Origin of the sequence: Streptomyces sp. NPDC007875 (genome assembly GCF_042868035.1) — a bacterium.
GTDB lineage: Bacteria > Actinomycetota > Actinomycetes > Streptomycetales > Streptomycetaceae > Streptomyces > Streptomyces antimycoticus.
The window spans coordinates 341,593-397,790 of record NZ_JBIADZ010000006.1; the positions used below are offsets into that span (position 1 = coordinate 341,593).

Here is a 56,198-nt window from a genome sequence, read left to right on the forward strand (position 1 = left end):
CCGCGCCGACCAGGGCCACAGTGCGCGTCTGGTCGCCTATGTGGTGCCGCGGACCCCCGGTGAGGAACTGGATCCCGGACTGCTGCGCACAAAGCTCGGCGAGTCGCTGCCGGAGTACATGATCCCCTCCGCGTTCGTGGTCCTGGACCGGCTGCCGCTCACCCCGAACGGCAAGCTGGACCGCAAGGCGCTGCCCGCGCCGAGTTTCGGCGCGGCGGCCGATTCGCGGCCCCCGCGGAACCCGGTCGAGGAGGCGCTGTGCGCGGTCTTCGCCGAGGTGCTCCGGCTGTCCTCGGTCGGCATCGACGACAGCTTCTTCGAGCTGGGCGGCGACAGCATCGTGTCGATGCAGCTCATCGCCCGCGCCCGCGCGGCGGGTCTGGTCCTCGCCGTCAACGACGTCTTCGAGCACAAGACGGTGGCCGGGCTCGCCGCGGTGGCGGAGGTGCTCGACGACGCGGTCTCCCGCGAACCGGACAACCCGGTCGGCGAGTTCGCCCCCACGCCGATCATGCACTGGCTGCGTGAGCGCGGCGGTGCGATCGACTCCTTCAGCCAGCCGATGCTCGTCCGGACCCCGGCGGGCCTGGACCTGCCGACGCTCACCACCGCGCTCCAGGCACTGCACGACCGGCACGATGTGCTGCGCGCCCGGCTGGGCGAGGACGATGAGGGCGGCTGGCGGCTGAGCGTGCCACCGGCCGGGGCGGTGTCCTGCGCGGACCGCGTCCGCCGGGTCGGCATCGCCGAGGCCGCGGCCGGGGACCTCGCCCCGCTGTTCGACCGCGCCCTCGCCGAGGCCCGTGCGGAACTGGCGCCCCGGGACGGCGAGATGGTGCGCGCGGTGTGGTTCGACGCCGGTCCCGGACGGCCGGGACGGCTGCTGCTCGTCGCCCACCACCTGGTGGTCGACGGGGTGTCCTGGCGGATCCTGCTGCGGGACCTCGCCGACATCGCGACGGCCGTCGCCGCCGGGCGGGAGCCGGAGCTCACCCCGGTGGGCACCTCGGTGCGCCGGTGGAGCGAACAGCTGGCGGCCGAGGTGCGCAGGCCGGAACGGCGGGCGGAACTGCCGCTGTGGACGGACATCCTGTCCGCCCCGGACGCCCAGCTGGGCGTCCCGGGCGCCCAGCCGGGCGGGACCACGTCGGCCCGCGGGGACGGCCCGGCCGGACCGGTCGCCCGCGTCACCATGACGCTGCCGGCCGCGCGGACCGCGCCGCTGCTCGACCAGGTGCCGTCGGTGTTCCACTGCGGTGTGGACGACGTGCTGCTGACCGCGCTGGCGCTGGCGGTCGCCGACCGGCGCCGCCGGCTGGGCTCGTCGGCCACCTCGGTGCTGGTCGCCGTGGAGGGGCACGGCCGGGACGAGAGCGTCGGAGGTGTGGATCTCTCCCGTACGGTGGGCTGGTTCACCAGCCTCCACCCGGTGCGGCTGGACCCCGGCCAGGTGCAGTGGGGCGACCTGTGGTCGGGCGGCCCGGCCACCGGGCGGGTGGTCAAGCGGATCAAGGAACAGCTGCGCGCGGTGCCCGGCACCGGGATCGGCTACGGCCTGCTGCGCCATCTGGACCGGGAGACGGCCGCGGAGCTGGCCGGGTCGGCCGTGCCGCGGATCGGCTTCAACTATCTGGGCCGGGTGGAGTTCCACGACGGGCCCGGGGGCGACTGGCGCCCGGCCTCGGAGGCGCTCGGGCTCGACCTCGGCACCGACGGTCCGGGCACCCTGTACGGACTGGAGCTGAACGCCGTCACCATCGACCGCCCCGGTGGCCCGGAGCTCATGGTGACGTGGACCTACGCCCAGGATGTGCTGTCCGAGGCGGAGGTACGGGAGGTCGGCGAGGCATGGCTGCGCGCTCTGGAGGGGATGGCGCTCCATGCGGCCGGACCCGGCGCGGGCGGCCACACCCCCTCGGACCTCGCCCTGTCGAATCTGGAGCAGGAGGAGATCGAGTTGCTGGAGGACGAGTGGTGAAGCGTCGATGACCATCACCTCTGAGGAGTTCACCCGGACCATGGCCCGGGTGCCGGCCCCCGTGACGGTGGCCACGACGGTCGACGCGTCCGGGCGCAGATGGGGATTCACGGGCAGCTCGTTCAGCTCGCTGTCCCTGACCCCGCCACTGGTGCTGATCTGCCTGGGCAAGGCCGCGAGCACCCATGAGGCGTTCACCACCGCCGGAAGTTTCATGATCAACATCCTGGCGGAGGGACAGGCGGACATCGCGAGGCGCTTCGCCGCCTCCGGTGTGGACCGGTTCGCGGCGGGGGACACCCTGCCGATGGAGCTGGGGCTGCCGGGCATACCGGAGGCGGTCGCCCGGGTCGCCTGTGCGCTGCACCGGGTGGTGGACGGCGGCGACCACTCCGTCCTCATCGGCCGGGTCATGGCGGCCCACGTCGGCGAGGAGGCCCCGCTGGTCTACTACGACCGGTCCTTCCAGCGCCCGGTGTCGGTGGCCGAGACGGCCCCCGGGGCCGCGGTCTGGTGAGCGCGGCCCCGGGGGCCGGGGCTGGGGGCGGATCGAGCGCGGGGGCTCAGTGCCCCCGCGCGATCCACTCGTCGAGGTGCGGGGCCTCGTCCCCGATGGCCGTGGAGTCGCCGTGGCCGGTGCGGACCACCGTCTCCGGGGGCAGCGTCAGCAGCCGCTCCCGGATCGACTCGATGATCGTCGGGAAGGACGAGTAGGAGCGCCCGGTCGCGCCGGGGCCGCCCTGGAAGAGGGTGTCCCCGGAGAGGACCGTGGTCAGCGCCGGGGCGTGCAGACAGACCGCACCGGGGGAGTGGCCGGGGGTGTGCAGCACCCGCAGCTGGGTCCCCGAAACGGTGAGGACGTCGCCGTCGGCCAGCGGCTTGTCCGGGGCGCGGTCCGGGTGGCGCATCCGCCACAGCACCTCGTCCTCGGGGTGCAGCAGGATCGGCGCGCCGGTGCGATCGGCGAGGGCCGGGGCCGCGTCGATGTGGTCGTCGTGGCCATGGGTGCAGATGATGCCGAGCAGCCGGCGGTCGCCGATGGCGTCCGCGATGGCGTCGGCGTCATGCGCGGCGTCGACCACGTACACCTCGTGGTCGTCGCCGATCAGCCACACGTTGTTGTCCACCTCCCAGGTGCCGCCGTCCAGCGAGAAGGTGCCGGAGGTGACGAGGTGGTCGACGCGTACGGGCGGAGGGGTCATCAGAACATCACCACCGAGCGGAGCACCTCTCCACGGTGCATCTTGGCGAATGCCTCCTCGATGTCCTCGAGCCCGATCGTCTCGCTGACGAACGCGTCCAGGTCGAGGCGGCCCTGCTGGTAGAGGTCGATCAGCAGGGGGAAGTCGCGGGACGGCAGACAGTCCCCGTACCAGGAGGACTTGAGCGCTCCGCCGCGCCCGAAGACGTCCAGGAGCGGCAGCTCCAGCTTCATCTCGGGGGTGGGGACGCCGACCAGGACGACCGTGCCGGCCAGGTCGCGGGCATAGAACGCCTGCTGGTACGTCTCGGGGCGGCCCACCGCCTCGATGACGACGTCGGCGCCGTTGCCGTCGGTCAGCTCCCGGATGGCCTCGACGACATCGGCGCTGCCCGCGTGGAGGGTGTGGGTGGCGCCCAGCGAACGGGCCCACTCCAGCTTCCGCTCGTCCAGATCCACCGCGATGATCTTCGCGGCCCCGGCCAGCCGCGCCCCGGCGACCGAGGCGGCGCCGACACCGCCGCAGCCGATCACGGCGACCGAGTCACCGCGCTGGACATTGCCCGTGTTGAGCGCGGCGCCGATGCCGGCCATCACGCCGCAGCCGAGCAGCCCGGCCGCGGCGGGCGAGGCCGAGGGGTCGACCTTGGTGCACTGCCCGGCGGCCACCAGCGTCTTCTCGGCGAACGCGCCGATGCCGAGCGCCGGGGTCAGCGCGGTGCCGTCGGTCAGCGTCATGGGCTGCTTCGCGTTGTGGGTGTTGAAGCAGTACCAGGGGCGGCCGCGGCGGCAGGCCCGGCACTCGTGGCAGACGGCCCGCCAGTTGAGGATCACGAAGTCGCCGGGGGCCACCTCCGTGACGCCCTCGCCCACGGACTCCACGATGCCCGCCGCCTCATGGCCGAGCAGGAAGGGGAACTCATCGTTGATCCCACCCTCCCGGTAGTGGAGATCGGTGTGGCAGACGCCGCACGCCTGGACCCGCACCACCGCCTCGCCGGGGCCGGCGTCCGGCACCACGATCGTCTCGATCCTGACCTTCTCGCCCTTGCCCGGGGCTACCACGCCGCGTACCTGTTGAGTCATGACAGCAGCGTAAGTGGCGACCACCGGCTACGACAGGGATGACGGGGCACGCCCGGAACGGGCCGCACCGGTGTTCCCGGGTGCGGCCCGTCCGGGCATCCTTCGGGGCTTACTTCACGTTGATCGCGGTCCAGGCGGCGGCGACCGCCTTGTACTCGGTGGAGCTGGAGCCGTAGAGGTCGGCCGCGGCACTGAGGGTGCCGGTGCGGGCGCCCGCGTACTTGGTCGTCGAGGTCCAGTACGTGGTCAGGGCCCGGTACCAGATCTTGATGGCCTTGTCCCGGCCGATCCCGGTGACGGTCGAGCCGTCGTAGGTCGGGCTGTTGTAGCTCACGCCGTTGATGACCTTCGCGCCGCTGCCCTCGGACAGCAGGTAGAAGAAGTGGTTGGCGGGACCGGAGGAGTAGTGGACGTCGATGTTGCCGAGCGTCGAGGACCAGTAGTCCTTGGACGCCCCGTCCTTGCTGGGCTTGTCCTGGTAGCGCAGCGGGGTGCCGTCCCCATTGATGTTGATCTTCTCGCCGATGAGGTAGTCACCGACGTCCGCGGAGTTGCCCGAGTAGAACTCCACCGCGGTGGCCATGATGTCGGAGGTGGCCTCGTTGAGACCGCCGGGCTCACCGGCGTAGTTGAGGTTGGCGGTGGCCGCGGTCACGCCGTGGCTCATCTCGTGGCCGGCCACGTCCATCGAGGTCAGCGCGTTGGCGTTGCCCGAGCCGTCGCCGTAGGTCATGCAGAAGCAGGAGTCCTGCCAGAAGGCGTTCACGTAGTTGTTGCCGTAGTGGACGCGGGAGTACGAGCCCACGCCGTTGTTCTTGATGCCGTTGCGGCCCAGGAACTCCTTGTAGAAGTCCCAGGTCTCGGCCGCGCCGTAGTGCGCGTCGACGCCGGCGGTCTGGCGGCCGCCGCCCCATACGTCGTCCGCGTCGGTGAACAGGGTGCCGGTTCCCGAGCTGCCCTGGTTCAGGTCATAGGTCTTGTGGTTGCCGCGGGTGGAGTCGGTGAGGCTGTAGGTGGAGCCGCTCTTGGTGGTGCCCAGCGGCACCGTGCCGCTGTACTTGCTGGTGCCGGTGCCGGTCTCGACGCCCTCCCACTGGGACAGCTTCGCGCCCGTGGTGGCGTCGGTGACGACGTGCAGCTCGCTCGGGGTGCCGTCGGCCTGCGTCCCGGTGACGACGGTCTCCCAGGCCAGGACGGGCTTGCCGGTGGCCGCCCAGACCACCTTCCGCGGCGACTTGGCCGTCTCGCCGGTGGTCGCCTTCGGCGCGGCCTTCAGCGCGGTGCCGGAAGCGGCCCCGGGGGTCACGGCGGCGTCGGTGCTCGTGACGGCTATCCGGGCGCCGGTGGCCTTGTTGACGGAGCGCGCGCCGCTGGTCTTCTCGTGGACGACCAGGTCGCCACCGAGGACCGGCAGCCCCGCGTAGGTGCGCTCGTAGCGGGTGTGAACGGTTCCGTCCGCGTCCTTGATGACGTCGCGGACGAGGAGCTTCTCCTTGGCCCCGAGTCCGAGGGACTCGGCCTGCGCGGAGGCGTCGGCCTGGGCCGCCTTGATCGCGGTGGCGCGCTCGGTGGCGGTCAGCGGAAGCGCCGTGGCGCCCGCCTCGCGGGAGCGCTCCGGCTGGGCGCTGGCCTGGCCGGACTGCACACCGATGACGACCATGGCGGCGGAGGCGACGAGCGCCGCCACGCGGACGGTCTTCTTACGGGGGGAGGAAGCGATGGGTCTCACTCGGTCTCCTTGCCTTGGGGCCGCCGGGTCGCGGCCCTGTGTAGGGGGTACGGACGGCCATGGGTGGGCCGTCCGGTCGAGCAGGAGTGGTGCGAGTGGTGCACATAGCGGTGCGTGATGTCCCTACTGCGGAGTCAGAGGACGCGCAGCGGGCCGACCAGAGATTGTCACCGAACGATCGATTCGGGTAGGCGCGTAACAAGAATTTGACTCGACGTTGTTCAAGTGGGGGCGAATTCGGTCAGCGAGGCATGAGGCAACAACAGTTGTTTGATGCCGACTTATGGCGCTACGTCATGCCCCTGTTGGATCGGCGCCTCCGGCCGCTCCGGGGGCCGGTACCAGTCAATCGCCCAGGTGGCGAGCGCGGCGGGCCGGTCGGCGGGGGCGGAGGGCGGCGTTGCTGTGTACGCGACGAGAAGACGATCTGTGTGCCGAACGGCGCGTAGCACCCTCACCACGGGCACGGGCACCGGCACCGCCCCACCGCTCGACCGAGCGGCGGGGGGACTCAGAACTCCAACACCGCGCGGTAGCGCGCGCGTCCGCGGCGGACATGGTCGAGCGCCTCGTCCAGGCGCGCGACCGGGAAGGTCTCGACGGCCGGGCGGATGCCGTGCCGCGCCGCGAAGTCCAGCATCTGCCGGTTCTCCGCCGGTGCCCCCACAAGGCCGCCGACCAGCCGCTTCTCGCCCAGCAGAAGGCTCAACGGGTGGAAGCCGAACGGCCCGTGGGGAACGCCGACCACGCACAGCGTCCCCTGCGGGCGCAGCGCCGCGAGATACGCGTCCCACGGCAGGTCGGCCGAGACGGTCGAGAGGATGAAGTCGAACGAGCCCGAGACCCGCTGAAGACCATCCTCCGCGGCGACGAACTCATGGGCGCCGAACCGCCGGCTGTCGTCCGCCTTCGCCGCCGTCGAGGAGATGGCGGTCACCTGGCAGCCCCACTTGGCGAGGAACTGGATCGCGAGGTGGCCCAGACCGCCCACCCCCACCACGGCGACCCGGTCGGTGGGCCGGACCCCGTTCCGCGTGATCGCCGAGAACACGGTGATCCCGGCGCACAGGAGCGGCGCCGCGTGCTCGGAGGCGAGGGAGTCGGGGATCGGCTGGACATACCGCCAGTCGCTCGCCCGCACCCGGGTGGCGAACGCGCCGCGGTGGCCGCGCAGAACCGTGTCGTCCTTGTCCGCGCACAGATTCTGCCGACCGCTGAGGCACCACTCGCAGGCGAAGCACGCCCCCGCCACCGCGCCGACGCCCACCCGCTGGCCGACGGCAAGCTGCCTGCCGTCGACGGCGCTGCCCACGGCCTCGATCACGCCGACCGCCTCGTGGCCCGCGACCAGCGGGAACCGGGAGATGCCGTGCGCGTCGTCGACCATGGCGACGTCGGTCTGGCAGACGCCGCAGTGCGTCACGGCGACGTCGACCTCCAGGGGCCCCAGGGGCTCCGGCTCGTACTTGAGCCGCTGAACAGGGCCACCGGCCCGCTCCACCGCGTATGCGCGCACGGTCATGCGCCCCACCCCAATTCTAACTAACTAGTTGGTTGGTTTTTGGCACGCTACGCGGCGGCGCCCGCATTGGCAACTAACCAGTTGGTAACCTGAGCCCCGTGTCTCCCCGGAAAAGCGATGCCACTCGCCGCCGCCTGCTCGACGCGGCCACCGTCGACTTCGCCGCCCATGGCATCGCGGGCGCCCGGGTCGACCGCATCGCGGCCGCCGCGGGCATCAACAAGGCGCAGCTCTATGCCTACTTCGGAGACAAGCTCGGCCTCTTCGGCGCCGTCTTCCGCCTCCACGCCGACGCCGTCGTCGACTCCGTGCCGTTCACGGCCGACGACCTACCCCAGTACGCCGTACGGCTGTACGACACCGCCGTGGAACGGCCGGAGCTCATCCGCCTGGCCACCTGGGCGAGGCTCGAAGGAGTGGCCACCGACAATCTGGCGACCGAGTCATCGGCCGCCGTCGCGACCAAACTCCAGGCGATCGCCGATGCCCAGCGCGACGGCCGGGTCACCGCCTCGATGGACCCCCAGGACGTCCTCGCGCTGGTGCTCGCCATGGCCCTGACGTGGTCCGCCTCCGGGCTCTCCGCCACAGCCGCCCCGGACGACCCGACCGCGGCCCACGACCGCCGCAAGCAGGCCCTCTCCCAGGCGGTCTCGGGCGCCTTCGGCGCGCGGGGCTGATCGTCCTCCGAAAGGGTGACCACGGGCCGGACCGCCCGAGACCACTCGCCTACGCTGGAAGCATCGCTCCGTACGAAGGAGGTCCACCGTGGCACTGACGGCCCCCGAGCGCGAGGCGCGCACGGACAGTGGCGAGAGCACCGCTTCATCGGTCGAGGAAGCCTTCGTGGCGTTGAGCGCGGCAGCCCCCGAGGGATGGCGCGTGGAACTGATCGAAGGAGCAATCCACGTGGTGCCTCCCGCTAACGGTGAGCACGAAGAGATTGTGTCGGAAGTGACTGGGCAGGTACGCGACCACAGGAAAGACCTGGGGCGCTATACCGGCATCGGACTCCGCATTCCGGAGGCGTCACCAACCGGCAAGGTCGTTCCTGATTTCGTCATCGCGCCGAAGGGGAGCTTCGGCGACGCCTTGGAGTACCACGACCCCGGCGCGGTGATGCTCGTCGGCGAGGTCACCTCGCACTCGACCGCCGACAACGACCGGGGGCCCAAGCTGCGGGGCTACGCGGCGGCGGGCATTCCGTTCTACCTGCTGATCGACCGGGAACGGAAGCAGGCAGTGCTGCACTCCCTGCCCGCCGGGAAGAGGTACACCCGCAAGGTCGAGGTCGACATCTCCCAGCCGCTGTCGCTGCCCGAACCGCTCGGGTTCGACCTGGACACCAGCGAGTTCTGACCCCCTTCCCCTTTATAAGGGCCCTATAGGCGCCTTATGAGCCCCGATGCGGCGAGGGCCGCCCCTGGTGTGGGGCGGCCCTCAGTGTTTCCGCGCCGGTGAAACCTCAGACGTTGACGCCGAAGTCCTGGGCGATGCCCACGAGACCGGCGGCGTAGCCCTGACCCACGGCACGGAACTTCCACTCCGCGCCATTGCGGTACAGCTCGCCGAAGACCATGGCGGTCTCGGTCGCGGCGTCCTCGCTCAGGTCGTAGCGGGCGATCTCGGTGCCGCCGGCCTGGTTGACGATGCGGATGAACGCGTTCCGCACCTGGCCGAAGTTCTGGCTGCGGGACTCGGCGTCGTAGATCGAGACCGGGAAGACGATCTTCTCCACGTCGGCCGGCAGACCGGCCAGGTTGACGTTGATCTGCTCGTCGTCGCCCTCGCCCTGGCCGGTGACGTTGTCACCGGTGTGGACGATGGTCTGGTCCGGCGTGGACTTGTTGTTGAAGAACACGAAGTGCTGGTCGGAGTAGACCTTGCCGTTCGCGTTCACGGCGATGGCACTCGCGTCGAGGTCGAAGTCGGTGCCCGTGGTGGTGCGGACGTCCCAGCCGAGGCCGACCGTGACGGCGGTCAGGCCCGGTGCCTCCTTGGTGAGCGAGACGTTGCCGCCCTTGGACAGGCTTACAGCCATGGGGAGTCCCTTTCGTGGTCTCGATGATTCGAGGCGACGGGCGAAGCCGTCGTCACCCTCCACAACGCCACGAACGGCCCGACAGGTTCCAGCTCCCTTTACTTTCTTTGCCAAACCCTGATGCGGCGGTGTGACGAGATAACCGGATGACGCCGCCGGGGTCGGCAGGCGACCATGGACGCATGCCCGCGCCCTATGTCATCCGAGGTTCGGTCTCCTTGCCGGAGGCCGAGCTAATGTGGCGTTTCTCGCGGTCCTCCGGGCCCGGAGGACAGCACGTCAACACCAGCGACAGCCGGGTCGAGCTGCGCTTCGACCTCGCCCGTACCGAGGCGCTGCCGCCCGTATGGAAGGAGCGCGCGCTGGAGCGGCTGGCGGGCCGGCTGGTGGACGGGGTGGTGACCGTACGGGCGTCCGAGCACCGTTCGCAGTGGCGCAACCGCGAGACGGCCGCCGTAAGGCTCGCGTCGCTGCTCGCGGAGGCGACCGCGCCACCGCCCAAACCGCGTCGCCCCACCCGGATCCCCCGGGGCCTCAACGAGCGGCGGCTGCGGGAGAAGAAGCAGCGCAGTGACGTCAAGCGGGGGCGTACGGGGCGGGGCTGGACGTAGCACCGGGCCTGGGGCCGACGGGAGCCGAGCCGACCGGCGGGCCGATCGGACGCCCGGCCCCTTGCTCTTCGGCCTCCACCCCCTGGCGCCCTCACCCCAGCGTCCGGTAGCGCCCCCTGAAGTACGTCAGCGGCCCGCCCTCCGCGGCCGGTGCCGCCGCGTCCAGCACCCGGGCCACCACCAGCGTGTGGTCCCCGGCCGTCACCCGCTGCTCGGTGCGGCATTCCAGCGTCGCCAGCGCGCCCACCGCGAGCGGGGCGTCCGTGTGCTCGCCCCGCACCACGGGCATGTCCTCGAACAGCAATCTGTCGCTGATGCGCCCCTTCATGGCGAATCGCCCCGCAATGTGCCGCTGACCTTCCGACAGGACCGATACCGCCCAATGCGGCTGTCGCTCCAGCAGCTCGTCCATCCGTGAACCGTTGCGAACGCTCACCATCACCAGCGGCGGGTCAAGTGACACTGACATGAACGCGGTGGCCGTCATGCCGACGTCCTCGCCGCGCGGCCCGTCTTCCGGATCATGCGCGGTCACCAGCACCACGCCCGCGGTGAGCCGTGACAGCGCGGCACGGAACTCGTCCTCACTCACCCCACCAGCATGGGGGGCGGTGGGCTCGGCTGGACTGGAAGGAGTCGTCGGGAACACCCTTCGACGCTAACCGCCCCCGTCCCCTCCCCGCATCGGGCCCGGGGACCACGGCGGGCTTAGGTCGTCGGCCGTAGGCCGGGCGCCGACCGGAAGTCGCTCGGATTGTTCAGGCGGCCGCCTTGCATGGCCAGGTATTGCCGTTCCGGAATTTGCGTTCACAAAAACTAGGAGCGCTCCCACCCCCTCTGTTGAAGAAGTGAATACGTTCTGTGACATGAGTCACAGCAGGCAGTAATTGTTGACCCTGTGTACCGAGTGAACAGCTCGCTGTGATTCAGTGGCCGTGGCAATCGGACGACAAGACGCCAGGAGTTTGCTGTCGAGGTCTCGGGGGAGTGCGATCGATGGAGACCGAGTCGGAGCCGTATATCCGCCTTGCGACACTGCGGCAGCTGCACCAGGTAGTCGCCGATCTGAACACCGCCCGCAGCCTCGCCGACACGCTTCAGGCCGTCGCCGACGGCGTCATCGCCGGACTCGGGTTCGAGCTGTCGGCCGTCAACCTCGTCCGCCCCGACGGAGACCTCGTCGTCGCCGCCGTCGGCGGCAGCGCCGGGGCCGAGGCACTGATGGCCGGGCGAGTCGGCTCCCGCTGCTCCTGGGAGCGCCGGCTGTCCATGGGCGACCGCTGGGGCGATCTGCGCTTCATCCCGTACAGCGAGGGCTGGGTCCTCGACGACGACGACGTCCCGCAGTGGCACACCCCTGGCCCCGCGCCCCGCTTTCCCGACGAATGGCACCCCATGGACCGCCTGTTCGCCCCGCTCTACGCGGCGGGCGCCTCCGGCGGCGAGCTCATCGGCGTCATCTCCGTCGACAAACCGCGCAACGGCCGCCGCCCCGGCGCCTGGGGTCGCGAGGCCCTCCAGATGTACGCCTTCCACGCCGCCGTCGCGATCGGCAACGCCCGGCTACGCGGCAACATGCAGCGCGCCCTGCTGCGCCTGGAGCGCGAGCAGCAGGCGCTGCGCGCCAGCGAGGAGTCCTTCCGGCAGGCGTTCGAGTACGCGCCCAGCGGTATGGCCATCGCCGAGATGGGCGGCGATCAGCACGGCCGGCTGCTGCGGACCAACGACGCCCTGTGCCGGCTGCTGGGCCGCCCGGCCTCCGCGATGCGCCGCTTCTCCTTCTCCGACCTCGTCCACCCCGAGGACATCGGCACCCTGCTGCGCACCTCCGCCGAGGGCGGCCGGGCCGAACTGCGCCTGGCCCGCCGCGACGGTTCGTACGTCTGGGTCTCGCTGCGCAATTCGGTGGTGGCCGACGCCGCCGACGGCCCGCGCTTCCTGCTCACCCATGTCGAGGACATCGAGGAGCGCAAGCGCCATGAGCTGCAGCTCGCCCACCGCGCCAGCCATGACTCCCTGACCGGCCTGCCCAACAGCGCCGAGCTGCGCGCCCGGCTCGCCGCCCGGCTGTGCGCCACCCCGCCCCGGCCGGGCGGGGGCTACGACGAGGAGGCCGCCTCGCCCGACGGCGCGGGTGGCGGCGGGGTCTATGTCGACGCCGCGGGACATCTGCACGGCTTCGACGACTTCGAGTGCTTCGGCACCCTGCCCCCCGCCGAGAGCGTCCCGTTCGACGGCCATGTGCACACCATCCCGCCCAACGAGGACTCCAACGCCGACGACGGCCACAAGGGGCTCGCGGTGCTCTTCTGCGACCTCGACGGCTTCAAGTCCATCAACGACCGCTTCGGGCACCACGCGGGCGACGCCGTGCTGATCGAGGTCGCCCGCCGGCTGACCAACGGCGTGCGGGAAGGGGACACGGTCGCCCGCCTCGGCGGCGACGAGTTCGTCGTCCTCGCCGACGGCCTCGGCCGGGCCGACGCCCAGGACCTGGCGGTGCGGCTGCGCAATGCGATCACCCCGCCCATCCGGGTCGACGGCCGGGCCGTCCGGGTGGGTGCCAGCTTCGGTATCGGCTGGGCGGGCTGCGGAATGTCGGCCGAAGAGGTGCTGCACTCCGCTGACCAGCGGATGTACATCGAAAAGCGGTCCCGCTCCAAGGAGCGCCGGCGGGCTGGATGAGCTGTGCGGGGCGTGCGGGCGTGAGGGTGCGGGTGTGAGGGTGCGGCCATGAGGCCAGGTGGTTGTGAGATGTGTCGGTGGGAGGTTGTGAGATATGCCGGGGGGTAGGAGGGGTGCACCGACCGGCCGAATGAGGTGTGGGAGCGGTCGGTCGCGGTAGGCTGCGCCGATGCGGCTCTGCCGCCGACAGTGAACCGATCGTGAATATTGGCCATCCGGACAGCACACGCCCTGTTGAGGCCCTCTCGACCCTGATATGAGCTGTCGTGGCGCGTTCTGATCCTGCGCCGATGGCCATATGCATAGGGGAGTGACGAGGGATGACGGCCGGCAACAACGGCTCGGGCACACCGGAGAACGACGACCCGTTCGCCTACCTGTACCGCTCGGAAGGCGACCAGGGGGACCAGGGCGGTCAGTCGGGTCAGCCGGGTGCCGCCCCCCGCACCGGTGGCTACGGCTACCCAGGTCCGGCCCAGCCAGGGGTCCCACGCACCTCCTACAACCAGGTCCGTGCGGTGGGCGAGCGCAGCTACGGCCAGCAGATCCCGAACCAGCAGCCGCAGGGGTACGGCCAGCAGGGCGGCTACGGCCGGCAGAACGCCCACTACGCCGCCCCCGAGACCCTTCCCGGCGGGGCGCCCCGCCAGCCCGGTGCGGCCGCCCCGCGCGGCGGCCATGGGGGAGGCGGCCGCGGCCCCAACAACAAGGGGCTGCTGATCGGCGCGATCGCCGTGGTCGCGGTGGTCATCGTGGGCATCGGCGTCGCCATGATCACCAACGGTGACGACAAGAAGGACGACCAGGCCGATCCGACGAACCAGCCCACGGCGGGCTCCAGCGTCGGGCCCGGCGAGTCCTCCGGGCCCTCCAAGGCCCCGGACGAGAATCTGCCCACCGAGGACGCCGCCAAGATGCGGCTGACCGGCGGCGCGGCCGCCGCGAGCGCCATCCAGGGCGCCAAGGCCGAAGGCGGCTCCTACGTCGGCGTCAACGCCCCGGGCGCGTCCGCGACCTGGAGCGTGGACGTGGCCAAGGCGAAGTCGTACCGGCTGTACGTCACGTACGGCGTGCCCGGTGAGGACCAGAGCATGTCGCTGACGATCAACGGCAAGAAGGAGGCGCGGCCGCTCAACATGAAGAACTTCGCGGGCGCGCCGAAGGGTGACTTCGAGAAGGGCTGGACGGAGACCTGGTCGATCGTCCAGCTCAGCAAGGGCACCAACACGATCACCGTGTCGTGTGAGAGCGGCGACAAGTGCAACGCCAACATCGACCAGATGTGGCTGGCCAAGGCCAAGGGCTAGGCCAGGGCGACCGCCAAGGGGCGGGGCCCCGGAGCGGCCGGAGCGGCCGCGGGGCTTCCGAGCGTGCGGCGGTGTTCACGGCGGCCTCGCGCCGCCGTGGGCCTCACGCCGCCGCCGGGTGCTCCGTCACCTCGACGCCCGCCAGCACCTCGTCGTAGACCGCCCGGTCGAACTCGCCCGCCACCGGGGCCCGTACGGCCGCCGCCGACAGGGCCACCGCGCGGGCGAGCCGGTCCGGCCACGGCGTCTCCTCGACCAGCCCGGACAGCAGCCCCGCGACCGCCGCGTCCCCGGCCCCGGTCGGATTGCCCGCCAGCCGGCGCGGCGGGGTGGCGCGCCAGGCGCCGTGGGCGGTGACCGCGAGCATGCCGTGGGGGCCGAGCGAGGCGGCCACCGCGCGCGCCCCGCGCCGCCGGGCGTCGCGCGCGGCGCGCAGCGGGTCGGTGGAGCCGGTGAGCCCGGCGAGCTCATCGATGTTGGGCTTGACGAGATGGGGGCGGGCGGCGATGCCCCGGCGCAGCGGTTCGCCGCTGGTGTCCAGCAGGGTGGGCACGCCCGCCGCATGCGCCTCCCGGATGAGCTGGGCGTACGTCCCGACGGGGACCCCGGGGGGCAGGCTGCCGCACAGCGCGACCGCCGACGCCTCGCGCAGCAGTCGGCCGTAAGCGTCCATGAAGGTGGACCACTCGGGGGTGGTGACGATCGGGCCGGGCTCGTTGAGCTGGGTGGTGTCGCCCGTGGTGGCGTCCACGACGCCGATGGTGCGCCGGGTGGTGCCGGCGATCGGCACCAGTGCGTCGGTGATCGTTCCGCGAGGTGCCTTGGGGCCGGTGCCGGGAACGGCGATTCCGCCGAGCAGTTGCCGAAGCACCGCGCCGGTGACCCCGCCGACGAAGCCGGTGACGACCGTGTCGTGGCCCAGGGCGGCCAGCACCCGGGCCACGTTGATGCCCTTGCCGCCGGGCCGCTCGGTGACCTCGGTGACGCGGTGGGTGGCGTGCGGACGCAGTTCTGGCACCCGGTAGGTGACGTCGAGGGCGGTGTTGAGCGTGACCGTGAGGATCACCCTGGCATCCCCTCTCCCGTCCCCCCGCCGGACGGAGATTCCTGTGCTGAACGCGACTGTGTGCCGAGCCGTGCATGCCCGTGCCCGGGCCCGGGCACGTACCAATGCCCGAGCGCGTGCCCGTATCTGAGCCCGTGCCCGTGCCCGAGCGATCATGCCAAAACGAGTGGCTTCGGCCCAGACCTCCGTGTCGTTCTGGACACCGTCATCGCCCCCTGAAATCGGGGCACTTCAGCTCAGTTCGGGATGGACCACCCAACCGCCCCGGCGCATCACGCCCCGCAGCCGGAAGTCGTCGTCGAGCACGACGAGATCCGCGTCCTTGCCCGCCTCGAGCGAGCCCACCCGGTCGGCGATGCCCAGCAGCCGGGCGGGGGTCGCGGACAGCGCCCTTACGGTCTCCGCCACGCTGAGCCCGTCGATCGTGACGGCCCGCCGGAAGGCCCGGTCCAGAGTGAGGGTGGAGCCCGCGATGGAGCCGGCCGTCGGCCCGTCGCTGATCCGGGCGACGCCGTCCTTGACTTCGACCTCCATGGGGCCGAGCGGATAGCGCCCGTCGTTCATGCCCGCCGCGCCCATCGCGTCGGTGATGAAGGCGACCCGGTCCGCGCCGGCCCGGTGGAACGCCAGCTCCAGCATGGCGGGGTGCAGATGGGTGCCGTCGTTGATCAGCTCGATGGTGACCCGCTCGTCCTCCAGCAGCGCCGCGATCGGGCCGGGGGCGCGGTGCAGCAGCGACGGCATCGCGTTGAACAGGTGGGTCGCCACGGTCGCGCCCGCCTCCACGGCCTCCCGCGTCGCCTCGTACGTCGAGTCGGTGTGGCCGACGGCCGCGAGGACGCCGCTGTCGGCCAGCAGCCGTACGGACTCCAGCCCGCCCGGCAGTTCGGGGGCGAGCGTCATCATCCGCGCGGTGCCGCGCGCCGCGTCCACCAGTTTGCGCACATCCGCCGGATCGGGCGCGCGCAGCAGCGATGGCTGGTGGGCGCCGCAGCGGTGGGGGGAGATGAACGGCCCCTCGAAGTGGATGCCCGCCAACTCGCCCTGCTCCACCAGCTCCGAGAGGACGGCGGCCTGCCGGGCGAGGTCGTCCAGATCGCCGGTGACGGTGGAGGCGAGCATCGTGGTGGTGCCGTGCAGCCGGTGCGTACGGATGGCGGTCAGCGACTCCTCGGGGGTGCCCGCCGAGAACGAGGCACCGCCGCCGCCGTGCACATGCAGGTCCACGAAGCCGGGGACGATCCAGCGGCCCGGCAGGTCGAGCGCCTCCGCCGCCTCCTGACCGGACGCGGGATCGGCGGACGGTCCCGCCGCGGTGATGCGCGTGCCCTCGACCGTCACCCGCCCGTTGTCGACCACGCCTCCCGGCAGGACCACCCGGGCGCCTGTGAGAACCGTTCGCTGGACCATCAGGCGGTTACCTCCGTGGAGAGTCGATCCCAGGCGAGCAGACCCGCGCCCAGGCAGCCGGCGGTGTCCCCGAGGGCCGCCGGGACGATACGGGGAAGCTGCTGGAAGGTGAGCCGCTCCTCGACCGCGGTGCGCAGCGGCGCGAACAGCGTCTCCCCGGCCTCGGCCAGGCCACCGCCGACGATCAGCACACCGGGGTCCAGCAGGGTGAGGCCGGTCACCAGGCCGTCGGCGAGCGCGCCCACCATCTCCCCCCACACGGCCACGGCCCTCGGATCGCCGGACCGGACGGCCTTGGCGCAGTCGGCGGCGTCGGCCGCCGGATCGCCGCTCGCACCGGCCCAGGCGCGGCCCACCGCCGCCGCCGAGGCGAGCGTCTCCAGGCAGCCGGACTGACCGCAGCCGCAGGCGGGGCCGCCCGGCCGGACGACGATATGGCCGATCTCGCCGGAGGAACCGTGCGCTCCGGGGTCGATCCGCCCGTCGATGCCGATGGCGCCCGCGATCCCGGTGCCGACGGATACGAACAGGAAGCGCCGCGCGCCCTCGCCCGCTCCTATCCGCCCCTCGGCCAGCCCGCCCATCCGGACGTCGTGCCCGAGCGCGACCGGGATCCCGCCCAGCCGCTCGGTGAGCAGCGCGCGCAGCGGGACGTCGCTCCAGCCGAGGTTGGCGGCGAAGACGGCCACCCCGCGGTCCTCGTCCAGGACCCCGGGCACGCCGACCCCCGCGGCCACCGGGGGCCCGCCGAACCGCCGCTCGCCGATCTCGCGCAGCTCGGCGGCGAAGTCGAGGATCGCGGCGACGACCGCCTCGGGTCCGCGCTCCCGCTCGGTGGGCCTCCTGGCCTCGTGGAGGAGTGTGGTGTCCGCCCCGATCAGGGCGGCCTTCATGCCGGTGCCGCCCACATCCAGGGCGATGACGTGTTTCACATGGAACAGTCTCGCGCGATCCACCATGAGAGGTCTAGTCCACTCGCCGCTTCTCGTCAGGAGATCACGCCGTTGCCGGAAAGGGGGTTGGTGGTTGCGGGCAAGGGAGTTGGTATGAACCTAACCTTCCGTTTGTGAGTGGGTGACACATCGCACTTTGGCGTGTAACAACCCGCTCACCTGGGCAAGCCAGCCTCCGATATCGAAGCGATACGCCCATGGTGTAGACCTTGTGGAGGTTTGCAAGGCAGACTCGCTCGACCTCGGGGGAGGACCCTGGAGGATGAAACAAGCCATAGGGTGGGAAAACAGCGGTGCAGCGGCGACGGTTCTTGGGTCTGACAACGGCGGGTGTCGCGGCGGTGACGACGACACCCGGGCTCACGGCCTGTGGCGGCGACAGCTCCGGCTCGGACGGTGACACCACGTTGAAGGTGGTCGCGGCCGACTACGGCGACAGCACCGCCAACAGCTCCCAGAAGTACTGGAACAAGCTGGTTCGGGCCTTCGAGGCCAAGAACAGCGGGATCAAGGTCGACGTCGAGGTCTACAGCTGGACCGAAGTGGACCGGCGCGTCGCCGAAATGGTCAAGAGCGGTCAGGCCCCGGACGTCGCGCAGATCGGCGCGTACGCCGACTATGCCGCGCAGGGCAAGCTCTACCGCGCCGACGAGATGCTCGCCATCCCCACCCAGGCCGGTTTCATCACCTCGATCGCCCAAGCGGGCGAGGTGAGGCGGGTGCAGTACGGGGTGCCGTTCGTGGCCAGCGCCCGGCTGCTCTTCTACAACAAGAAGCTCTTCGACCAGGCTGGTATATCCTCCGCCCCCACCAGCTGGGACGAGCTCAAGGAGGCGGCCGCCCGGCTCAAGGCCAGTGGGGTGAAGACCCCGTACGCGCTGCCTCTCGGCCCCGAGGAGTGCCAGGCGGAGACCATGATGTGGATGCTCAGCGGCGGTGGCGGCTACACCGACACCAATGGCAGCTACACCATCGACTCCTCCGAGAACATCAAGACCTTCGAATGGCTGCGGGACGAACTGGTCGGCGCGGACCTCACCGGCCCCGGCTCCCCGGCCCGCACCAACCGGCAGGACGCCTTCGACGCCTTCACCCGCGGTGAGGTCGGCATGCTCAACGGCCACCCGACCCTGATGCAGCAGGCGTCCGGCCACGGCATCAGCTACGGCACCGCGCCACTGCCCGGCCGCAGGGGCAAGTCCCCGTCGACGATGGGCGTCGCCGACTGGCTGATGGCCTTCAAGCAGAACGGTCACCGCACGGAGATCGGGAAGTTCCTCGACTTCGTCTACACCGAGAAGAACGTGCTGGACTTCGTCACGGAGTACGACCTGCTGCCGGTGACCACCGCCGTCGAGCAGACGATGCTCGGCGACCGTGAGCACAAGCGGCTGTGGCGGTTCCTCGACGAGTTGGAGAGCGCCGAGTTCTACCCGGCCGACAAGACCTCCTGGGCGGAGGTCAGCAAGCTGATCAAGCAGAAGATCGGCTCGACCGTGGGCAAGGGCGGCGACCCGACGAGCGTGCTGGGCCAGATCCAGCGTGAGGCCGACGCCATGGAGAATGCGGGGGCATGACAGTGGACACGCCCGGCCCCGGCCCTTCCGACGACCCTGCCGACGAGGGCGGGGGCGAGGGCGGGGGCCGGGAGCAGGTCGAGAGCCCGGCCGAGGACCAGGGGCAGGGCCGGGAGCCGGGCTCGGGCGACGGGCTGTCCGACCGCGACCTGGCCGTGCTCGCCGCGGAGCGACGCGGCTGGCCGGGCCCCGGCGCCAAGGAGCGGGCGATACGGGAGCGGCTGGGCATCTCCCCGACCCGCTACTACCAGCTGCTGAACGCGCTGTTGGACGACCCCAGGGCCCTGGAGCACGACCCGGTGACCGTCAACCGGCTGCGGCGGGTCAGGGACGAGCGCCGCGAACGGCGCTGAGGCGGGACCTCCCCGGGCCGTTCACCGGTGGGACGTCCCGAGCCAAGCCCGTGGCGTCGCCGGGCCCGGTAGGGTCACCGTCATGGGCAGCGCTATGGGCAGTCACCCCCTCCCCGTACCTACCACCGCCGCCGGCCGCGAGGGCCTCGCCGCCCTCCTCGAACGGCCCGGCCGCGCCGTTGTCGGACTCGACTTCGACGGCACCCTCGCCGAGATCGTCCCCGACCCCGACCAGGCCCGCGCCCACCCCGGCGCCCTCCCCGCGCTCTCCCGGCTGGCCCCGCGGCTGCGTTCCGTCGCGGTGATCACCGGCCGTCCGGCCGAGGTCGCCGTCCGGTACGGCGGCTTCGCCGGGGCCGAGGGGCTGAACGGGCTCGTCGTCCTCGGTCTCTACGGCGCCGAGCGCTGGGACGCTGCGAGCGGCGCGGTCCAGGCACCCGAACCGCACCCCGGCGTCGCCGCTGTCCAGGCCGAACTCCCCGCCGTCCTCGAGGAGTACGGCGCCTCACAGGGCACCTGGATCGAGGACAAGGGCCGCGCCGTCGCCGTCCACACCCGCCGTGCCGAGGACCCGCAGGCCACGTTCGAGCTGCTGCGCGCGCCGCTGCACGCCCTGGCCGAGCGCCATGGGCTGATCGTCGAGCCCGGCCGACTGGTGCTCGAGCTGCGGCCGCCGGGCATGGACAAGGGCGTCGCGCTCACGGAGTACGTACGGCGGACGGGTGCGGAAGCCGTGCTCTACGCGGGCGACGACCTGGGCGACCTGGCCGCGTTCGCGGCGGTGGAGCGGCTGCGCGAGGAGGGTGTGCCGGGGGTGCTGGTCTGCAGCGGCAGCACGGAGGTGACCGAACTCGCCAAGCGGGCCGACCTGGTGGTCGACGGCCCGGCGGGTGTGGTGGAGCTGCTGTCGTCCCTGGCCGACGCGGTCAGCGGCGCCAACGCTTCGTAGAGCCGCCTGGGCCGGGCCAGTCACCTCGTCAGTCCGCGGCTCAGAGGCCCGTTACCGCGAAACCCTCGCCCCTACAGCGCCCGCAGCTGCGCCAGGAACCATGCCTGGGGCGGCAGCGCGGTCGCGGCGGCGGCGAGTCGCTTTGTACGGTCCGCGCGCTCGCCGTCGCTCATGCGCAGCGCCTCGTCCAGTGCCCGGGCCGTGGCCTCCACGTCGTACGGGTTCACCACCAGCGCGTCGTCGCCCAGCTCGGCGTATGCCCCCGCCTCCCGCGACAGCACCAGCGCACATCCCCGCTCGGAGACCACCGGGACCTCCTTGGCCACCAGGTTCATCCCGTCCCGGATGGGGTTGACCAGCGCCACGTCCGCCAGTCGGTAGGCGGCCAGCGACCGTGCGAAGTCGTCCTTCACATGCAGGGCGACCGGGGTCCAGCCCTCCGTGCCGTACTCGGCGTTGATCTCATCCGCGATCCGCCGCACCCGCTCGGTGTAGTCGCGGTAGACCGCGAGGTCCTGGCGGGAGGGGTAGGCGAAGGCCACATGCACCACGCGCTCCCGCCACTCGGGGTGGGTCTCCAGCAGCCGCCGGTAGGCCAGCAGCCCGCGCACGATGTTCTTGGACAGCTCGGTGCGATCCACCCGGACGATCGACTTCCGGTCCGGCCCGATCTGCGCCCGCAGACTGGTCAGCCGTTCGTCCACATCCGCCTGCCGCGACCGCTGCCGCAGGAAGTCCGCGTCCGCGCCGAGGCCGTGGACGCCCAGCCGGGTCTCCCGTCCCTCGAAGCGCACGGCCGTCGCCGCGCCCTCGCCGTTACCGTCACCGTCGCCGTCCCGGACGATCTCCGCGCCCAGCACGGCCGCGCAGCAGTCGGCGAAGGCATCGGCCCAGCGCTCGGTGAGGAACGCGGCGCGGTCGCCGCCGAGGATGCCGCGCAGCACACCCGCCGCGACGTCGTCCGGCAGCAGCCGGTAGTAGTCCGGCGGGGCCCAGGGGGTGTGCGAGAAGTGACCGATCCGCAGATCGGGGCGCCGCTCGCGGAGCATCGCGGGCACCAGCGCCAGGTGGTAGTCCTGCACCAGGACGACGGCCTCGTCCACCGCCTCCTCGGCGAGTGCGTCCGCGAAGGCCGCGTTATACGTCTCGTAGGCCGCCCACTGGTCGGCGAACTCCGCGTCGAAGACCGGCTCGACCGGGGTCTGGTAGAGCAGATGGTGGATGAACCACAGCACCGAATTGGCGATGCCGTTGTACGCGGCGGCGAAGACATCCGGTGCGATGTCGAGCATCCGCACCTGCTGGCCGCCGGTGTCACCGGGGTTCAGATGGCTCTCCCCGGCGCGCCGGGCCGCCTCGCGATCACCCTCCCCGAGCGCCGCGCACACCCACACCGCGTTCGCGTCGGTTCCGATGGCGCTGAGGCCGGAGACCAGCCCGCCACCGCCGCGCCGGGCGGTGAGCGAGCCGTCCTCGCCCAGGGTGTACGAGACCGGGCCGCGGTTGGACGCGACCAGGATCGGAGCGGTGCGCGGAACTGCCATATCGCGAGCCTAGCCAGCCACGACCCCGCGCAAACGTACGTACGGTTTCTTGCCCCGTAGGCGGTATGGGGCGGCCTGTTTCCGCCCGTAGGGGCTATCGCGTGATGCCCCCACCGGGGCGGTCACGCCGCGCCGCGTGTACGCATCACGCCGCGCGCCGCTCCGCGTACTCCGGTATCTCGATCATCGGCGGCCGCTCCTCGGTGTCCACGTCCGTGGTGCGCGGCTCGAAGCCGTTGTCGCCCCGGTCGAACTGGGTCAGCCGCGGCCGCACCAAATGGCCCCGGGCCAGCCGCAGCTGTGCGGTGCGGTAGATCGCGGCGGCCATCCGGCCGAGCGCCAGCCCGTCCTGGTGGCGGTGTTTGCGCACCCCGATGTCCACCTGGCCGAGTGCGTCGAGACCCACCGTGTGCAGCGCGTCGACCAGCAGCCCCAGCTCGACCCCGTAGCCGACCGGGAAGGGCAGCCGCTCCAGCAGCGTGCGGCGTGCCGCGTACTCACCGCCCAGCGGCTGGACGAATCCGGCCAGCTGGGGCCAGTGCAGATTCAGCAGCGGGCGGGCGACCAGCTCGGTGACCCGGCCGCCCTGGCCCGCCACCTCGCCGAGCGGGCGGTCGTACATGCCCTTCACCAGCTGCAGCGTGGGGTCGGTCAGCAGCGGACCGACGATCCCCGAGACAAAGCGCGGATCGAATTCCCGCAGGTCGGCGTCGATGAAGCAGATGATGTCGCCGCTCGTGGCCAGCAGGGACCGCCACAGCACCTCGCCCTTGCCGGGCAGCGCGGGCAGCCGGGGCAGCAGCGAGTCGCGGGGGACGACGGTGGCGCCCGCCGCCGCGGCGACCTCGGCGGTGCGGTCCGTCGAGCCGGAGTCCAGCACCACCAGCTCGTCCACCAGCGGCGCCGCCTCGCTCATCAGCTCCCGGCGGATCGTCGCGGCGATCTCGCCGACCGTGGCCTCCTCGTTCAGGGCGGGCAGGACCACGCTCAGGGTCGTCGCCGAGCCCCGCTTCGCGTCCAGCAGGCGGTCCAGCGGCCGGTCGTCGGCCGACCAGGAGCGGTGCTTCAGCCAGCGCTCCACCTCATCCAGCACCTGTGTCTCTCCCTGCCGTGGTCGCTGTGATCCATCTCGCGCTTCGGACGGCTAGCTCAACCATCCGGGCCTTCGGTTACAGTCTTGAACAACGCACATGGCCGTCGTATGTCGGGGTCGACCTCGGTGTTTACCGAGGAAGCCCGTGATGATGCCGTGCTCACAAACGCCCGGGTCCGCCCGGTGCCATACCGCTCATCCAGAGGGGCAGAGGGAACGGCCCGTTGAAGCCCCGGCAACCCTCCAGCTGATCTCGCATTCCGCAGCGAGGCTCCCAGCTCGGGAAGGTGCCAATTCCGTCTCGTGGCGAAATGCGTCGCGAGGAAGATGAGGAGAAAGGGCCTCGCCATCCATGGCTGTGCAGTCAGTAGAAAGCTCAACCACTTCCTCCGCCTCCGACCCCTCCGGTGCCTTCGGTCCCGCCATCGCATTGTCCTGCCGGGAGTGCGGTGAGCGGTTCGATCTGGGCCCGATCTTCGCGTGTGAGGTCTGTTTCGGGCCGCTCGAGGTCGCGTACGAGCTGCCGGCCGGCGACCCGGAGGAGCTGCGCCGGCGGATCGAGGCCGGTCCGAACAGCATCTGGCGCTATGCCCCGCTGCTGCCCGTCCCCGCGGACGTGGCGGACCTGCCCAGCCTGCACCCCGGTTTCACCCAGCTGGTGAAGGCCGACAACCTCGCCCGTGAGCTCGGCGTCACCGGTGAGCTGCACATCAAGGACGACTCCGGCAACCCCACCCACTCCTTCAAGGACCGGGTCGTCGCCATCGCCGTCCAGGCCGCCCGCACCTTCGGCTTCACCACCCTCTCCTGCTCCTCCACCGGCAACCTCGCCGGCGCGGTCGGCGCCGCGGCCGCCCGTGCGGGCTTCCGCTCCTGCGTCTTCATCCCGCACGACCTGGAGGCGGGCAAGGTCGTCATGGCCGCGGTCTACGGCGGTGAGCTGGTCGGCATCGAGGGCACCTACGACGACGTCAACCGCTTCTGCAGCGAGCTGATCGGCGACCCGGTGGGCGAGGGCTGGGGCTTCGTCAACGTCAATCTGCGGCCGTACTACGGCGAGGGCTCCAAGACCCTGGCGTACGAGATCTGCGAGCAGCTGGGCTGGCGGCTGCCGGACCAGATCGTCATCCCGATCGCCTCCGGCTCCCAGCTCACCAAGATCGACAAGGGGCTGAAGGAGCTGATCGCGATCGGTCTGGTCGAGGACAAGCCCTACAAGATCTTCGGCGCCCAGGCCGAGGGCTGCTCCCCGGTCTCCGCCGCCTTCAAGGCCGGCCATGACGTCGTCCGGCCGCAGAAGCCGCAGACCATCGCCAAGTCGCTGGCCATCGGCAACCCCGCGGACGGCCCGTACGTCCTGGACATCGCCCGCCGTACGGGCGGCGCGGTGGAGGACGTGAACGACGAGCAGATCGTCGACGCGATCAAGCTGCTCGCCCGCACCGAGGGGATCTTCGCGGAGACCGCGGGCGGGGTGACCGTCGGCGTGACCAAGAAGCTGATCGAGGACGGTCTGCTCGACCCGTCCCTGACGACCGTCGTGCTCAACACCGGCGACGGCCTCAAGACCCTCGACGCGGTGGCCCCCACCACCGGTCCCTCTGCCATCATCCGCCCCACCCTTGACTCGTTCCGAGAGGCTGGTCTCGCATGAGCGTCAACGTCCGAATCCCGACCATCCTGCGCACGTACACCGCCGGTCAGGCCGAGGTCCCCGCCGAGGGCGCGACCCTCGCCGAGGTTCTGGCGGACCTGGAGAAGAACCACCAGGGCATCGCGGCCCGCGTCCTGGACGACACCGGCAAGCTCCGCCGCTTCGTCAACGTCTACGTCAACGACGACGACGTCCGCTTCGCCGACGGCCTGGCCACGGCGACCCCGGACGGTGCCGGGATCTCGATCATCCCGGCGGTCGCGGGCGGCTGCTGACCCCGCGTCCACCCTCCTCACCTTTGGCATCGCCCCGTCCGGGGACAACCGGACGGGGCGATTCCGTGTGTGGAATCGCGATACAGTTGCCCGGATTCCCCGATGGCCCCCGGGCCGGAACCACATATGAGAACTCGTCAAGTTGTGCGTAAAGTGTGAGCACGAATTGTCGGGTTGGTTCCCTATGCCCCGCCCGGATTGCCCGAACTTCACATAAATTCTCACTTTTAACCGTTCGACCGCGCCCAGAATTCTCGTCCGATTGACCTGTTGCAGAGGGCGTTGGGACGGATACATTCAGCGGCGGTCGACGCGTTCCGGCGCACACCCCCCACATCCGGGGGGTGAGGTCTGACCCGGGTCCGCGGAGTGCGGTCCTGCGCAAGGGCCAGCAATAGGGGAGTTAGGAATGGCTCAGGGCACCGTCAAGTGGTTCAACGCGGAGAAGGGGTACGGCTTCATCGCGGTCGACGGTGGTGCGGACGTGTTCGTCCACTACAGCGCGATCCAGATGGACGGGTACCGCACCCTCGAGGAAGGCCAGCGGGTCGAGTTCGAGATCTCGCAGGGTCAGAAGGGCCCGCAGGCCGACATGGTCCGCGTGGCCGTAGGCTGACGCGCCGACGCGACGCAGCTGAACAGTACAGTCCGAAGGGTCCGTGTCCCGAACAGGGTACGGACCCTTCGGCGTGTCCGCGCTGATCGTTACGAGTCGGCGCAGGGGCGGATGCCCACCCGTCACCCGGCCGCCGCCCCCCAAGGATGCCCTTCGGGCGCTTGCACTCTATAGGTCCGAGTGCTAATCATTGGCGTTAGCACTCTGACGTTGAGAGTGACAGAAGGACCGGGTCGGTGAGGCCCGCCAGGCCATGCGGGGCAAGGAACCGTACGGCAGGCAGGCCGTCCGTCGCGGGCGCCAGCGCGGTCCGGAGCAATCCACCCCGTCTTGGGAGGACCACTTCACATGGCCAAGATCATCGCGTTCGACGAGGAGGCGCGGCGCGGCCTCGAGCGCGGGATGAACCAGCTCGCCGACGCCGTCAAGGTCACCCTCGGCCCCAAGGGCCGTAACGTCGTCCTCGAGAAGAAGTGGGGCGCCCCCACGATCACCAACGATGGTGTTTCCATCGCCAAGGAGATCGAGCTCGAGGACGCGTACGAGAAGATCGGCGCCGAGCTGGTCAAGGAGGTCGCGAAGAAGACGGACGACGTCGCCGGTGACGGCACGACGACCGCGACCGTCCTCGCCCAGGCGCTGGTCAAGGAGGGCCTGCGCAACGTCGCCGCGGGTGCCAACCCGATGGCGCTCAAGCGGGGTATCGAGAAGGCCGTCGAGGCCGTCTCCGCCCAGCTTCTCGAGCAGGCCAAGGACGTGGAGACCAAGGAGCAGATCGCCTCCACCGCCTCCATCTCCGCCGCCGACACCCAGATCGGTGAGCTCATCGCCGAGGCGATGGACAAGGTCGGCAAGGAAGGTGTCATCACCGTCGAGGAGTCGCAGACCTTCGGGCTCGAGCTCGAGCTCACCGAGGGCATGCGCTTCGACAAGGGCTACATCTCCCCGTACTTCGCGACGGACATGGAGCGTATGGAGGCGTCGCTCGACGACCCGTACATCCTGATCGTCAACTCCAAGATCAGCAGCGTGAAGGACCTCCTCCCGCTGCTCGAGAAGGTCATGCAGTCGGGCAAGCCGCTGCTGATCATCGCCGAGGACGTCGAGGGCGAGGCCCTGGCCACCCTGGTCGTCAACAAGATCCGTGGCACCTTCAAGTCCGTCGCCGTCAAGGCCCCGGGCTTCGGTGACCGCCGTAAGGCCATGCTCGGTGACATCGCCATCCTCACCGGTGGCACCGTCATCTCCGAGGAGGTCGGCCTCAAGCTGGAGAACGCCGGGCTGGACCTGCTCGGCCGCGCCCGCAAGGTCACCGTCACCAAGGACGAGACCACCATCGTGGACGGCGCCGGCGACACCGACCAGGTGCAGGGCCGCGTCAACCAGATCCGCGCCGAGATCGAGTCCTCGGACTCGGACTACGACCGCGAGAAGCTCCAGGAGCGCCTGGCGAAGCTGGCCGGCGGCGTGGCCGTCATCAAGGCCGGTGCCGCCACCGAGGTCGAGCTCAAGGAGCGCAAGCACCGCATCGAGGACGCGGTGCGCAACGCCAAGGCGGCCGTCGAGGAGGGCATCGTCGCCGGTGGTGGCGTGGCCCTGCTGCAGACCGTCTCGGTCTTCGAGAAGCTGGAGCTCGAGGGCGACGAGGCCACCGGTGCCCAGGCCGTGCGCCTGGCCCTGGAGGCCCCGCTGAAGCAGATCGCGGTCAACGCCGGTCTCGAGGGCGGCGTCGTGGTCGAGAAGGTGCGCAACCTGACCCCGGGTCACGGCCTCAACGCCGCGACCGGTGAGTACGTCGACCTGATCGCCGAGGGCATCATCGACCCGGCCAAGGTCACGCGCTCCGCGCTGCAGAACGCCGCGTCGATCGCCGCGCTGTTCCTCACCACCGAGGCCGTCATCGCCGACAAGCCGGAGAAGGCCGCCCCGGCGGGCGCTCCGGGCGGTATGCCGGGCGGTGACATGGACTTCTGATCGACTCGGCGCGTTCGTTCGCCGGTCGGTCGTACCGTCCAGGACGTCGGGGCGGCACCCTCTCCCAGGGGTGCCGCCCCGACGGCGTTTTGGGGGCCGGGCCCCGGATACGGGAGCAGGCGTATCCGGGGCCCGGCGTATCCGGGGCTTACTCCTCAGCCGCATCGAGGGCGGCGCGCAGATGGCCGTGCGCCTCGGCGAGCAGTTTCTCGGCGGTCGGGGCGTCCACCCCGCCCAGGATGGTGAGGATCGCGTTCTTCACCTCGCCGTCCGTGGCCGCCAGCGCGCTTTCGATCCGCTGGTCGGAGGCGCCGGTCGCCAGGAAGACGATCCTCCGTGAGCGGGCGCGCAGCTTGTCGTTGGAGGCGCGCACATCGACCATGAGATTTCCGAAGGTCTTGCCCAACCGGATCATGGTGATGGTCGAGATCATGTTGAGCACCAGCTTCTGGGCCGTGCCCGCCTTCAGCCGCGTCGAGCCGGTGAGCAGCTCCGGCCCCACGACGACCTCGATGCCGTGGTCGGCCGCGGCGGCGAGCGCCGAGTCGGCGTTGCAGGACAGCCCGACGGTGAGCGCGCCGAGCCGTCGGCCGTGTTCGACCGCGCCCACGGCGTACGGGGTGCGGCCGGAGGCCGAGACGCCGACCACCGTGTCATCGGGGCCGATCCCGAGCTGGTCGAGGTCCCGGGCGGCCAGCTCCGCGCTGTCCTCCGCGCCCTCGACCGAGGTCACCACGGCGTCCGGGCCGCCCGCGATCACCCCGACGACCTGCTCGGGCCGGGTGTTGAAGGTGGGCGGGCATTCGCTCGCGTCGAGCACCCCGAGCCGTCCGGCGGTGCCCGCGCCCGTATAGAGGAGACGGCCGCCACGGGACATCCGCGCGGTGATGGCGTCGATGGCGGAGGCGATGCGGGGGAGCTGGAGGGCGACGGCGGCGGGGACACCGGCGTCCTCCGCGTTCATGATCCGGGCGATCTCGAGGGTGTCGAGCCGGTCGATCTCGGCGAGTTCGGGGCGGAACGCCTCGGTGGTCAGGGTGTCGAGCTGGGCGCGGAGCCGTGCGGAGCCCTGGTCGGCCGCAGAGTCGGTGGGGTCGGCTGCGAAGTCGGCGGAAGTCATGGTGAAGCGGCTCTTTCCGGTACGTCAGGGTGAGGGCGGGGGGTGAAGAGGCGGAGAGGGGCGGGGCCGGGGGTCGGGGGTGGCCCGCGGGCGGAACCTGGGGTGGGACCGGCCCGGCTCAGCGATGCCCGGGGCGTGGGTCGTGGCGGTGCGCGAGGGCCTCGTACGACGCGGAGAGGGCGGGCGCGGCCGATTCGTACGTCCGCTGGGCGACCCCTATGAACAGGCAGTCCACCACCAGCAGCTGGCTGGTGCGGCTCGACATGGCCGCCGGGCGCAGCTCGCTCTCACGGGCGGTGGAGGTGGTGAGCACCAGGTCCGCGTACTGCGCGACCTCGCCGTCCGGCCGTCCGGTGATCGCGACGGTGGTGGCGCCGCGCTCGAAGGCCACCCGCAGCGGCTCGATGACGTCCGTCGTACGCCCCGAGTGGGTGATCGCGATGGCGACGTCGCCTGAGTGGAGCTGGACCGCGTTGGTGACCGCGAGGTGCGGATCGGCGTGGGCGTGGGCTATCAGCCCGATACGCAGCAGCTTCTGGACCAGGTCCTGGCCGACGAGGCTGGACGCCCCCACCCCGTACACATCGATCCGGCGAGCCGTGGCCAGCGCCGAGACGGCCGCCTCGACCTGGCTGGTGTCCAGGACGGCGGCGGTGTCGGCCAGACACTGCTGCTCCTCCCGCGCCAGCTTGGTGACCACATCGGCGATCGGATCGTCGACCGCGATGTCCGCGGTGACGGCCGGGGCCCGGCCGGCGGCCTGGTGTGCGGCGAGCGCGGCGAGCGCGATGCGCAGATCGCGATATCCGGGGTAGCCGAGCAGTCGGGAGGTGCGGACGACGGTGGCCTCGCTGGTGCCGGTCCGCTCGGCGAGCCCGGTGACGGTGAGCGCCGCGCATCCGGCCGGATCCCCCGCCACGGCCTCGGCCACGCGCTGCATGGAGCGGGTCATGGACGGGCCTAACGTACGGACCTTCGCGGCGAGGGCGGCCGGAGCGGGCGGGGCGGGGTCGGATTGCGGAGGTGGCATGAAAGTTTCCTTCAGGTCGCTGCTCATCCGCGAAAACTATTTCCGGCCATGGGGCCCGTCAACCCTCCGCGCGGCGGTGCGGCGGTGCGGGGGTGCGAAAAGACCGGAGATGAAGCGGGACCGGGGACGAACCGAGACCGCGGATGAAGCAAACAGGCGCCAGGAGGAAGCAAAGGTGACAATGGGACCCATGAAGCTCGAACACGCACTGCACGCGGCCCGCGCCCTTGTCCTGGCCGACCTCGCGGCGGGCGAGGTCGCCCGGGCCGATATCGTCTCGCTGGTCGAAGACGCGATCGCGCACCGTCGGTGGTGGGTCGAGCAGTGGCCGGAAGGCATTGAGTACGTGGCCGGTCTGGTCGCCCAGGACGTCCAGGACGCCCTGCTGGAACGGTACGGCCGATGGCCGCTGTGCCCCGTCTGCACCCAGGGCGGCGACCTCCACGCCCTTGATGTGGAGCCCGAGTTGGGCCCCAACCCGCACTGGGTCTGCGGCAAGACGGCGGTCGCGGTGGCGCCCGTGGGTTCGCTGGGCACCACCCTCTGATGGCCGTACTGATCGACCCGCCCTCGTGGCCGGGCCACGGCCGCCTGTGGTCCCACCTGGTCAGCGATGTGTCCTACGCCGAACTGCACGCCTTCGCCGCTCGCATCGGCGCCCCGCGCCGAGGCTTCGACCGTGACCACTACGACCTGCCGAGCGAGCTGTACGCGAAGGCGGTAGGGGAGGGCGCGGAGGAGGTCGGCAGCAAGGAACTCCTCCGTCGCCTGAAGGCCGCGGGCCTCCGCCGCCCCAAACGAGCCGCGAACGCGGACTGACCGCTGCGGGCGGGCCTGCGGCCCGCCCCGCCAACCGGCCGCCCGGTGCGGCCGGCACGCCCTCGCCGTGCGTAGGTCTGCGTGCGCTGCCGCGATGCCGCCCGCGCTCCCGAGCGGCTGAGGGCGGCCGTGCCGCGGGCGGTATGGCGGGCATCGAGCTCAGCTCCGGCGCCAAGGTGAGTGCCCCGCGCGGGCGGTGTGGCCGCGCCCGCGCGGCGAGGCGGGGTCTCTCAGCGCGTCGTGCGCGACGGGTCGGAGGCCGCTTCCGCATCCGCCGGGGAGTACGTCGCCGACGTGGCGATGACGCGCGAGGCACCAGCCGCCCGGTGCAGGCGCATCGCGGCGACCGTCGTCACCACGCCCGTACCGGCGAGGGCCGCGCCCGTCCAGGCGACCGCCGGGTAGCCCCAGCCCATGTCGATGACGAGCCCGCCGAGCCACGGGCCCACCGTGTTGCCGATGTTGAAGGCCGAGGTGTTCGTCGCGCCCGCGAGCGTGGGCGCGGCGTTCGCGAGGTTGAACATGCGGGCGTTGAGCGCGGGCGCGGTGAAGAAGGCGGTGAAGCCGAGCAGCAGCGCCAATGTCACGGCCGCGACCGCGCTGTGCGCGGTCAGCGCCAACGCGCTCAGCACGACCGTCGAGGCGGTGATGCCCCCGAGCATCGTGCCGAACAGGTGCGCGTCCGCGATCCGCCCGCCGAGCACCGTCCCCAGCAGCGCGCCGACCCCGAACAGCGCGAGCACGGTCGGCACCCAGCTCTCGTCCAGCCCCGCCACATCCGTGAGCAGTGGCCCGAGGTAGGAGAACAGGCAGAAGACCGCGCCACCGCTCAGCGCGGTGGCGGCCAGCGCCAGCCACACCTGCCGGTCGCGGTAGATGCGCAACTCGGCCCGCAGCCGGGGCCGGTCGTCCCCGGTCGGCACCTGCGTACGCGGTACGAGCGCGACGACTCCGACCAGTCCGAGCGCCGACAGCCCCGCCACCGCCCAGAAGGCGGCGCGCCACCCCGCGTGCTGCCCGAGCAGCGCCCCGGCGGGGACCCCCGCGATGTTCGCGATGCTCAGTCCGCCGACCATCACCGCCATCGCCTTCGCCCGCGCGTTCACCGGCACCAGCGATACGGCCACCGCGGCGCCCACCGCCCAGAACCCGGCACACGCGAGCGCGCTGACGACCCGCGAGGCGAACAGCACCCCGTACGACGGCGCCAACGCCCCCGCGATCTGCCCGAGCCCGAACACCGCCAGCAGCGCCATCAGCGTCGTCCGCCGTGGCAACCGCAACGTGGCCGCCGCCAGCACCGGCGCCCCGACCACCATCCCGATCGCGAAGGCCGATATCAGCAATCCGGCCGTGGGGATGGATACGCCCATGTCCCGCGCGACGGGTTGCAGCAGCCCGGACAGCATGAACTCGGAGGTACCGAGGGCGAAGACGGACAGCCCGAGGACGTAGACCGCCAGGGGCATGCGGGAGCGAGCGGAATCCGCTGGGGAGAACGAGGGCATGCCAGGCTCAACGCCATGGCATGACCTCGGCATTCCTGCGCGGAACAGTGAGGTGCTCGACTCTCGAACATTCACTCGATGGGGTGGTCTGGTGGCGGTGACCTGGTGTTGTCACGCTGAGTGAGGAAGGATCGAGATGTGAGCCCGCTGGGGGAGGCGGGGGTTGAGGAGATCACGGGGGGTGATCGAGGTGACGGAGGAAACGGCCAGCGAACTGAACGGCCCGGGCGCGCCTGACGAATGGGCCGCCTATCCGGCCACAGCGGCACCGGGACCGGCGACCGCGTCGGTCGAGGTGTACTGCGTTGTCGTCCACGCTGCCCCCCTGGCGTGCGGATGGTCCGTCAACTTTGGAGCCGCGAACGGCACGTGTTACGAGCCGAGCAGCTCCAGCTCCGTGGCCATGTTGCGGCGTGCGGCCTCCTCCCAGCGGTCGTGCCCCTCCGGCGTACGGAAGAGGCGGGACAGGCCCAGCAGGTGGCGGAGGACATTCGCGCGGCCCTCGCGGAAGGCGTCGTCGGGGACGAAGCCGTACTCCTCGCGGACCGCCGCCGCGTAGGCGCCGTAGGCCGCCGGGGAGCCCGCCAGTACGGCGAGGTCGGCGTCGCAGAGGACTTCGCCGTTGGTGTCGCCCTCGGCGGGGTCGTGGTCGCGGGTGACGAGGACGAGGCGGACGGTTTCGGCCGTGCGGGGCGCCGGGACGGCCGCCTCGGTGAGGGCGCGTTCGGCGAGGCGGGCGCTGCGTTCCTCGTTGGTGGAGCGGTCGGGGAGGTAGACGGCGTCGTGGAACCATGCGGCGAGCCGGATGGCGGCGGGGTCGGGGGCCTGGACGTGGGGGAGCAACTCGTCCACCCGGTCCAGGACCGCGAGCAGGTGATCGGTGGTGTGGTAGCGGCGCTGGGGTTCGGCCCAGCGGGTCAGGAGGTCCTCGCCGTAGGGGACGGGTGACGGAGCCGTGGCTTCGCGGGCGCTGGTGAGGAGGTCCGTCCAGCGGGTGAGCAGGGCGTCATGGGCCGGATGGCGGGCGGGCGCGGGTGCGGGCATGGGCCAATTGTGGGGTAGCGGTTTGCCCTCTTGCGCGGTGTGGCAAGCTGTGGAGCATGTCTAGACCAATTCTCGAGGTGATCGCCCTGAACCCGGCGGACGCGATCGCCGCACAGGCCGGAGGGGCGGACCGCCTCGAACTGGTCACCGACATGGCCGCCGACGGGCTCACCCCCTCCCGTGAGACCTTCGCCGCCGTCCGTTCGGCCGTGGACCTGCCGGTACGGGTGATGCTCCGCGCCGCCGACGGCTTCGCGGCCGGGGACCCCGCCGCGTTCGACGCGCTGTGCGAGGCCGCCGCCGCGCTGCACTCCGAGGGGGCGGACGAGTTCGTCCTGGGCTTCCTGGCCGACGACGGCGGGGTCGACCTGGCCGCCGTGACCGCGCTGACCGAGGTCGTGCGGGCGGGCGGCGGGGTGGACGAGAGCCGCTGGACCTTCCACCGGGCCATCGACCGCGCCGCGGATCGCGACGGGCTGCGCAAGCGGCTCGCCGACATCCCCGGCCTCGATACGTATCTCACCGCCGGGTCCGCGCGCGGTGTCGACGACGGTCTGCCGACCTTGGCCGAGGAGGCGGCGCGGACCGGTACGCCGGGCTATGAGTCGCGCATCATGGCCGGTGGCGGGCTGCGCCTCGACCATCTGTCCGCTCTGCGCGCTGCCGGGATCGACGCCTTCCACATCGGCGGCGCGGCCCGTCCGGCGGGATGGGCCGGCCCGGTGGACGCGGCCGCGGTCGGCCGGTGGCGTACGGCCCTGGACGTGCCCGTTCCGGTCGCCTGAGGGCGGGCCGCACGGCGTTGAGGCGGCCTGCGCGACGCTGAGGCCGGGCCGCGCGGCCGACTGTGCCGACAAGCTCCTGTGTTGGGTGCCGGGCCTGCAGACCGGGCCCGGAAACCGGCCCGGAAACCGGGGCTCGATACCGGGCGGCTTCTGCCCGGTATCGACCGTACGGTCATCCGCACGGCACACAACACCTCACGGGAGCTTGCCATGCACTTCGCCTCTATCCGCATCATCACCGAGGACGTCGCCCGGATCGTCGACTTCTACGAGCGGGCCACGGGCCTGACGGCGAAGCGGTATACGGACGACTTCGCCGAGTTCACGACGGCGAGCGGAACCCTCGCCCTTGCGAGCACCCGCACGGTGCGGGTGCTCGGTGAGCAGGCGCCCCGGCCCGCGGCGAACCAGAGCGTGATCGTGGAGTTCCGCGTCGCCGATGTCGACGGTGAGTACGAACGGCTCAAGGAGTTCGACGTCGAGATCGTGAACGAGCCCACCACGCAGCCCTGGGGCAACCGTTCACTGCTGTTCAAGGACCCCGACGGCAATCTCGTCAACTTCTTCGCGCCCGTCACCCCGGACGCCCTCACGCGATACGAGCAGCAGACCGCCGAAGCCGAGACTGCTGCAGCCGAGGCATAACGGCCAGGCCAGGCCAGGCCAGGTCAGGTCAGGTCAGGTCAGGCCAGTTCGGCTCAGCTCAGCCGCTCCGGCAGCGCCGCCCCGTGGACGACCGTCAGCCCCGAGACCGCACGGGTCAGGGAGACATACAGGCGGCGCAGCCCGGTGCGTTCGTCCGGCTCGCCGTCGACCACCGCGGCCGGTTCGTCCAGCACCACGTAGTCGTACTCCAGACCCTTGGCCAGGGTCGCCGGGACGAGGGTGAGCCTGGCCTCGGCGCTGGTCTCCTCGCCGGGGGAGAGGTGGGTCAGGCCCGCCGCGTCGAGGGCCTCGGCCAGGGCCGGGACGCGGGCGTCGGCCGCGATGAGGCCGACGGAGCCCTCGTGGGTCAGAGCGTCGTGGCACGCGGCGATCACGGCCGCGTCCAGCTCCGCCGGAGCCACGGCCCGTACGGAGAAGTCGCCCGCCGCCTCGCGGATCGAGGTGGCCTCCGACAGGCCGGGGGCGATGGCGGGCAGCAGCCGCGAGGCGTACGCGATCACCTCGCGCGGCACCCGGAAACCCTGGGTCAGCTCCTCGATCGCAGCCCCGTCCTTGCCCAGATGGGTCAGGGCCTCTTCCCAACTGGCCGTCGCCCACGGGGTGGTGCCCTGGGCGATGTCGCCGAGCACGGTCGCCGAGCCGGTGCTGCAGCGGCGGCCGACCGCGCGGTACTGCATGGGCGACAGGTCCTGCGCCTCGTCCAGGACCACATGCCCGAGGGACGGGGTGCGCTCGATGAGATCGGCGGCCTCGTCGATCAGCACCAGGTCCGCCGGGGACCACTTCGCGGACTTCACACCGCGCCCCGGCTTCGCCCACAGGACGGTCTTCTGCTCGTCGGCGTCGAGGACGCCCTCCGCGTGCTCGGCCAGGAAGTCGGCGTCGGAGAGCAGCCGCAGCACCAGCTTGGCCGGGTCGACCGGCGGCCAGACCGCCTTGACCGCCGCCTTGACGGCCGCGTTGCGGGCGACCGCGTCCTGGACCCGGTCGTCGGGCGCCTCGCCCGCCTGTTCCATCCGGACGAGCACGGCGTGCGCGATGCGCTGCGGAAGCGCCTCGCGGGCCGCGCCGTAGCGGATGTCGCGGGTGAGCAACTCCTCGACCATCTCCTCCAGTTCATACGCGGGCACCCGCCAGCGACGTGAACCGCGCACCACCACACAGGGCTCGGTGGGGGCCGTGACATACGAGCGCAGGGCGCGGCGCAGCACCTCGGCCAGCCGCGCGTCGCCCTTGATGCGCGCCGCGTCGGCGGAGTCGGTGCCCCGCGCCTCCGCGCCCAGGGCCGGGCGCGTCACCAGGTCCTCGACGGTCGCCTGGGCCACCTGCAACTCGCCGAGGGCGGGCAGGACCTGCTCGATGTAATGGAGGAAGGAGCGGTTCGGGCCGATGACGAGGGTGCCGGAGCGGGCCAGCCGCTCGCGGTGCGCGTACAGCAGGTACGCCACCCGGTGCAGCCCCACGGCCGTCTTACCGGTGCCCGGCGCCCCCTGGACGCAGATGGTGCCGCCGATCCCCTGGCGCACGATCTCGTCCTGCTCCGGCTGGATCGTCGCGACGATGTCCCGCATCGGGCCGACGCGCGGGCGCTCGATCTCGGACTGGAGCAGCTTGCTGGTCTGCTCGGCCTCTGCGGGGTCGGAGAGCCGTTCGTCCTCGTACGCCGTCAACTCGCCGCCCGTGTAGCCGAAGCGGCGGCGCAGCGCGATGTCCATCGGCGCCGTCTTGGACGCCTGGTAGAAGGGCTGGGAGACGGGGGCACGCCAGTCGATGACCATCGGGTCGCCGTCCGCGTCGTGCACATGGCGGCGGCCGATATAGAAGCGCTCGCCCTCCGCGCCCTCCGCCGCCTCCCCGCCCGGTGCGTGCAGATAGTCGAGTCGGCCGAAGAAGAGCGGGGTGTCGGCGAGGTCGGCGAGGGCCTTGATGCGCTCGCTGACCTGGTGGTGCAGCGCTGCGGCGTTGACCCAGTTCGCGGCGACGTCCCGGAGGTCGAGGGCCTCGACGTCGGCGCGCATGGCGCGCAGCGCGGCGCGGGAGTCGGTCAGATGGGCGCGCTCCCGCGCCAGGGGATCTGCCGCCTGGGGGGCTGGAAGAGGGTCTGCGTGGGGGGCTGAGAGGGGGTCTGCGTGGTCAGGGGCGTGCGAGGGCACGGCGTAGCCTCCGGCGAGCGAGTACACAACGAGTGCACAAAGCGAGTACACAAAGCGGGTGCGCGGTACGGATGCGCGGTCAGAGATGCCGACCGGTTTCCGTCCGGGCGGCGGCTCTCCCGTTCGTTCGGAACGCGGGAGGCGGCAAGACCGGCGATTGTAGCCAGGGCATGTCCGGGAGGCGAATGAATTTATGACGGCCCCGGGAGAAGGGGCCGGGCGGGCTCGCGGGCGGGCCTCGCGTGGCCTGTGGGCCCCCGTGCGGGCCCCGTCTTTGTCTCAGGCGAGCCGCAGGGCGCGGAAGGTCACGCGCTGGTTGAACCACAGCAGCGCCACCGTCGTCGCGCCCATCAGGACCGCGACGGTCAGATGCCCGGCGACCGAGGTGACCGGGGCGCCGAGGGCGGCGAGGACGAGATGGAGGCCGACGCGGAGCGCGATCAGCCCGATGGCGATCTTCCGGGTGTGGGCGTTCTTGAGCATCGCGCGCATCAGCTTCACTCGGCGGCGCAGCACGGTCGCCCCGACGACGACGTTCACCAAGGCGATGGCGATGAGCACCATCCAGGCGTCGTCCCACGCCTTGGTCAGGTCGTACGCGGCACCCATGACGCCCTCGAAGCCGAAGAACCACAGCGGCAGCGGCTTGATGTCGCTCAGGTCGATGTCGGTGGTCGCGGTCCTGCGTTTGCGGATGCTGATGCCCATGTCCCGCCCCTTCGGCGTCGTGGTGCCGTGTCCTGCTGACACTCACGATCCTTCCGGGCGGGGAACGCCCCGGGCAGAGCCGGCGATCACGGGTCACCCATGACACATGTCATGGCCATGGGAGCGTGCCCAATGGCCGTGGGTGACTCGTGGTGGGCCGAACGTCAGACGTCCTCGTCCGCGAGCAGCTCGCTCGCGTCCACGATCCGGTACGCGTACCCCTGCTCGGCCAGGAACCGCTGCCGGTGCGCCGCGAAGTCCTGGTCGATCGTGTCGCGTGCGACCACGGAGTAGAAGACCGCCGGGTGGCCGTCGGCCTTGGGGCGCAGCACTCGGCCGAGCCGCTGGGCTTCTTCCTGGCGGGAGCCGAAGGTGCCGGAGACCTGGATGGCGACCGTGGCCTCGGGGAGGTCGATGGAGAAGTTGGCGACCTTCGAGACGACGAGCACCGACAGCTCGCCCTCCCGGAAGGCGTCGAAGAGCTTCTCCCGCTGGGCGTTGGTGGTCTCGCCCTTGATGACGGGCGCGTCCAGGTGCTCGCCCAACTCGTCGAGCTGGTCGATGTACTGGCCGATGACCAGCGTCTGCTGCCCCTTGTGCCGGGCGACCAGCGCCTCGGTGACCTTCCGCTTCGAGTCGGTCGTGGCGCAGTACCGGTACTTCTCGTCGGTCTCGGCGGTGGCGTACGTCAGCCGCTCGGCCTCGGTCAGGTTGACCCGGACCTCGACACAGTCGGCGGGCGCGATATAGCCCTGCGCCTCGATCTCCTTCCAGGGCGCGTCGAAGCGCTTGGGCCCGATGAGCGAGAAGACATCGGACTCCCGGCCGTCCTCCCGGACGAGCGTCGCCGTGAGCCCGAGCCGCCGCCGGGCCTGCAGATCGGCGGTGAACTTGAAGACGGGCGCCGGCAGGAGATGCACCTCGTCGTAGACGATCAGGCCCCAGTCGCGGGAGTCGAACAGCTCCAGATGCGGGTAGATGCCCTTCCGCTTGGTGGTCAGCACCTGGTACGTGGCGATGGTGATCGGGCGGATCTCCTTCCTCGTACCGCTGTACTCACCGATCTCCTCCTCGGTGAGCGAGGTGCGGCGCACCAGCTCGTGCTTCCACTGCCGGGCGGAGACGGTGTTGGTGACCAGGATCAGCGTGGTCGACTTGGCGGTGGCCATCGCACCCGCTCCGACCAGCGTCTTTCCGGCGCCACAGGGCAGCACGACGACACCGGAGCCGCCGTGCCAGAAGCCCTCGACGGCCTGCGTCTGATACGGCCGCAGCGCCCAGCCGTCCTCGTGCAGCTCGATGGGGTGGGCCTCGCCGTCCACATACCCGGCCAGGTCCTCGGCGGGCCAGCCCAGCTTCAGCAGCGTCTGCTTGATCTGTCCGCGCTCGGAGGGGTGGACGACGACGGTCTCCGGGTCGATCCGGGCGCCGACCAGCGGCTGGATCTTCTTCGACCGCAGGATCTCCTCGAGGATCGGGCGGTCGCTGGTCTCCAGGACCAGACCGTGGGTGGGGTGCTTGAGCAGCCGCAGCCGCCCGTAGCGGGCCATGGTCTCCGCGACGTCGACGAGGAGGGCGTGCGGGACGGGGTAGCGGGAGTACGCGACGAGGGCGTCGACCACCTGCTCGGCGTCGTGCCCGGCGGCGCGGGCGTTCCACAGCCCCAGCGGGGTCACCCGGTAGGTGTGGATGTGCTCGGGCGCCCGCTCCAGCTCGGCGAAGGGTGCGATGGCGCGGCGGCAGGCGCCGGCCTGCTCGTGGTCCACCTCGAGCAGGAGCGTCTTGTCGCTTTGGACGATGAGGGGTCCATTCACGCGCCTGGGTCCTTTCGTGCTGCCGGCCAAAGAACCAGTGTCCCCCATCGAGACGGCGTGGCGGAGAGCCGCAGGGATACAACGGGCGGCTACGGGCAAGCGGCGAAGACGGATACGGACCGACGGAACCGCGACGACAGCGCCGCGACAACAGAGCCAAGGGCGGGAGGGAGTCCCTGTGATCAGCATCGCTGGATGGGAGATCCGGCGGACGGCGGACAAGAGGACGACGGTAAGGCGGACGGCGGAGAAGCGGTCGGGGGAGAAGAAGCCGGGGGAGGGCTCCCGGACGACGGGCGGCCGGAAGACGGCGAGCGGCGAGAAGCGGGCGAGCGGCCAGAAGAGGGGGCCGCGGGCGGGTGGGGCTCTGACGAAGGGGTCCCGGACGACAAAGCCGCAGGCCGCGAAGTCGCAGACCGCGAAGCCGCAGTCGACGAAGTCGCAGACCGCGAAGGCCCAGGCCGCGAAGCCTGAATCCGCGAAGGCCCCGTCAACGAAGGCCCGGACCGGGAAGGCCCGGACGGCGAAGCCCGCCAAGCCCACGGAGCCCGAGGGCACCTCGGAGACAGCGCTGCTGCAGCGCAAATCGTTCGGCGCGCGCGCCGCACGGTTGCTGGTGCTGCTGGTGGCATTCGTCTGCATGGTCGGCTTCGCGGCGGCACTCGCCAAGGCCACACTCGTGCCCCAGCCCGGCTCCGTCGACCTCGTCCACACCAATCTGCATCCGGGGCGGTCGCTGCGCGCGTACATCGACCAGCCCGCCTTCCGGGACACGGTCAAGCAGATCGGCGGCAATGTGCTGCTCGGTGCCCCCTTCGGGGTGCTGCTGCCGATGCTGCTGCCCAAGGCGCGGGGCGCGGTGCGGGTGGTGGTGGTGACGGCCTTGGTGATGGTGGCCGTCGAGACCGTTCAGGGGCTCATCGTCGAGGGCCGGGCCTTCGACATCGACGACGTCATCCTCAACACCACGGGCGCGCTGCTCGGCTACGTCGTGATCGGCCGCTGGCTCGGCCACGCCCTGCACCCCCGCCGCCGCCACTGGTGGCACCGGTGGACCCGACGGGGGACCGAGGCACCGCCCACGGCGTGAGCTGCCCCTACGAGCCGTGGCCCCGGCCCGTCCCTTCCCGCACCAGGGGCTCCGCACCGGGGTCCGGGGCGGAGCCCCGGTCACCAGCCGTAGCCCTACGTCGCGTCCTCGGCCAGTTCGGCGGCGCCCGTGATGCGGTGCAGGGGGTACGTACGGACCTCGTCCGCCGTGTGGTCGTACGCCGTGACGAAGCCGCCCTCGACCCGGACCGGGGCGATCACGCGCTGGGTGGCCGCGCCGTTCGCGTTGACATAGCCGATCCAGACGTTGGAGCCGGTCAGGGCCGCGGCCTGCATGGTGGCGAGGGTGTCGGCGGAGGTCGTGCGGGGCAGCCGGTCGCCGGTGGCGGTGGATCCGGACCCGGACCCGGCCACGGGCTGTGAGCCGGAAGCGGCCTCCGGCCCTGCCTCGGCCGCGGCCACCGGTTTGTGGGGCGCGGTCGCGGCGAGGTCCCCGGCGCGGATGGCGCGCACCGCCGCGCCCAGCAGGGTGGCGTCGGCCACCGGCGGGCCCTCCGGGACCGGCACGGGCGGGGTACGGGGCGGGGTGCGCTGGGCTTCGGGGCGGCTGACCAGCACATCGCCCTCGGCGGACTCGGCGGCCGGGGCGTACCCCATCGCCCGCAGCCCCTCCAGCAGCGTGTCCGGCGGCGCCTGGGCGGCCAGGACGGTGGGGGCGAGGCGGCGCAGCCGCAGCCCTGCCGAGCGGCGGTCGGCGAGGATCTCGGCGAGCAGCGCGTCGTCGTCGCAGCGCAGATACGCGGAGGCGGCGCCGATGCGCAGCCGGCCGTGCTTACGGGCCACATCGTTGACGAGGTAGGTGAGCGGCTGGGGCACCGGGGTGCGGGAGTGTGCGGCGAGGAAGGTGTGCACATCGTCGGCGGTCCGCCCGGCGTCCAGCGCACGGCGTACAGACTCGGGCGTGAAGCGGTACACGGTCGCGCCGCCCTTGGACTCGACGTCGGCGAGGATGCCCAGCGTCTCGGCGAGCGGCCGTTCCAGCGGGCCGGGCGCGACGGCGGTCAGGTCCGCCTGGAGCAGGACGTGGTCGAGGGGTTCGGGGAGCAGCGGCGCGAGCAGCCGCGCGGCGTGCGCGGACGCGGTGTCGATCCTGGCGGCCGGCGGCTCGTCCGGGTGGGGTTCCAGCAGGGCGCGCCCGTGGGAGGAGAGCGCGCCCCGGCCGGTGATCCCGAGCATTTCGGCCTCGGCCACGGCCCAGCGAGCCAGCCGCGAGCGCAGGTCCTCCCTGGCGGGGGAGGCGGTCCCGGTGGGGGAGGCGGCGGCGCTGGGGGCGCCCCAGGCGGGTGAGGCGGCACTGGGGGCGGCAGCGGCACCGGCCGCGGCGGGGGCCCCGCGGTGGCTGGTCGGCCGCTCCCACCGCAGCCGATTCAGCAGGACGTCGGGGGCGGCCGCGGCACCGGACGGGAGGGCGGCCAGGAGTCCGAGGACCCGGCGGCGGACCTCGGGGGCCGGGGAGCGGTCCAGGTCCGGGCCGAGCGCGGCGAGGGTGCGGCCCCGGTTGTCCCGGCCGCCGACCAGCCCCGCCGTACGGGTCGCGGGCAGCCAGGCGGCGGCGAGCCGCGCCCAGCGCTCCTCGGCGGGCAGCCGAAGCCAGTCGTCGTAGGCGGGGGTGGGGGCGTAGCGCTCGTCGGTCTCGCCGTCGGAGGCCACCAGCCCGGCCGCGTAGGCCAGCTCGATCCAGAAGGCGGCCACCGGTTCGGCCACGTCGAGGGCCACGGCGGCCCGCTTGAGGTCGCGGACGCTCAGCCCGCCCGCGCGCAACACGGGCGGTCCGGCGCTCTCCCACTGCCCCAGCAGCTCCTCGACCGTGGCCAGGGCGGTGAAGGTCTGACCCGCGGCGGTGTTATCCACAGCCTGTGGATCGTGTTCGGTGGTGGGCGAGAGCGGCGGGGCCAGCGGCTCGGGGGCGCGGTGCGCCCGGCCGTGGCGCAGATGCAGGGCGACCTCGCGGGGCAGCACCACGTTGCGCGGCCCGGACGGGAGCAGCAGTCCGCGGTCCAGCAGCCAGCCGACGGGCGGGGTGGGCGAGGCGACGGACGCCTCCCCGTACGGCGGTCCCCAGGTCAGCTTGGCCAGCACGGCCGCCGCGCCCGTCGGCGCCCCGGCCAGCAGCGCCGCCATCCGGGCACGGTCCTGGAACAGCTCGGTCAGGGCCGCCACCGCCGTGACCGGGTCGTGGGTGGGCGGCAGCCCGGCGCTCGTCAGCAACTCCTGCAGTCGGCCCGGTGACATCCCGGACGTGGCCTCCTGGACGGTCGGGCCGAGACCGGTCGGAGAGGGGGAGGTGGGGGAGGGCGCGAGCAGTTCGCGGGCGGTGCGGACGAGGCGGAGCCGGTCGTCACCGCCCCAGACCAGGGCCTGGTCGCGCAGGGTGGCCACGGCACGCGGCAGCTCGGCCGCGATCGCCGCGCGTTCCTCGGCGCCCAGGACGGCCTCGGTGTCGGATGCGGGGCCGGCGGGTGAGGCGGGGCTGAGGGGCGAGGCGGCCTCGATGCCCGACGTGGGGCCGATGGGCGAGGCGTTCCCGGGGCCCTGGGCATCCCCAGAACCGTCGGCTTCCTCCGCACTCCGGGCGTCCCCCTGACCCGCGGCCTCCTCCGCGCCCTCATCACCCGTCAGCAGATCCCGCAGGGTTTGGTACCGGCACGGGTCTGGCGCGACGGCCAGGGCCTCGGCGGTCTGCAGCGCGAACCGGTCGAGCCGCTCCACGGCCCGTACCACCGAGGCGCGGGTGCCGGCCCGGGTGGCGAGCTGGGTGAGGTCGTTCGGGACCGGGGAGAGCAGATCGGGGCGGGCGCGCAGCAGGGCGGCGAGGGCGTCGTCGGGCCGGGTCCGCAGCTCCTCGGCGAGTGTGCGCGGCACCGCGCGGCCGCGATTGCCGTGGCCGTCCCATGGGCCGGTGTCCCGTGGGCCGCCGTCCCCGTGGCCGGTGTCCCCACGGCCGGTGTCTGCGGGCAACTCATGCCTCCCGGTTGCGCGAGCTGGTCTCTTCGGGCATTTCAGCCTTCCCGATTCCATGAACTGCTCATTCGATCCACAGTACCCGCGGGGTGCGGGACGCAGGGGATGCGGCGGGACTCCGCTTCCGCGCGGTACCGTCGGAGCCGACTGATACGCCGACCGTGCGCATTCTCAGGGGTCTTGGTGGGGATCGAGAGCGAAAAGCTCGTCTACGACTATCTGAGCCGTGTCGGTGACCTGGCTCAGCAGCAGGGTCTGTCGTCCGGTGAACGCATGCGACTGGTCTCCGGGCTGCGTGCCGATATCGACCATCGCCGGACCACCGGAGGGGCGGACAGCCCGGCCGGGGTGAAGCGGATCCTGTCCAAGTTGGGTTCACCGGCCGACGTGGTGGCCGCCGCGGGCGGCCGGCCCCCCGACCCGGGCTCGGGAACGGGCGCTGGGCCGGGCGCGGCGGGTGGGGGCGCGGTCGGCGGTGCGGGCCATGGCGCGGGCGGCGGTGCGTCGCCGCGGGGAGCCGCCGGGGCGGCGCGGGCGGCCCGCGACAAGCTGGCCGGGCTCGCCAAGAGCAGCGGTCTCAGCGGTAAGGTCCCCACCCCGCGCGAGGAGGACGCCCCGGGGGTGCCCGGCGCCGGTTGGAACGGCGGCGGCCCGGGCGACGGCTCCCCCTCCCTGATCAAGCCGAGGCCCTCCACCCCCGCCACGCCCCCGTCCAACGCCGCCTCGCCGCCGCATCTCGCGGGGGAGGACGAACTGAGCCCGCGCGAGTCCAACATGGACTGGTGGCATGTGGAGGCGGGCCCGTTCGCCCAGTCCGAGCGGCGCGACGCGCAGTACGGCTCGGTCGAGGGGTTCACCGGCGGGATCGAGATCCCCGAACTGCTCGGCAAGGGCAAGACGGCCGAGCAGGAACGCCAAGAGCGGCGGGAGGCCGAGGGAAAGGCGGCGGCGGAGGAGGAGGCGGCCGCCGCCGAGGCCCAGGCCGCCGAGGAGGCGGAGGCCAAGGCTGCGGCCGGGGCCGGGGGCAAGCAGCGCGGTGCGCTGCGCCGGGTACTCCTCGGGCCTGGTAAGGCGGCCGATCAGCCCGCGGGCGGGGGCGGCGTCGCCACATGGCTGGCCGGGCTCGGCCCGGTGCTGCTGGTGGCGGTCGGGCTCCTCGTGGCGGGCGCGGTCATGGGCAACATCATCCCGATCGCCTTCGGCTGGGTGATCGCGTACTACGGCACCTACCGCCACTCCCCGGCCGGGGCGAAGTGGGCCTCGCTGGGCATACCCGGTCTGGTCGCGGCCGGGGCCGGGGTCTGGCTGTGGGGCCGGGCCGCCCGCAAATGGGGCCAGCCGATCCCCGAGGACGGGTGGAAGGACGCGCTCACCGGCACCTGGCCGTTCGTCGTCCGGGGCGCGGCCATCGCCTCGGTGCTCTTCCTGCTGTGGCGCGCGAGGCGCAAGGGCTGAGGTCCGAGAACGCGGTGAGGGGGCTTGCTCTGGCAGCTCCCGTGGGTTTCACGCCGGGCTACCGTGAGGCTCGAACCGGAAGCGAGCGCTGGGCGGTGCCGGCCCCCGCCGCCGCTCAGTCCTGCTCGGCCTGCCAAGGCGTGCCCGGGACGACGAGGGGGCTGCCGGTGACCGGGTCGGGGACGACCACCGAGTCCAGGCCGAAGACCTCGTGCACCAGCTTCGCCGTGACGATGTCCGCCGGGCGGCCGCGTGCCACGACCCGGCCCTCCTTCATCGCGATCAGATGATCGGCGTAGCGGGCGGCCTGGTTGAGGTCGTGCAGGACGGCGACGACCGTACGGCCGCGTTCGTGGTTGAGCTGGCGCACCAGGTCCAGCACCTCCACCTGGTGGGAGATGTCCAGATACGTCGTCGGCTCGTCCAGCAGCAGCAGATCGGTCTCCTGCGCGAGCGCCATCGCGATCCATACGCGCTGCCGCTGCCCGCCGGACAGCTCGTCCACCGGGCGGTCGGCGAGCGCCGTCACGTCCGTACGCTCCATGGCGTCCGTGACGGCTCGTTCGTCCTCCTCCGACCACTGCTGCCACCAGTGCTGATGCGGTTGGCGGCCGCGGGAGACGAGATCGGCGACGGTGATCGCCTCGGGCGCGACCGGGGTCTGCGGGAGCAGTCCCACGGCCCGGGCGATCTTCTTGGTGGGGATGCGGGCGAGATCCGTGCCGTCGAGGAGTACGGCGCCGCCGCGCGGCCGCAGCAGCCGCCCGAGGGCGCGCAGCAGGGTGGACTTGCCGCAGGCGTTGGGGCCGACGATGACCGTGACCTCGCCGTCGGGTATCTCCAGGTCCAGCCCGTCCACGACGGTCCGGTCCTCGTAGGCGAGGGTCAGCTCACGCGCGGTGAGCCGGTTCGGGGCAGCGGGTTCCACCAGATCCGTTCCCGTCGTACCCGTTGTGGACGCCGAAGCGGTCATGCGGCGGTGCCTCCCTTACGGCCGCGTCCCCCGGAAGACAGCAGCAGGTGGATCAGATACGGGGCGCCGACCGCGGCGGTCAGCACGCCCACCGGCAGTTCGGTCGGCGCGAACAGCTTGCGGGCCAGCAGATCGGCGGTGACGACGATGAAGGCTCCGGTCAGGGCCGAGCACAGCAGCGGGATCTGGGCGGTCCGGGTCATCCGGCGGGCGATCTGCGGGGCGAGCAGCGCCACGAAGTCCACCGGGCCGGCCGCGCCCGTCGCCATCGACGCGAGCACGACGCCGAGGGACACCAGGCCCAGCCGCACCCGCCCGAGCCGTACGCCCAGCGCGGTCGCCGTGTCGTCGTCCAGGGACACCGTGCGCTGCGCCCGCGCCGCCCACAGCACACCGGGCAGCAGCACCAGCAGCGCCCAGCCGAGCGGACCGGCCTCGTCCCAGCCGCGTCCGTTGAGGGAACCGGTCATCCACACCTTCGCCTGCTGGGCCACCAGATAGTCGCCCTTGGTCAGGAAGAGCTGGGTGATCGAGCGCAGCGCGACGGCGAAACCGATGCCGATGAGTACGAAGCGGGTCGCCTGCAGCCCGCCGCGCCAGGCGAAGACGTACACCAGCGCGGCGGCGGCGAGACCGCCCGCGACGGAGAGATAGGGCAGGACGGCGAAGGAGGTCACCCCGTAGGTCATCGCGCCCACGGTCACCGCGCTCGCGCCCTGGCTGACACCGATGATGTCCGGGCTCGCGAGGGGGTTGCGGGCCACCGTCTGGATCAGCGCGCCCGCGATACCGAAGGCGGCGCCGACCATCAGACCGAGCGTCATCCGGGGAAGCCGCAGCGTGCCGACGACGAGATCGTTCGGGGTGGCCTGCCCGAGGCCCCACTGGGTGTGCAGGACGGCCTGCACGGCGTCGGCGGGGGCGATGAAGCTCTCGCCGACGCACAGATACGCCACACAGACGGCGGCGGTGGCCAGGATCAGCCCGATCACGACGAGGGCCGAGCGACGATGCAGCAGGAACGATCCGCCACGGAGGTCACGCACGTCATGGCCGCTTCGTCCGCCGGGTCCGCCACGGCCGCCGCCCTTGATGCGGATCACGCCGTACCCGGCGGGGCGGACACCCGGACACCCGGCCGGGCGGTCGGTGGCGGTCATGCGGCCACTGTCTTCCGGCGGACCAGCGTGACCAGGAAGGGCACCCCGATCAGCGCGGTCATCACGCCCGCCGGGACCTCGCTCGGCGGGAACAGGATCCGGCCCACCACATCCGAGACCAGCAGCATCACCGGGCCGATCAGGGCGGCCATCGGAAGGACCCAGCGGTGGTCGGTGCCGACGATCGCGCGGGCGATATGGGGGACCGCGAGGCCGACGAAGGCGAGCGGACCGGCGGCGGCGACCCCGACGCCGGTGAGGATCGTGGCGCCGAGGGCGGCGACGACCCGTACGACCGCCACGTTCTGGCCGAGCCCCTTCGCGACGTCCTCGCCGAGCGCCAGCGCGTCCAGACCGCGTGCCACCGCGATCACCAGCACCGTGCCGACCAGCAGGAACGGCCAGATCTGGCCGACGATCTCGGTGTCCCGCCCGGCGAGCGAGCCGATCTGCCAGAAGCGGAACTCATCCAGTGCGGCCGCCTTCGTCGTCAGCACGCCCGTCGTCACGGACACCAGCAGCGCGTTGATCGCGGCGCCGGAGAGGGCGAGTTTGACCGGGGTCGCGCCGCCCCGCCCGCTGACGGCGATGGCGTAGACGGCGACCGAGGCCAGCCCCGCGCCCGCGAAGGCGAACCAGACATAGCCGCCCAGCGTGTGCACCCCGGCGAAGGCGATCGCGAGCACCACGCCCACCGAAGCCCCCTGGCTGACGCCGAGGATGCCCGGGTCGGCGATCGGGTTGCGGGTGACGCCCTGCATCACGGTGCCCGCCATGGCGAGCGCCGCCCCGACCATCAGCCCGATGACGGTGCGCGGCAGCCGCAGGGACCGCACGATGTCGGCGGCGTCGCTCGAACCGCCGTGCAGCAGCGCGTCCAGCACCGCGCTCGGCGCGATCTGGCGGCTGCCCACGGCGAGGCTCAGCAGGATGGCGAGCAGCAGGGCGACGACGGCGGTGGCCGTCCAGCCGAGGCGGCGGCGGACCAGGGAGGCTCTGGGAGGGCGGCTGCTGGTCCGGTCGGCGGTCATCGCTTCCGTTCGTTCGTCTCGCTCGTCGGCTACGAAGTTAGGCGAGGCTAAGTGTATGGGGTGGGTCGAGGCACAATGGCGGGCATGTCTTCGTACTCCGCTCCGTCCCCCGTCCCCACCACCGACCCGGGCCTCGCCGCGGACGCCGGGTCACACACGGTGACCGTCGGCTTCGATCTCGACATGACCCTGATCGACTCCCGGCCGGGCATCAAGGCGGCGTACGAGGCGCTCTCGGCCCGGACCGGCACCTACATCGACGCCGACCTCGCCATCACCCGGCTCGGCCCGCCGCTGGAGCGGGAGCTGGTGCAGTGGTTCCCCGACGAGCGCGTCGAGGAGATGGGTGAGCTCTACCGCGAGCTCTACCCGGAGTACGCGATCGGGCCCACCCCGGCCATGACCGGGGCCCGTGAGGCGATCGAGGCCGTGCGGCGGGCCGGGGGCCGGGCCATCGTCGTCACCGCGAAGCACGAGCCCAACGCCAAGCTGCATCTGAGCCACCTGGGCATCGAGGCGGACGCGGTCATCGGCTGGCTGTGGGCCGAGGCCAAGGCGGAGGCGCTGCGGGAGTACGGGGCGACGGTGTACGTGGGGGACCACACGGGTGACGTACGGGGCGCCCGTACGGCCGGCGCGCTGTCCGTGGCGGTCGCCACCGGGCCCTGCCCGGCGGATGAGCTGCTGGCGGCCGGCGCCGATGTCGTCCTGGACGACCTGTCGGCGTTCCCGGCCTGGCTGGCGGGGCACATAGGCGCTCAGGCGTAGGTGGCCACGCCTGGGCGGTCACCCAGCAGGTAGGCGGTCAGACAGCAGCCTGGTCGGCTTGCTGACGCAGATCCCGGGGTGAAGCATCCCCCGGGCCGATTCACCCGTTTGGCGGTACGGCCGTCCGCGGCGCCTGGGCGGCCGCGGCCTGCCGCCGCTGTGCCGCGATGGAGCGCAGCAGCCCCGCGGCGGCGAGGGCGAAGCCGACGCCCATCAGCATGCACATGAAGTACGCGACCGACGGCAGCGGATCCGCGCCGAGGAAGAGCGGCGCGACGGTGACGAGCGTGGCCACGGCTCCAATGGCGAAGACGATGACGCCGGACCGGATGAGCCGGTCGCCGGGAAGGAGTGCCTCCCGGGGATGGCTGGGGGAGCCACCGCTGTGCGGGGTTTCATTACTCACCGCACCAGGGTAGATCCGTGCCAGAGCGCGCATAGGAACCACCCGGGTACGTCTTGTCACCAGGCTCGGGACCATTAGCCTTGGTGGTGGCGGGTCTTACGACCCGCTGTAGTGCTATCGAGAGCCGTTTTTCCGTGTTTTCCGACGAGCGACGAGGACGAGACAGACGTGCCTACCGGCAAGGTCAAGTGGTTCAACAGTGAGAAGGGCTTTGGCTTTCTCTCCCGCGATGACGGTGGCGACGTCTTCGTTCACTCGTCGGTGCTTCCGGAAGGTGTCGACGCGCTAAAGCCGGGGCAGCGCGTGGAATTCGGCGTGGTGGCCGGAAACCGCGGAGATCAGGCATTGTCCGTCACCGTTCTCGACCCGACCCCTTCCGTGGCGGCCGCCCAGCGGCGCAAGCCGGATGAGCTGGCGTCGATCGTCCAGGACCTGACCACCCTGCTGGAAAACGTGACGCAGCAGCTGGAGCGCGGCCGCTACCCGGACAAGGCACACGGCCACAAGATCGCGGGCATGCTGCGAGCGGTGGCCGACCAGCTCGACGTATGACCTGATCGGCCCCGCACATACGACATCCCGTCAGGCGGAATCCATCAGCCGAATTCGATGGGAGCGCCGGAATCCGCCGGAACGTCAGACCGTGTCCAGCACACCGGGGCCGAGGGGCGGCACCAGCCCCTCGGCCGCCGCGCGGGTCAGCAGCCCGCGCACCGCGGCGTAGCCGTTCTCGCCCAGGTCGGCGGTGAACTCGTTCACGTACAGCCCGATGTGCTGATCGGCGACGGCCGGGTCCATCTCCTGGGCGTGCTCCAGGACGTACGTCCGCGACGCCTCCGGGTCGTCCCAGGCCATCCGTACCGACGTCCGGGCGGCGTCGGCGAGTTCCCGCAGCCGCTCGTCGCCCAGTGAGCGCTTGGCGATGATCGCGCCGAGCGGGATCGGCAGGCCGGTGGTCTGCTCCCAGTGCTCGCCCATGTCAGCCAGGCAGTGCAGCCCGTAATTCTGATAGGTGAACCGGGCTTCGTGGATGACGAGCCCGGCGTCGACCTCGCCGTCCCGCACCGCGGGCATGATCGCGTGGAACGGCAGCACCTTGATCTCGCCGACCCCGCCCGGCACCTCCGCGGCGGCCCACAGCCGGAAGAGCAGATACGCGGTCGAACGCTCGCTCGGCACCGCGACCGTCTTCCCCGCCAGGTCCTTGCCGGTGAACTGCTGCCCCTCGCCGGGCTGCCGCGTGAGCACCAGCGGACCGCAGCCGCGCCCGAGCGCCCCGCCGCAGGGGAGCAGCGCATAGTCGTCCAGCACCCACGGCAGTACGGCGTAGGACACCTTCAGCACATCGAACTCACCGCGCTCCGCCATCCCGTTGGTGATGTCGATGTCGGCGAAGGTGACATCGAGCGCGGGCGCGCCGGGGACGCGGCCGTGGGCCCAGGCGTGGAAGACGAAGGTGTCGTTGGGGCACGGGGAGTAGGCGATCTTCAGAGGCTCAGTCACTGCCGGGTTCCTTCCGGGTCCAAGGTCCAGGTGCCAAGGAGGGGGGCGATGGTTCCGAAGGCGCTGGTGAGCGCCTCGAGCGCCGCCCCGATCCGCCAAGCCGCGCGGTCGCGCGGCCCGACGGCGTTGGAGATCGCCCGTACCTCCAGGGTGGGCACGGACTGGGCCGCGGCGGCCTCCGCCACGCCGAAGCCCTCCATGGCCTCGGCGGCGGCGTGCGGATGGCGGCGCAGCAGCTCGGCGGCCCGTGCGGCGCTGCCGGTCACGGTCGACACGGTGAGCACGGTGCCGCGCACGGCGTCCGTCGCCTCGGCGACGGCGGCGACGAGCGGGGCGGGCGGGAGGTGTTCGACGGTTCCGAAGCCCAGGTCGGTGACGGCGGTGAAACCGTCGGGGGTCTCGGCGCCCAGGTCGGCGGCGACGATCGCGTCGGCGACGACCATGGAGCCGAGGCGCGCGGCGGCGGGCTGCGCGGGGGCAGGCTGCGTGGCGTTGGGGCGCGCGGCGGCGTTGGGGCGCGCGGTGGTGAAGCCGCCGCCGATACCGGCCGATACGGCGAGGTCGTAGGGAGTGCGGGCGACCGCGGCCGCGGTCAGGGCGGCCGCGGTTCCGGCCGCCGCGGCCGCCGGGCCGACCCCGGCGGCCAGGACATCCACGGTGAGCGGCGGCCCGGTGGGCGGCACCGGGCTCAGCCGGTGGATCATTCCGCCGGGGACGGGGAGTTCGGCCACCTCGGGGGAGGTGGCGCCGACACCCCGCACCACGGCGTCCCGCTCGGCGGGCACGGCCGTGACGATCAGTACGCGCATGGACGGTTCCCCCTTGTCACGCCGTGGCTGGTTCTCCTGGGGCGTCGGGTTCCCTCGACGTGCCCAGTCTTCCCCGTGCGGCCAGGCCCCGTCAGGGCGGCGCTTCGTCCTACGGAGTCCCGTACGTCAGGAATCCTGTCAGGAGTCCCGTTCCAGCGTGAAGCGCCAGATGCCCTTGACGCCCTGGCTGCTCTTGCCGAGCTCGGCGATCGTGATCGTGACCTTCTTCTCGAGCGTGGTCTGGCCCGTCTGCGGGTTCTGCTGGGCGAAGAGCGTGTCGCTGTCGAAGCTGCGGTACGTCTCCTTGCTCGCCTCGGCCATGACCGGGTTGTTGGCGATCAGGCCCCAGCTGGACTTGGCGATCTCGGGGTCCACCCCGATCCGCACCTTGTCGCCGGAGGTCACCTTGATCGTCTCTTCGGGCTTGGCCGACAGGCACGCCTTGAACTTCCCCGAGCTCAGGTCCTTGCCGTCGCCGTAGCAGCCGTCGCTCGCCTCGGCCGTCACGGTCTCCGAACCGACCGTCACCGTTGCCAGCGGGGTCGGCTTGTCGCATGCGGAGAGGGCGACGAGCCCGAGGGACACAGCACAGGCGGCGGTGGCGGCGCGGCGGCCCTTGCCCCTGGAAAACAGCGCAGCGGTCATGCGGGCAGGCTATCGGGCCGCCCCGATCACTTCGCGCGCGGGTCAGGCGAGCCGCGGAGGCGGGTCAGGCGAGCCGCGGAGGCGGGTCAGGTCAGCCGTGGAGCCGAGTCGGACCAGCCTCCGCGCACGCGGATGAGGCCGGCTGCAGACGCGACCCAGCCCAGCGGTCGTGCACGCAATTCAGGCCGGCCGCAGACGCGACCCAGCCCAGCCCCCCGCGCATGCGATTCAGACCAGCCCCCGCGCACGCGCGTCAAGCCACCCGTGGATATGGCGCCCCCTGCCGGGAGGCGCTCAGCAGCCCGCGGACGCTCAGTGCCACGCCCAGCGCGAGCACAGCCGCGGCGACCGCCATCCCCAGCACCCCGTGGAGCGGCAGCACGATGCCGATGGCGCCGCCGAGGACCCACGCCATCTGGAGCGTCGTCTCGGAGCGGGAGAACGCGGAGGTGCGGACCTCCTCCGGGACGTCGCGCTGGATCAGCGCGTCCAGGGACAGCTTGCCCAGCGCCTGGGAGATTCCGGCCGTGGCGGCCACGGCGGCCACCGTCACCGCGCCGTAGAGGGCCGCCGACACGATGATCACGGCCAGGGCCGAGCTCAGCACCACCGCGATGATCCGTTCCGGGCCGCGCGCCCGCAGCCAGGCGCCGATCGCGGTGCCCAGCGCGTTGCCGCCGCCCGCGCAGACGGCGGCCAGGCCGAGTGAGACCTCGGGGCCGAGCCCGCCCACGGGCTGGTCGCGGAGGAGGAAGGCGAGGAAGAGGGTGAGGAATCCGGACAGGGTCTTCAGCGCGGCACACGCCTGCAGGGCGTGCAGTACGGAGGGGCCGACCGTACGGAGGCCGAGCCGCCCGGAACGGCTCCTGCGAAGGGTGCTCCGAAAGAGAGTCCAGAAGGCGGTCCTGGACCCGCCGACCCTGGCCTTGGGTTTACGCACCGTCACCGTCACCGGCAGATGCAGATGGCGCTGTCCCGAGGTCAGCTGCGCCCTGGCCTCACCCTTCGCGGAGTCCACCTTGTGCGGGAGGGTGAACGACAGGAATCCGCCCAGCAGGAAGATCACGGACGCCCCGTACAGCGGCCAGCTCGGACCGATCTGATGCAGCCCGGCCCCCAGCGGGGCCGCCACGCCGGTCGCGAGCAGCCCGGCAAGCGTGACCCGTGAGTTGGCCTTGACCAGGGAGAAGTGGGGTGGGAGCAGCCGTGGCACAACGGCGGAACGGACGACTCCGTACGCCTTGGACGCCACCAGCACGCCCAGCGCCGCTGGATACAGTTCGAGGCCGCCGCCCGCCACAGCCCCCGCCATCGTCAGCGCGAGCACCGCGCGGGTCAGCATCGCGCCCGCCATGGCCGCGCGGCGGCCGTGCGGAAGGCGGTCCAGGAGCGGGCCGATGACCGGGGCGAGTAGCGCGAATGGCGCCATGGTGATGACCAGGTAGAGCGCGACCCGCCCGCGGGCCTCGTCGGTCGGGACCGAGAAGAAGATCGTGGAGGCGAGCGCGACGGTGATCATCATGTCGCCCGCGGAGTTCACCGCGTGCAGCTCGATCAGCTTGCCGAGCCCCGACTCCCCGGCCCCATGGGCGTGGGTGGCCCGGCGGATGCCCCGCCCGGCCGCGGTGAAGGGAAGACGGAGCGCATGGACGACCCAGCGGCCCGACCGTCTGGTCGAACCGCCGCTGTACCACCGCGTGCCTGCCACCTGACCATGGTGCAGCCAACGCGGCCCCGGCGTCAGACCTTCGACGGCTTTCCGGATGGCGGCGCCGTCGGCGGGGATCGGCAACACCCCGCTGTCCAGCGGAAATGCGGTTTCCCCGGGGCGGGCGGGCAGGGGGTGGACGGTGCGGGCGCCGGGGACGGGCATGGGACGGGGGTAGGGGCCGCGGGGCCGGACAAGGTAGCGTGCGTAACCGCGCCACCGAGGGTCGTTCCTGGCCGTGTGCCGAGTAGCCATCCCGCAGAATGGGACGTACAAGGTGCGCCCGAAGGCCGGATGGGCGCGGACGTCGAGGCGGCCCCATGGTCCGCTCCGTCCGCGGTCCCGCGTTCCGGCCGTACGGCTGGCGCACCAGGTCAGACGGCTGCGACGGCGTGGAAGAGAGAATCGATCCTGTGAGTGCGATGCGAAGCCGTACCCCCGACCGCCTGTGCGCCGAGGCGGTCGAACTCGCCCGCGAGGCGGCCATGGAAGCCGCCTTTCCGGGGAAGGTCGGCGAGTATATGGGCGCTGTCGCCGAGGGCGATCGCGTGGTCACGCATCTCTTCGAGAGCCCCGAGCCCGGCTATCGCGGCTGGCGCTGGGCGGTCACCGTGGCCCGCGCCTCGCGCGCGAAGACCGTCACCCTGGACGAGACGGTGCTGCTCCCCGGCCCCGACGCGCTGCTCGCGCCGGAGTGGGTGCCCTGGAGTGAGCGGCTGCGCCCCGGTGACATGGGGCCGGGCGATCTGCTCCCCACCGAGGCCGAGGACCTGCGCCTGGAGCCGGGCTACACGGGCGAGGACGCCCCGCCGCCCAACTCCGTGGTCTCGGAGGAGATGCAGCAGCTCGCGGCGGCGGAGGAGGCCGATGTGACGGCCGGCGCCCCCGTCACCCAGACCGCCGCGCCCAAGACCGGCTCGATCGCGGCCATCGCCGAGGAGCTGGGCATGCGCCGCGCCCGGGTGCTGTCGCGCTACGGCCTCCACGTCGCGGCCGACCGCTGGGACGAGGCGTACGGCTCCCAGACCCCCATGGCCCAGGCAGCCCCCGGCACGTGCGCGACCTGCGGCTTCCTGATGCCCCTCGGCGGCTCGCTGGGACAGGCGTTCGGGGTGTGCGCGAACGAGTTCAGCCCGGCGGACGGCCGCGTCGTCTCCCTCTCGTACGGATGCGGCGCCCACTCCGAGGCCGCCGTGATGCCCAAGCCTCCGCGCCCGTCCGCACCCGTGGTCGACGAGACCGTCGTCGAACCGCTCCCCCTCCACCCGGACCGCGCGAGCGGCTCCGTCGAGGCGGACACCCCGCCGGAGGAACTGGGCCACAGCTGAGGCGGTCTACAGGCGGTCTGTGCGGGCCCGCGGCTGAGGTGGCCCCCGGCGGCGCGCCGTCGCCGCGACGGCGGCTGCGGACCCCCGCCGCTGCCGCCCCGTGGGGTGCCCGTGACGGCCGCTGTCCGCCGCTGCCCGGATACGCGCCTCCCGGACTCGTCAGGCGACGTGTGGGCAGGTGCGGCCGGGAGCCCCGCATGCCCCGCCGGACGGGCCGGGGGCCGAGGGGCTCAGGGCTGAGGCGGGGGAAGACTCGGGGCTGAGGCGGGGAATCCGGTTGTCTGGAGCCCGAGGCGTCGTTTGGGCGCGGATAGCGGTACGTTCGCGGCTAGCAAGGGCGACACGCGAGGGAACGACGAGCGCGGTGGGGCGAGCCCCACCGCGGGGGACTCGGCGGTGTGGAGCCGCGGCGCAGGACGGACCCCGACCAGGAACTCCGGAGGCGAGACGTGAGCAGCACGGCGATGGTGCGAGGCGCGACCGAGGACGCGGACCCGTTCGGGACCGCGCGGCTGCGGCGCGGCGTGCTGGACGCCTGGGCCGCGTCGCCCGCCCGGTTCCGGGAGGACGCCAATGCCGAGGAGGACCTGGCGCTGGGCGGCCACCGCGACCGGCTGGTCGTCGAGATGGCCCAGAACGCGGCGGACGCCGCGGCCCGCGCCGGGGTGCCCGGACGGCTACTGCTGACCCTGCGGCCGGCCACCGACGGCGAGCCCGCCGTGCTGGCCGCCGCCAACACGGGGGCGCCGCTGGACGCGGTCGGGGTCGAGTCGCTGTCCACCCTGCGGGCGTCGGCCAAGCGGGACGAGCCGGCGAGCGCGGTCGGGCGGTTCGGCGTCGGCTTCGCCGCGGTCCTCGCGGTGAGCGACGAGCCCGCGGTCGTGGGCCGTACCGGCGGGGTGCGCTGGTCGCTGGCCGAGGCGCGCGAGCTGACCCGGCACGCCACCGCCACCAGCCCCGGCCTCGCCGAGGAGCTGCGCCGCCGCGACGGCCACGTACCGCTGCTGCGGCTGCCGCTGCCCGCCGAGGGGATCGCCCCGGAGGGTTACGACACCGTCGTGGTGCTGCCG

51 protein-coding genes and 1 riboswitch (2 of these 52 only partly in view) are annotated in these 56,198 nt (G+C 72.1%); of the genes, 24 read left to right on the plus strand and 27 right to left on the minus strand.

The genetic code is table 11. The annotated features are described in order from the left end of the window. Positions 1-1,978, plus strand: partial view of an amino acid adenylation domain-containing protein gene (locus tag ACFYOY_RS16035; RefSeq protein ID WP_388587549.1) — the 3' portion only. 12,353 nt of this gene lie to the left of the window's left edge; only the last 1,978 of its 14,331 coding nucleotides appear in the window; its start codon lies beyond the left edge, outside the window; its stop codon occupies positions 1,976-1,978. Positions 1,979-1,985: 7 nt separating this feature from the next. Beyond that, on the plus strand, positions 1,986-2,495 hold the full coding sequence (locus ACFYOY_RS16040) for a flavin reductase family protein (RefSeq protein WP_351881671.1): 510 nt from the start codon (positions 1,986-1,988) through the stop codon (positions 2,493-2,495). 46 nt (positions 2,496-2,541) lie between these two features. Here the strand turns inward: ACFYOY_RS16040 and ACFYOY_RS16045 are convergent, their stop codons facing one another. The 4 genes from ACFYOY_RS16045 to ACFYOY_RS16060 form a co-directional block, all read right to left on the minus strand. Continuing rightward, positions 2,542-3,180, minus strand: a complete 639-nt coding sequence (locus tag ACFYOY_RS16045; RefSeq protein WP_388587552.1) for an MBL fold metallo-hydrolase — start codon at positions 3,178-3,180, stop codon at positions 2,542-2,544. Next, positions 3,180-4,265: an S-(hydroxymethyl)mycothiol dehydrogenase gene (locus ACFYOY_RS16050; RefSeq protein WP_078642110.1), complete on the minus strand. Its 1,086-nt coding sequence runs from the start codon at positions 4,263-4,265 to the stop codon at positions 3,180-3,182. Before ACFYOY_RS16050 ends, ACFYOY_RS16045 begins: the two co-directional genes overlap by 1 nt. A 109-nt stretch (positions 4,266-4,374) precedes the next feature. Then, positions 4,375-5,994 carry a M4 family metallopeptidase gene (locus ACFYOY_RS16055; RefSeq protein ID WP_351881665.1) on the minus strand — a complete coding sequence of 540 codons (1,620 nt, stop codon included), beginning with the start codon at positions 5,992-5,994 and terminating at the stop codon, positions 4,375-4,377. A gap of 511 nt (positions 5,995-6,505) precedes the next feature. Next, positions 6,506-7,516, minus strand: coding sequence for an NAD(P)-dependent alcohol dehydrogenase (locus tag ACFYOY_RS16060; RefSeq protein ID WP_388587555.1), 1,011 nt, complete (start codon positions 7,514-7,516; stop codon positions 6,506-6,508). A 98-nt stretch (positions 7,517-7,614) separates the two neighbouring features. Here ACFYOY_RS16060 and ACFYOY_RS16065 point away from each other — a divergent pair, with 98 nt between their 5' ends. Together ACFYOY_RS16065 and ACFYOY_RS16070 are read left to right on the plus strand one after the other, a co-directional pair. Then, positions 7,615-8,196: a TetR family transcriptional regulator gene (locus ACFYOY_RS16065; RefSeq protein ID WP_388587558.1), complete on the plus strand. Its 582-nt coding sequence runs from the start codon at positions 7,615-7,617 to the stop codon at positions 8,194-8,196. Positions 8,197-8,284: 88 nt separating this feature from the next. Further along, positions 8,285-8,875, plus strand: coding sequence for a Uma2 family endonuclease (locus ACFYOY_RS16070; protein WP_351881656.1), 591 nt, complete (start codon positions 8,285-8,287; stop codon positions 8,873-8,875). A gap of 106 nt (positions 8,876-8,981) precedes the next feature. On the opposite strand, the gene ACFYOY_RS16075 is transcribed toward ACFYOY_RS16070, so the two are convergent. Continuing rightward, a complete protein-coding gene (locus ACFYOY_RS16075; RefSeq protein WP_059142734.1) occupies positions 8,982-9,557 on the minus strand; it encodes a TerD family protein in 576 nt (191 codons plus the stop codon). 182 nt (positions 9,558-9,739) lie between these two features. Between ACFYOY_RS16075 and arfB the strand changes: the two genes are divergently transcribed. Further along, entirely contained in the window at positions 9,740-10,168 is a 429-nt protein-coding gene (gene arfB, locus ACFYOY_RS16080) for an alternative ribosome rescue aminoacyl-tRNA hydrolase ArfB (RefSeq protein WP_351881653.1), read from the plus strand. A gap of 91 nt (positions 10,169-10,259) precedes the next feature. On the opposite strand, the gene ACFYOY_RS16085 is transcribed toward arfB, so the two are convergent. Continuing rightward, a complete protein-coding gene (locus tag ACFYOY_RS16085; protein ID WP_388587562.1) occupies positions 10,260-10,760 on the minus strand; it encodes a flavin reductase family protein in 501 nt (166 codons plus the stop codon). 404 nt (positions 10,761-11,164) lie between these two features. Between ACFYOY_RS16085 and cdgB the strand changes: the two genes are divergently transcribed. After that, positions 11,165-12,853 carry a diguanylate cyclase CdgB gene (gene cdgB, locus ACFYOY_RS16090; RefSeq protein ID WP_351881647.1) on the plus strand — a complete coding sequence of 563 codons (1,689 nt, stop codon included), beginning with the start codon at positions 11,165-11,167 and terminating at the stop codon, positions 12,851-12,853. 320 nt (positions 12,854-13,173) lie between these two features. Next, positions 13,174-14,160 (plus strand): carbohydrate-binding protein, encoded by a 987-nt coding sequence (locus ACFYOY_RS16095; protein ID WP_351881644.1) that lies wholly within the window; start codon positions 13,174-13,176, stop codon positions 14,158-14,160. Positions 14,161-14,263: 103 nt separating this feature from the next. On the opposite strand, the gene ACFYOY_RS16100 is transcribed toward ACFYOY_RS16095, so the two are convergent. The 3 genes from ACFYOY_RS16100 to ACFYOY_RS16110 form a co-directional block, all read right to left on the minus strand. Then, the gene (locus ACFYOY_RS16100; protein ID WP_351881641.1) at positions 14,264-15,226 is read right to left on the minus strand and encodes a 1-phosphofructokinase family hexose kinase; all 963 of its coding nucleotides are present in this window, start codon (positions 15,224-15,226) and stop codon (positions 14,264-14,266) included. 231 nt (positions 15,227-15,457) lie between these two features. Beyond that, on the minus strand, positions 15,458-16,636 hold the full coding sequence (nagA, locus tag ACFYOY_RS16105; protein WP_351881638.1) for an N-acetylglucosamine-6-phosphate deacetylase: 1,179 nt from the start codon (positions 16,634-16,636) through the stop codon (positions 15,458-15,460). After that, a complete protein-coding gene (locus ACFYOY_RS16110) occupies positions 16,636-17,568 on the minus strand; it encodes an ROK family protein (protein WP_351881635.1) in 933 nt (310 codons plus the stop codon). Before ACFYOY_RS16110 ends, nagA begins: the two co-directional genes overlap by 1 nt. A gap of 314 nt (positions 17,569-17,882) precedes the next feature. On the opposite strand from ACFYOY_RS16110, the gene ACFYOY_RS16115 reads away from it, so the two are divergent. The 3 genes from ACFYOY_RS16115 to otsB all read left to right on the plus strand — a co-directional run bounded on the left by ACFYOY_RS16115 (position 17,883) and on the right by otsB (position 20,468). Continuing rightward, positions 17,883-19,166: an extracellular solute-binding protein gene (locus ACFYOY_RS16115; protein WP_351881632.1), complete on the plus strand. Its 1,284-nt coding sequence runs from the start codon at positions 17,883-17,885 to the stop codon at positions 19,164-19,166. Continuing rightward, positions 19,163-19,519, plus strand: coding sequence for a DUF3263 domain-containing protein (locus ACFYOY_RS16120; RefSeq protein ID WP_388587567.1), 357 nt, complete (start codon positions 19,163-19,165; stop codon positions 19,517-19,519). The genes ACFYOY_RS16115 and ACFYOY_RS16120 overlap by 4 nt, the downstream gene beginning before the upstream one ends. Positions 19,520-19,613: 94 nt before the next feature. Beyond that, positions 19,614-20,468, plus strand: coding sequence for a trehalose-phosphatase (gene otsB / locus ACFYOY_RS16125; protein WP_351882252.1), 855 nt, complete (start codon positions 19,614-19,616; stop codon positions 20,466-20,468). 71 nt (positions 20,469-20,539) lie between these two features. Here the strand turns inward: otsB and ACFYOY_RS16130 are convergent, their stop codons facing one another. Both ACFYOY_RS16130 and ACFYOY_RS16135 read right to left on the minus strand, forming a co-directional pair. After that, positions 20,540-22,012 (minus strand): trehalose-6-phosphate synthase, encoded by a 1,473-nt coding sequence (locus ACFYOY_RS16130; protein ID WP_351881629.1) that lies wholly within the window; start codon positions 22,010-22,012, stop codon positions 20,540-20,542. 145 nt (positions 22,013-22,157) lie between these two features. Further along, positions 22,158-23,105, minus strand: a complete 948-nt coding sequence (locus ACFYOY_RS16135) for a glucosyl-3-phosphoglycerate synthase (RefSeq protein WP_351881626.1) — start codon at positions 23,103-23,105, stop codon at positions 22,158-22,160. Between the two features lie 192 nt (positions 23,106-23,297). After that, positions 23,298-23,439, plus strand: a riboswitch (SAM riboswitch). Between the two features lie 18 nt (positions 23,440-23,457). Here ACFYOY_RS16135 and thrC point away from each other — a divergent pair. From thrC to groL, 4 genes are all read left to right on the plus strand, one after another. Next, positions 23,458-24,759 (plus strand): threonine synthase, encoded by a 1,302-nt coding sequence (gene thrC / locus ACFYOY_RS16140; RefSeq protein ID WP_351881623.1) that lies wholly within the window; start codon positions 23,458-23,460, stop codon positions 24,757-24,759. Beyond that, the gene (locus ACFYOY_RS16145; protein WP_059142722.1) at positions 24,756-25,034 is read left to right on the plus strand and encodes a MoaD/ThiS family protein; all 279 of its coding nucleotides are present in this window, start codon (positions 24,756-24,758) and stop codon (positions 25,032-25,034) included. The genes thrC and ACFYOY_RS16145 overlap by 4 nt, the downstream gene beginning before the upstream one ends. 409 nt (positions 25,035-25,443) lie before the next feature. Beyond that, positions 25,444-25,650 (plus strand): cold-shock protein, encoded by a 207-nt coding sequence (locus ACFYOY_RS16150; RefSeq protein WP_009716982.1) that lies wholly within the window; start codon positions 25,444-25,446, stop codon positions 25,648-25,650. 348 nt (positions 25,651-25,998) lie between these two features. Then, positions 25,999-27,624: a chaperonin GroEL gene (groL, locus tag ACFYOY_RS16155; RefSeq protein ID WP_211124989.1), complete on the plus strand. Its 1,626-nt coding sequence runs from the start codon at positions 25,999-26,001 to the stop codon at positions 27,622-27,624. Positions 27,625-27,772: 148 nt separating this feature from the next. Here the strand turns inward: groL and murQ are convergent, their stop codons facing one another. Beyond that, entirely contained in the window at positions 27,773-28,744 is a 972-nt protein-coding gene (gene murQ, locus ACFYOY_RS16160; RefSeq protein ID WP_351881618.1) for an N-acetylmuramic acid 6-phosphate etherase, read from the minus strand. A gap of 118 nt (positions 28,745-28,862) precedes the next feature. Continuing rightward, complete coding sequence (locus tag ACFYOY_RS16165; protein WP_351881616.1) at positions 28,863-29,801, minus strand: MurR/RpiR family transcriptional regulator; 939 nt, start codon at positions 29,799-29,801, stop codon at positions 28,863-28,865. Positions 29,802-29,964: 163 nt separating this feature from the next. Between ACFYOY_RS16165 and ACFYOY_RS16170 the strand changes: the two genes are divergently transcribed. After that, entirely contained in the window at positions 29,965-30,321 is a 357-nt protein-coding gene (locus ACFYOY_RS16170; protein ID WP_208515425.1) for a hypothetical protein, read from the plus strand. After that, a complete protein-coding gene (locus tag ACFYOY_RS16175) occupies positions 30,321-30,593 on the plus strand; it encodes a DUF4031 domain-containing protein (RefSeq protein WP_351881614.1) in 273 nt (90 codons plus the stop codon). The genes ACFYOY_RS16170 and ACFYOY_RS16175 overlap by 1 nt, the downstream gene beginning before the upstream one ends. A gap of 230 nt (positions 30,594-30,823) precedes the next feature. On the opposite strand, the gene ACFYOY_RS16180 is transcribed toward ACFYOY_RS16175, so the two are convergent. Both ACFYOY_RS16180 and ACFYOY_RS16185 read right to left on the minus strand, forming a co-directional pair. Next, positions 30,824-32,062 carry a Cmx/CmrA family chloramphenicol efflux MFS transporter gene (locus ACFYOY_RS16180; protein WP_388587574.1) on the minus strand — a complete coding sequence of 413 codons (1,239 nt, stop codon included), beginning with the start codon at positions 32,060-32,062 and terminating at the stop codon, positions 30,824-30,826. 411 nt (positions 32,063-32,473) lie between these two features. Then, entirely contained in the window at positions 32,474-33,145 is a 672-nt protein-coding gene (locus ACFYOY_RS16185; RefSeq protein ID WP_351881612.1) for a hypothetical protein, read from the minus strand. Positions 33,146-33,201: 56 nt separating this feature from the next. On the opposite strand from ACFYOY_RS16185, the gene ACFYOY_RS16190 reads away from it, so the two are divergent. After that, positions 33,202-33,930 (plus strand): copper homeostasis protein CutC, encoded by a 729-nt coding sequence (locus tag ACFYOY_RS16190; RefSeq protein WP_351881609.1) that lies wholly within the window; start codon positions 33,202-33,204, stop codon positions 33,928-33,930. A gap of 210 nt (positions 33,931-34,140) precedes the next feature. Beyond that, positions 34,141-34,575 (plus strand): VOC family protein, encoded by a 435-nt coding sequence (locus tag ACFYOY_RS16195; RefSeq protein WP_388587578.1) that lies wholly within the window; start codon positions 34,141-34,143, stop codon positions 34,573-34,575. A 53-nt stretch (positions 34,576-34,628) separates the two neighbouring features. Here ACFYOY_RS16195 and ACFYOY_RS16200 read toward each other — a convergent pair whose 3' ends face one another. The 3 genes from ACFYOY_RS16200 to ACFYOY_RS16210 form a co-directional block, all read right to left on the minus strand. Continuing rightward, positions 34,629-36,749 carry a HelD family protein gene (locus tag ACFYOY_RS16200; RefSeq protein ID WP_388587581.1) on the minus strand — a complete coding sequence of 707 codons (2,121 nt, stop codon included), beginning with the start codon at positions 36,747-36,749 and terminating at the stop codon, positions 34,629-34,631. A 279-nt stretch (positions 36,750-37,028) separates the two neighbouring features. Beyond that, on the minus strand, positions 37,029-37,499 hold the full coding sequence (locus ACFYOY_RS16205) for a hypothetical protein (RefSeq protein ID WP_351881600.1): 471 nt from the start codon (positions 37,497-37,499) through the stop codon (positions 37,029-37,031). Positions 37,500-37,621: 122 nt separating this feature from the next. Continuing rightward, the gene (locus ACFYOY_RS16210) at positions 37,622-39,271 is read right to left on the minus strand and encodes a DNA repair helicase XPB (protein WP_093462679.1); all 1,650 of its coding nucleotides are present in this window, start codon (positions 39,269-39,271) and stop codon (positions 37,622-37,624) included. A 178-nt stretch (positions 39,272-39,449) separates the two neighbouring features. Here ACFYOY_RS16210 and ACFYOY_RS16215 point away from each other — a divergent pair, with 178 nt between their 5' ends. Beyond that, positions 39,450-40,361 carry a VanZ family protein gene (locus ACFYOY_RS16215; protein WP_351881596.1) on the plus strand — a complete coding sequence of 304 codons (912 nt, stop codon included), beginning with the start codon at positions 39,450-39,452 and terminating at the stop codon, positions 40,359-40,361. A gap of 95 nt (positions 40,362-40,456) precedes the next feature. Here the strand turns inward: ACFYOY_RS16215 and ACFYOY_RS16220 are convergent, their stop codons facing one another. Continuing rightward, positions 40,457-43,339 (minus strand): helicase C-terminal domain-containing protein, encoded by a 2,883-nt coding sequence (locus ACFYOY_RS16220; RefSeq protein WP_388587583.1) that lies wholly within the window; start codon positions 43,337-43,339, stop codon positions 40,457-40,459. Positions 43,340-43,525: 186 nt separating this feature from the next. Between ACFYOY_RS16220 and ACFYOY_RS16225 the strand changes: the two genes are divergently transcribed. Beyond that, positions 43,526-44,797, plus strand: coding sequence for a hypothetical protein (locus ACFYOY_RS16225; RefSeq protein ID WP_351881590.1), 1,272 nt, complete (start codon positions 43,526-43,528; stop codon positions 44,795-44,797). Between the two features lie 115 nt (positions 44,798-44,912). Here the strand turns inward: ACFYOY_RS16225 and ACFYOY_RS16230 are convergent, their stop codons facing one another. The 3 genes from ACFYOY_RS16230 to ACFYOY_RS16240 are packed head-to-tail and all read right to left on the minus strand — an operon-like array spanning position 44,913 to position 47,961. Next, positions 44,913-45,770 (minus strand): ABC transporter ATP-binding protein, encoded by an 858-nt coding sequence (locus tag ACFYOY_RS16230; protein ID WP_351881587.1) that lies wholly within the window; start codon positions 45,768-45,770, stop codon positions 44,913-44,915. After that, the gene (locus ACFYOY_RS16235; RefSeq protein WP_388587588.1) at positions 45,767-46,930 is read right to left on the minus strand and encodes a FecCD family ABC transporter permease; all 1,164 of its coding nucleotides are present in this window, start codon (positions 46,928-46,930) and stop codon (positions 45,767-45,769) included. Before ACFYOY_RS16235 ends, ACFYOY_RS16230 begins: the two co-directional genes overlap by 4 nt. Further along, a complete protein-coding gene (locus ACFYOY_RS16240) occupies positions 46,927-47,961 on the minus strand; it encodes a FecCD family ABC transporter permease (protein ID WP_388587591.1) in 1,035 nt (344 codons plus the stop codon). Before ACFYOY_RS16240 ends, ACFYOY_RS16235 begins: the two co-directional genes overlap by 4 nt. A 75-nt stretch (positions 47,962-48,036) precedes the next feature. Here ACFYOY_RS16240 and ACFYOY_RS16245 point away from each other — a divergent pair, with 75 nt between their 5' ends. Then, on the plus strand, positions 48,037-48,729 hold the full coding sequence (locus ACFYOY_RS16245) for a haloacid dehalogenase-like hydrolase (protein WP_351881578.1): 693 nt from the start codon (positions 48,037-48,039) through the stop codon (positions 48,727-48,729). A gap of 100 nt (positions 48,730-48,829) precedes the next feature. Here the strand turns inward: ACFYOY_RS16245 and ACFYOY_RS16250 are convergent, their stop codons facing one another. Next, a complete protein-coding gene (locus ACFYOY_RS16250) occupies positions 48,830-49,168 on the minus strand; it encodes a hypothetical protein (protein WP_388587593.1) in 339 nt (112 codons plus the stop codon). A gap of 135 nt (positions 49,169-49,303) precedes the next feature. On the opposite strand from ACFYOY_RS16250, the gene ACFYOY_RS16255 reads away from it, so the two are divergent. Then, complete coding sequence (locus ACFYOY_RS16255; protein ID WP_014061494.1) at positions 49,304-49,687, plus strand: cold-shock protein; 384 nt, start codon at positions 49,304-49,306, stop codon at positions 49,685-49,687. A gap of 84 nt (positions 49,688-49,771) precedes the next feature. On the opposite strand, the gene ACFYOY_RS16260 is transcribed toward ACFYOY_RS16255, so the two are convergent. The 4 genes from ACFYOY_RS16260 to ACFYOY_RS16275 form a co-directional block, all read right to left on the minus strand. Further along, a complete protein-coding gene (locus ACFYOY_RS16260; protein WP_388587596.1) occupies positions 49,772-50,638 on the minus strand; it encodes a 1,4-dihydroxy-6-naphthoate synthase in 867 nt (288 codons plus the stop codon). After that, positions 50,635-51,447 (minus strand): futalosine hydrolase, encoded by an 813-nt coding sequence (gene mqnB / locus ACFYOY_RS16265; protein ID WP_351881571.1) that lies wholly within the window; start codon positions 51,445-51,447, stop codon positions 50,635-50,637. The genes ACFYOY_RS16260 and mqnB overlap by 4 nt, the downstream gene beginning before the upstream one ends. A gap of 138 nt (positions 51,448-51,585) precedes the next feature. After that, on the minus strand, positions 51,586-52,092 hold the full coding sequence (locus ACFYOY_RS16270; protein WP_351881568.1) for a hypothetical protein: 507 nt from the start codon (positions 52,090-52,092) through the stop codon (positions 51,586-51,588). 253 nt (positions 52,093-52,345) lie between these two features. Further along, positions 52,346-54,055: an MFS transporter gene (locus ACFYOY_RS16275; RefSeq protein WP_388587599.1), complete on the minus strand. Its 1,710-nt coding sequence runs from the start codon at positions 54,053-54,055 to the stop codon at positions 52,346-52,348. 167 nt (positions 54,056-54,222) lie between these two features. On the opposite strand from ACFYOY_RS16275, the gene ACFYOY_RS16280 reads away from it, so the two are divergent. Both ACFYOY_RS16280 and ACFYOY_RS16285 read left to right on the plus strand, forming a co-directional pair. Continuing rightward, positions 54,223-55,128, plus strand: coding sequence for a DUF3027 domain-containing protein (locus tag ACFYOY_RS16280; RefSeq protein ID WP_351882250.1), 906 nt, complete (start codon positions 54,223-54,225; stop codon positions 55,126-55,128). A gap of 464 nt (positions 55,129-55,592) precedes the next feature. After that, positions 55,593-56,198, plus strand: partial view of a sacsin N-terminal ATP-binding-like domain-containing protein gene (locus ACFYOY_RS16285; protein WP_388587639.1) — the 5' portion only. 2,889 nt of this gene lie beyond the right edge of the window; 606 of the gene's 3,495 nt are visible here — the first part of the coding sequence; its start codon is at positions 55,593-55,595; its stop codon lies beyond the right edge, outside the window.

What these genes read in the sequence shown, in the direction of transcription:
- ACFYOY_RS16050 (WP_078642110.1), bottom strand. Translation starts at nt 4,265, where the DNA reads ATGACTCAACAGGTACGCGGCGTGGTAGCCCCGGGCAAGGGCGAGAAG.
- groL (WP_211124989.1), top strand. Translation starts at nt 25,999, where the DNA reads ATGGCCAAGATCATCGCGTTCGACGAGGAGGCGCGGCGCGGCCTCGAG.
- murQ (WP_351881618.1), bottom strand. Translation starts at nt 28,744, where the DNA reads ATGACTTCCGCCGACTTCGCAGCCGACCCCACCGACTCTGCGGCCGAC.
- arfB (WP_351881653.1), top strand. Translation starts at nt 9,740, where the DNA reads ATGCCCGCGCCCTATGTCATCCGAGGTTCGGTCTCCTTGCCGGAGGCC.
- ACFYOY_RS16120 (WP_388587567.1), top strand. Translation starts at nt 19,163, where the DNA reads ATGACAGTGGACACGCCCGGCCCCGGCCCTTCCGACGACCCTGCCGAC.
- ACFYOY_RS16190 (WP_351881609.1), top strand. Translation starts at nt 33,202, where the DNA reads ATGTCTAGACCAATTCTCGAGGTGATCGCCCTGAACCCGGCGGACGCG.
- ACFYOY_RS16175 (WP_351881614.1), top strand. Translation starts at nt 30,321, where the DNA reads ATGGCCGTACTGATCGACCCGCCCTCGTGGCCGGGCCACGGCCGCCTG.
- mqnB (WP_351881571.1), bottom strand. Translation starts at nt 51,447, where the DNA reads ATGCGCGTACTGATCGTCACGGCCGTGCCCGCCGAGCGGGACGCCGTG.
- cdgB (WP_351881647.1), top strand. Translation starts at nt 11,165, where the DNA reads ATGGAGACCGAGTCGGAGCCGTATATCCGCCTTGCGACACTGCGGCAG.
- ACFYOY_RS16230 (WP_351881587.1), bottom strand. Translation starts at nt 45,770, where the DNA reads ATGACCGCTTCGGCGTCCACAACGGGTACGACGGGAACGGATCTGGTG.
- ACFYOY_RS16145 (WP_059142722.1), top strand. Translation starts at nt 24,756, where the DNA reads ATGAGCGTCAACGTCCGAATCCCGACCATCCTGCGCACGTACACCGCC.
- ACFYOY_RS16170 (WP_208515425.1), top strand. Translation starts at nt 29,965, where the DNA reads ATGAAGCTCGAACACGCACTGCACGCGGCCCGCGCCCTTGTCCTGGCC.
- ACFYOY_RS16240 (WP_388587591.1), bottom strand. Translation starts at nt 47,961, where the DNA reads ATGACCGCCGACCGGACCAGCAGCCGCCCTCCCAGAGCCTCCCTGGTC.
- ACFYOY_RS16165 (WP_351881616.1), bottom strand. Translation starts at nt 29,801, where the DNA reads ATGAGCAGCGACCTGAAGGAAACTTTCATGCCACCTCCGCAATCCGAC.
- ACFYOY_RS16245 (WP_351881578.1), top strand. Translation starts at nt 48,037, where the DNA reads ATGGCGGGCATGTCTTCGTACTCCGCTCCGTCCCCCGTCCCCACCACC.
- nagA (WP_351881638.1), bottom strand. Translation starts at nt 16,636, where the DNA reads ATGGTCCAGCGAACGGTTCTCACAGGCGCCCGGGTGGTCCTGCCGGGA.
- otsB (WP_351882252.1), top strand. Translation starts at nt 19,614, where the DNA reads ATGGGCAGTCACCCCCTCCCCGTACCTACCACCGCCGCCGGCCGCGAG.
- ACFYOY_RS16060 (WP_388587555.1), bottom strand. Translation starts at nt 7,516, where the DNA reads ATGACCGTGCGCGCATACGCGGTGGAGCGGGCCGGTGGCCCTGTTCAG.
- thrC (WP_351881623.1), top strand. Translation starts at nt 23,458, where the DNA reads ATGGCTGTGCAGTCAGTAGAAAGCTCAACCACTTCCTCCGCCTCCGAC.
- ACFYOY_RS16195 (WP_388587578.1), top strand. Translation starts at nt 34,141, where the DNA reads ATGCACTTCGCCTCTATCCGCATCATCACCGAGGACGTCGCCCGGATC.
- ACFYOY_RS16130 (WP_351881629.1), bottom strand. Translation starts at nt 22,012, where the DNA reads ATGGCAGTTCCGCGCACCGCTCCGATCCTGGTCGCGTCCAACCGCGGC.
- ACFYOY_RS16185 (WP_351881612.1), bottom strand. Translation starts at nt 33,145, where the DNA reads ATGCCCGCACCCGCGCCCGCCCGCCATCCGGCCCATGACGCCCTGCTC.
- ACFYOY_RS16150 (WP_009716982.1), top strand. Translation starts at nt 25,444, where the DNA reads ATGGCTCAGGGCACCGTCAAGTGGTTCAACGCGGAGAAGGGGTACGGC.
- ACFYOY_RS16280 (WP_351882250.1), top strand. Translation starts at nt 54,223, where the DNA reads ATGCGAAGCCGTACCCCCGACCGCCTGTGCGCCGAGGCGGTCGAACTC.
- ACFYOY_RS16045 (WP_388587552.1), bottom strand. Translation starts at nt 3,180, where the DNA reads ATGACCCCTCCGCCCGTACGCGTCGACCACCTCGTCACCTCCGGCACC.
- ACFYOY_RS16075 (WP_059142734.1), bottom strand. Translation starts at nt 9,557, where the DNA reads ATGGCTGTAAGCCTGTCCAAGGGCGGCAACGTCTCGCTCACCAAGGAG.
- ACFYOY_RS16040 (WP_351881671.1), top strand. Translation starts at nt 1,986, where the DNA reads ATGACCATCACCTCTGAGGAGTTCACCCGGACCATGGCCCGGGTGCCG.
- ACFYOY_RS16275 (WP_388587599.1), bottom strand. Translation starts at nt 54,055, where the DNA reads ATGGCTACTCGGCACACGGCCAGGAACGACCCTCGGTGGCGCGGTTAC.
- ACFYOY_RS16180 (WP_388587574.1), bottom strand. Translation starts at nt 32,062, where the DNA reads ATGCCCCTGGCGGTCTACGTCCTCGGGCTGTCCGTCTTCGCCCTCGGT.
- ACFYOY_RS16095 (WP_351881644.1), top strand. Translation starts at nt 13,174, where the DNA reads ATGACGGCCGGCAACAACGGCTCGGGCACACCGGAGAACGACGACCCG.
- ACFYOY_RS16270 (WP_351881568.1), bottom strand. Translation starts at nt 52,092, where the DNA reads ATGACCGCTGCGCTGTTTTCCAGGGGCAAGGGCCGCCGCGCCGCCACC.
- ACFYOY_RS16250 (WP_388587593.1), bottom strand. Translation starts at nt 49,168, where the DNA reads ATGCGCGCTCTGGCACGGATCTACCCTGGTGCGGTGAGTAATGAAACC.
- ACFYOY_RS16235 (WP_388587588.1), bottom strand. Translation starts at nt 46,930, where the DNA reads ATGACCGCCACCGACCGCCCGGCCGGGTGTCCGGGTGTCCGCCCCGCC.